The sequence below is a fragment of the Psychrobacter sp. LFX-11D genome (assembly GCF_904846475.1).
In the GTDB taxonomy this organism is placed as follows: Bacteria; Pseudomonadota; Gammaproteobacteria; order Pseudomonadales; family Moraxellaceae; genus Psychrobacter; species Psychrobacter cryohalolentis.
Window position 1 is genome coordinate 1 of record NZ_CAJHAV010000003.1, and the last position, 57,671, is coordinate 57,671.

A 57,671-nucleotide genomic window follows, 5' to 3' on the forward strand; every position below is an offset into this window, starting at 1 on the left:
TAATAAAAATTTATGAATATAATTTCATGTCTCAAATTTAATACTAGCTATAAAGCTTGCGACATAAGCCTTACAGAGATAGATACAATGAATATTCGACATTTTTATGACAGAATAAAAAATCTATATAAAATTTATAAAGTTAAAAAATACAGAAAGCAGAGTGTGATAAGAATTTTATGAGCTAGAGACGAATTGAGCCTTGAGAATGGCTGTCAGTAAAATAATATCATCAGGATAAGTCAGTTTGATGTTTTGACGGCTGCCTGTTACCAATCGAATTGGCAGTTGTAAATGCTCAAAAGCACTGGCTTCGTCAGTAATAGCCAGATTATGCTCAGTGACATAGTTCAAGACTTGTTGCAATTGTCCAAGCCTAAATACTTGCGGTGTTTGTGCCTGCCACATATAGCTGCGATCAATGGTTTTTTGAGCATAAGTATGAAGCGTGTCATAACCGCTTTGACGATTAGCAATCTCCGGCTGAGTATTCAGTTGCTGAAGAGATAGTGGAGTTTCATATGCTGGCGTTGATAGTGTGTTAGATGCTATATAAGACTGTTTTAGGGTATCAGCAACCGGTGTCGCTAAAATAGCACCATAAGGCTCTAGCATCGCTGCTTGAATGACGGCATCAATATCATGCGTTGGCACTGCAGGACGAGCTGCATCATGGATCACAACCAAATCCGACTCATCTGCGCCCGCATTAATCATTGCCTCGACTCCTGCCTGCACCGATTGCCAACGTTCAGTACCGCCAATAGCATAATAGATAGGAAGCGCAAAGCTCAGTGTCTGGGCAGTTCTATCATCTTGAGCCACAACCAATAGACATTGATCAATATAATTACTCTCAGCCAGACGTGCCACACTATGCTGTAATAAGGTTTGACCTTGCAGTAAGGTATATTGTTTAGCAATAGACGCGCCAAAGCGACTACCGCGTCCAGCAGCAACGATCATGGCATGGATATTAGGAGTGGTATTCATAAGGCAGTACTCATGGGTTGATTCCATGAAAATAGGATAAGAGAAAAATGGGAATTAAGAGGTATAAAAATGAAAAAAAACTATTATTATCAATAATAGCTCATTGCAACGACTTTAGAATCAATACCGACTGTACGTCAAAATCAATAACGACTATGAATCAATAACGACTATGAGTAGTAGGCGCGGTTGATACTTGTACAAAAGTCTCATTTGGCTTAATCAAACCCAAATCCAAACGAGCATGCTCCTCTACCGCTTCGAGACCAGTCTTTAGATCATTAACATCGGTACGCAGTAAGTTATTTGCTGAGACTTGGTTGTCATTTAAGCGCTGCTGCTCATCCACTTCAGTCAGAAGCTTATTGTGCTCGACGCGACCATTTTCACCTAGCCAATACTGATATTGCAGTCCTGACAGCACGGCAACGGCTAACGCAAGTAGTATAAATTGGCTAAAGTATTTCATAATATAATAACGCCAAACGATATAAAGAGAATATAAACTTGCTGAGCGATATATTTATATATCGCCCAGCGTAAGCGACAATTTTGGCTTATTAACCACGTAATCCGATAAACTCTTCGCGACCACGATAGCTTGCACGTACTTGCTGCTCAATACGTAGTAGTTGATTGTATTTTGCAACGCGATCTGAGCGGCATAATGAGCCAGTTTTTATTTGACCAGCCGCAGTACCTACCGCTAAATCAGCAATGGTGCTGTCTTCCGTTTCGCCTGAACGATGCGAAATAACCGTCGCATAACCGTTTTTCTTCGCCAGATAAATCGCATCTAGCGTTTCTGATAAGGTGCCGATTTGATTAAACTTAATCAAAATCGCATTGGCAATTTTCTTATCAATCCCTTCTTGCAAGATAGCAGGGTTGGTGACAAACAAATCATCACCGACCAACTGTACCTTATCACCGATTTGCTCAGTTAGGTATTTCCAGCCATCCCAATCTGACTCATCAAGACCATCTTCGATAGAGATAATAGGATATTGACGCGCAAGACCCACTAAATAATCTGAGAACCCTTGGCTATCAAAAGATTTGTTGCCCTCGCCTGCCAAGACGTATTTGCCATTTTTATAGAACTCAGTAGCAGCACAATCTAAAGCTAAGTGAATATCTTTACCAGCTGTGTAGCCTACTTGCTCAATGGCTTGCATGATAACGGTAATAGCTTCTTCGTTGCTGCGAAGATTTGGCGCAAAGCCGCCTTCATCACCAACAGCAGTATTCAAGCCTTGCGACTTTAAAACAGACTTTAAGCTATGAAAGATTTCAGTACCAGCACGTAATGCTTCTGAGAAGCTGCTAAAACCAACCGGCTCAATCATAAACTCTTGAATATCGACGGTATTGTCCGCGTGCTCGCCACCATTAATGATATTCATCATCGGTACAGGCATCGTCAGCGACGTCTGGTTGCGCAGATCAGCGATATACTGATGTAATGGCAGACTCTGTGACTTAGCAGCCGCTTTAGCAACCGCAAGTGAAACCGCAAGTATGGCATTGGCACCAAGATTGTCTTTGTTTTCTGTACCGTCTAGCGCAATCATTGCATCATCAATGGCTTGCTGAGCAGTAACATCTTTGTCCATCAAAGCACTGCGGATTTGGCTATTGACGTTAGCTACCGCCTTTTTGACACCTTTACCCATATAGCGGCTTTGATCGCCATCACGTAGCTCAAGCGCCTCACGTGAGCCAGTCGATGCGCCGCTTGGAGCAGCAGCACGGCCAATAGTGCCATCAGCTAAAATCACATCAGCTTCAATCGTTGGGTTACCACGCGAGTCTAAAATCTCACGAGCGCGAATGTCTTTAATTGCGGTGACGTTGTTGGTTTCTTCAGCGTACATAATGTCTGTTAATTCCTTTGGTCATGCCAAGTTTATGAGATAAATAACGGCAACTAGAATACAAAAAAGATAAAGCAGAATATCGTATAGTAATGCGCAAAAAAAGCTTTAGTGATTAATACAATCGGCTCATTTTAAACGTAATCAAAGGTTTATTTCATCCCTTAACCATTAGCTATAGTGCTTGGTATCATAGCATAAATTTTGCCAAACTTCCCTTATCTTAAAGCAACAGACGGTCATAAAATCGCTAATCAATAGTTAAATGAGCCGCTATCAATTTATCTCAGTACCTATGATATCAAACGTCATATAACTCTTACGCTTTTGTTAGACGATCTGCTTTAGTGTGGGAGTCTGATACGGTATTATTGAGCTCAACCTTTGTCTTAAAACGCGTTAAACGCAGCGCATTCATCAACACTGAAATCGAGCTAAGTGCCATAGCAGCAGCGGCAATCATAGGATTCAAAAAGCCAAAAGCAGCGAGCGGAATACCAAGGCAATTATAGATAAAGGCAAAAAACAAATTTTGTTTGATATTACGCAGCGTGGCATTCGCAATTTTTTGCGCTGCGTCGATATGCATCAGCGACTCACCCATCAAGCGCGCAGAGGCACTATGTTGGGCGACATCCGTGCCTTCAAACATGGCAAAGCTGGCATCAGCAGTTGCCATCGCTGGTGCATCATTGACCCCATCTCCTGCCATAGCGACTTTATGACCCGCTGTTTGCAGTAGAGCAATTTGGCTGGCCTTATCACGTGGACTCATCTTGCCATACGCTTTTTCGATCCCAAGCTGTCCGGCAACGTGATCGACGACGGATTGTTTATCACCGCTCATCAAAATGACATTAATACCCGCATCTTGTAGCGCAGTAATCGCTTGCGGCGTATCTGATTTTAAGTCATCTGCTAATGCAAATGCGCCTAGTGCTTCATCGTTAATACTAATCGCAACAGTACTGGCAATTTGCCATACCTTTGGCATCAGTTTAGGCAATACAAGATTGGCAAACTCTGCTGTGCCAACCTTTACCACACCTAAGCTTTCAATATTTGCCTGTATACCTGCGCCTTTGATAACGCTGATATCAGACACATCGAATAAGGATAAACCACGTGCTGTCGCTGCATTGACCAAAGCAGTTGCAAGCGGATGACTGGCATGTACTTCAATACTTGCGGCAATCTGTAGTACATCATCAACCGCTATTGATTTATCAACCATAACTTCATCGACGATGGTCGGTTTGCCAATGGTTAAGGTACCCGTCTTATCGAGCACTACTGTATCGATATTGCCTGCCGCTTCTAGGCTTTGCGCATCTTTAAACCAAACACCGTGACGCGCAGCCACGCCCATACCTGCCATGATTGCGGCTGGTGTCGCCAAACCAAGCGCACATGGACAAGCAATGACCAATACAGATACTGCGTGCATCAAAGCCGTATCGAGCATACCGGTTAGCCACCACGTCACACCAAAGGTAACCAGTGCAATTACTACCACAACGGGCACAAAGACCGCAGTGACTCTATCAGCAAGGCGTGCCAAATTGGCTTTTGAGCCTTGGGCATCGCTGAGGGCTTGTACCATATCACCAAGTTTAGTATCGCTACCCTTGGCATTGACGCGATATAACAAGCTACCGTTTTCGACCAAGGCACCCGCTAATAATCCATCGCCTACTTCTTTCTTAAGCGGTACTGACTCACCGGTTAAATGACTTTCGACACACCAGCCAGCACCATCGATGACCGTCCCATCGGTTGCAACGCGGCTACCTTGTTTGGCACGCAAGATATCACCTACTTGTACCTCTTTGAGAGCGATATTTTTAAACTCACCATTTGGCTGCTGTTGCTCAACTTCGTCTGGTGTCAGCGATAATAGTAAATCAATACTATTCAGACTGTGCTTTTTAGTGCGCTCTTCAAGATATTTACCGGTGCGCACAAAAGCAATGACCATCACGCCTGCTTCAAAATATACCGCAGGACTGCCACTCGCACCATGACCACCAGTATGCCCACTTTGCAACAGACTATTTAAGCTACCATCACCATGGGTCAGCCACAGATACGTTGAATATGCCCAAATGGTTACCGTACCGATGACGACCAGTACGTCCATATTGGCAAGACCGCCTCTAATAGACGCCCAAGCACTTTTATAAAACGGCAATGCAAATCCAAACTGTACAATGGTCGCTAATATGAATTGCATCCAAATCGGCGGCATCCATGCCATACCCTGCCCAAAGAGCATGCCAGCCATACCAACTAAAAACGGCACCAAACAGACCCATAGTCCAATCAAACGCCATGGATACTGAGTGCTCGCATCGTCATCTTTTTGAGCAAACAAGCTATCAGCCGCCTGTAAATTGGCGACAAAACCCGTTTTGTTGACCCATTCCGTCACCTGCTCTGCCGTCGTCTGTGTCGGATCATAATCCACATTGGCGGTCTCGCCTGCGAAGTTCACGCTGACCTCATAGACTGATGGCTTTTTATTCAAAACCTTTTCAATCCGTGATGCACAGGCCTGACACGTCATACCCTCTATCGCCAGCTGCAAGTGCGCACGCTGCGGCGTAAGCGGGGTATTAGACTGAATATCAGTCTCAACATCGTAAGAATTATGCGTATTGGTACGGGTAGAATCATTCATAAATAAAACTCGTTATGGCGTTTATAAATTTGTATGAGCTATAAAAATCTATCAGTGGAGGAATAAAAATCCAAATCAAACAAGCAGTACATTCTAAAGATTAATATCATATTGTTTTTCAGAGCATCTAAATAGTAGTCATCTTAGTGTATCAACCTATATATTAAATGGTCATGATTAGCGCCAATTCAACTATTTCAGCCGACCAATTATTTCAGATTAAAAGGACATGTTGCAGAAATAAGAGATCTGAGAACACTACTCCGATAGCCATAGTTTTTCACCATTAAAAAACCAGCCACAATAGCTGGTTTGTTTATAACAAAGCATAAAATTAAGCGTTGGTAACAGTGGCATCAAAGCCTGCGTCATCAATAGCAGCAGCAATCGTCTCTGCACTGGTTTTGCTATCATCAAAGGTGACTGTCGCTTGATTGTCTGCAAGCTCGATACTGATGTCATCTAAACCATCAATATCAGCGGTGGCGTTATGGACACTTGCCACACAGCCACCACAAGTCATGCCATCAATTTTAATAATACGGGTTTGGTTTGCCATGAGAGGCTCCTTATTGTTATCTGTGAATAAATGGTTTGTATACTTTAATGGTATAAGACTTTATTAAAATAGCCAAGACCAGCATAAGAGCTATTGGCGTTGACCACAAGTCAGTTTGGTTATACTTTTATAAATCTAATCATGATAACGTGGATTTTGCGGGGCATCGATAGGAAATGGTTGAGTGACATAATCGACCATACTAATCGCAGCAGTAAAGGCATGGATACTGGTTTTGGTATCATCATAACGCACCAACGCCATACGACTGTTAGCATCTAACTCAATAGCCGTGACGCCCGTTATATTCTTCAAAGCGGTCATGACGCTATCTAAACCTTCTGAATCACTGATGTTTTCAATGCTTACTTGTGCCACTTTAATCGCCACTGTCTTATCCTCACATTACTTATGATATTAATGAGTATCCAAGGTCTCAAAGCCTTTGACCAAGTCATCAAGCTGTTTAAGCTGGCGTAAGAACGGCTCTAATTGGCTCATACGTAGCGCACACGGACCATCACATTTTGCCACTTCTGGATTTGGATGCGCCTCTAAAAACAATCCTGCAATCCCTGTTGCCATGCCAGCACGTGCCAGCGTGGTGATCTGCTCACGGCGACCACCTGCACTATCACTACGGCCGCCTGGCTGCTGCAAACTATGCGTCACATCAAAGAACACTGGTATCTCCATCTGCTTCATGGTATCAAAACCCAGCATATCAACCACTAGGTTATTATAACCAAAGGCACTACCGCGCTCACACAGTATCAGCTTGTCATTGCCGCCCTCAAGACATTTATTGACGATATGACGCATCTCATGCGGCGCTAAAAACTGGGCTTTTTTGATATTAATAATCGCATCCGTCTTCGCCATCGCATGCACCAAATCTGTTTGACGCGATAAAAACGCAGGCAACTGGATAATATCAGCTACTTCAGCGACTGGTGCCGCTTGATAAGGTTCGTGGACATCCGTAATAATCGGTACTTGGAATTTTTCTTTGATTTGCCCAAGCCAATCGATACCTTTCTCTAGCCCCGGACCACGATACGAGGTCAGACTTGAGCGATTGGCCTTATCAAAACTGGCTTTAAACACGTAGCCGATACCCAAACGCTGGCAAATATCGACATACTGCTCAGCAATCTCAAATGCCATCTCTTTAGACTCTAAAACATTCATGCCACCGAATAAGACAAACGGCTGATCATTACCGATACTGATGTTTTTATTATCAGGTGTATTAAGTTGAATATGCGACTGCGCGGTTAGTAGGTTTTCCATTGAGTAGGTATCCTCTTTATTGTTATCTCTTATTGTAACCGATAGGTCAATTAAAAAAAGGCTATAAGCGTAATTAGCCGTAAACCATTAGAAAAATCAGCATGCAAACCACTGCCAAAAAATCAGCCAAAAAAAAGACCAATCCGAAGATCAGTCTTTTTATATCAAAAGCACTTATAACTTAACCATTATTTCGCTTCACTATAATTCTTCGCCGCTTTTACAAAGCTATTGAACAATGGATGACCACCGCGTGGCGAGCTGGTAAATTCTGGATGGAACTGTACCGCAACAAACCATGGATGATCAGCAAGTTCAACTGACTCAACTAGGTGCTGCTTAGCAGAATAACCTGATACCGTCATTCCTGCTTGCTCTAATGGCTCAATATAACGATTGTTCATCTCATAACGATGGCGATGACGCTCAGTGATATTGGTAGAGCCATAGATTTGGGCAAGCTTACTACCAGCAACCAGTTCCGCTTGCTGTGCACCTAAACGCATGGTGCCACCGAGGTCTGAATCATCGCTACGAATCTGCAATTCGCCGCGCTCATCCAACCACTCGGTAATCAAACCGATGATAGGTTCAGCCGCCGTACGATGGAACTCAGAAGAATTGGCATCGATATGCAGCACATTACGCGCATATTCAATCACAGCCAATTGCATACCAAGACAGATGCCCAGATAAGGTACGTTATTTTCGCGCGCGTAAGTAATGGCTTTCATTTTGCCATTGGTACCGCGCTCACCAAAACCGCCCGGTACTAAAATAGCATCGGCATCGTTTAGACGAGCAAATAAAGCATCATCGGTTTCTAACAGCTCAGCATCGATATAGTCAATTTTGACATCTGACTGATGCACGATACCGGCATGTAGCAACGCTTCGTTGATCGACTTATAAGCGTCTGGTAACTCGACATATTTGCCGACCATCGCAACCGTCACTACCGCTTGAGGGTTGAGCTGGGCTTCGACCACTTTGTCCCAATCGCTCAAATCCGCTTCAGGGACGTCAAGACCAAAACGCTCACAGATGAGATCGTCAAGATCTTGCTCATGTAGGGTGCGCGGGATTTGATAGATGCTTTGGGCATCTTCACACATGATGACTGCGCGCTCTTCGACATTGGTAAACAGCGCAATCTTGCGGCGGTTGTCTTGCGAGATATGGTGGTCAGAGCGGCAGATCAAGATATCTGGCTGCAGACCGATAGAACGTAACTCTTTTACCGAATGCTGGGTAGGTTTGGTTTTGGTTTCACCTGCACTAGCGATATAAGGCACCAGCGTTAGATGCATGAGCATAGCGCGATTGCGTCCAAGCTCTACTTGCATTTGGCGTACCGCTTCCATAAAAGGAAGTGACTCGATATCACCGACCGTACCGCCAATCTCGATAATGGCGATATCATAGCCTTCGCCACTGGCAAGAATTTTACTTTTGATTTCATCAGTGATATGCGGAATCACCTGTACCGTACCACCCAAATATTCACCGCGGCGCTCTTTATTCAAAACGTTTTGATAGATACGACCACTGGTGAAGTTGTTGCTCTTACTCATCTTAGAGTGGCGTAAGAAGCGCTCATAATAGCCCAAGTCCAAATCGGTCTCAGCGCCATCTTCGGTGACGAACACTTCGCCATGCTGGAACGGACTCATCGTACCTGGATCGACGTTGATATACGGATCCATTTTGGTCATCGTCACGCTCACGCCACGTGCTTCAAGGACTGCGGCAAGAGAGGCTGCGGTAATACCTTTTCCTAGTGAGGACACTACCCCACCGGTCACAAATATAAACTTGGTCATAGTACTCTGTCGGTAATTGGTAAAGAAGGATTTTACTAAAAATACGCTACAAAATATAGGGCAAAAGCACAAACTCTTTAAAACACTCAGTTTTTAACGCTTAATTGTCATAAGTGCGTAATCATCGTAAATACGTAGCTATTATAACCCACTGCGGCTTTAAAAAGGTCACAACAAAAAAACTCACCCCGAAGGATGAGTTTTTTATAATACGTTTTCTAATGTTTAGATTAGAATTTGTATTCAATACCCGTACCTACAATCAAGTCATCTTTGTTATTGTCACGGCTGATTTGCCCTGCATAAATATGACCCGTGGTCGCTTTATTGAATGCATATTCTCCACCAACTGCGATTTCATTTACATCAGCATCTTTTACGCCTTTTTCGTCAGTGGTATTAACATACTGTGCTTTAACTGCCCAAGGTGTTGCACCAACTTTATATTTACCACTAATTAGCCAAGATTTTTCATCTTCACTGGCTTTGTTAACGCGGTTGTTGTTAACGATGCTATAATTATCGTAGTATTGGCTTTGTTGGTATAGAGCACCTAAAGTTAAGCCCGAAACCATATTCATTTTGCCCATATCTAAACCAGCAACCAAACGCCACGTATTATCAATCACGCCAGTATTTACATTGTTAGCACCCATGTCTTTGTCATAAGCACCGGCTAGATAAACACCATTTTTGTCATAGGCTAATAAAGCAGAATAACCGTTATCTTTTACTTTTCTATCACGATAGACTGCAGGCTTCGTATCAGATGCTGCGGAAACGAGAATATCACCGTCGGCATCAGTTTCTGATAATGCGGTAGCTGCCATAAAACTCACTGGCATACCGACAATAACAGGTGATTGATAGGCCACCATATTGTTAGCACGGTATTCACCTGAAACACCCGCATTTTTAATATCAAATAAGCTATCATTAAACACGTCAACTTTGTTTTGTGCAAGTTTCAATGGGGTATCATGGCGTCCCGCTAGTACAGTACCTAAAGTGTTGTGGGCTAAGCCTACATAAGTATTACGTGATCTAAACTGTTGGCTATCGTCATCAACATCAATACCATATTCCAATTGATAGACTAATTTAGTGGTATCAGTTAAATCGTCGTCACCTTTAAAACCGATACGTGATTGATTAGAGTTAAGTTTAAATGTATCTTCATCTGTCTTGTTAGCTGCATCGTAGTCTGTACTAACATAATCTAAGGTTAAAAATGCTTTACCATATACAGTTGGAGCAGCATGGGCAGCAGAAACTGAAAGTGCAGCGACGGCTGTGGCTAAAAGTAATTTTTTCAAAGGATATCTCCACTTTACGATTTGAGTGATAAATGGTCTAAGATCATTAGATATATAATGGCAAGGTCCTATACCTTCGAAACCATATATATAGCGAGCCATAAGAACTGCTTAGACATAACTTTACCAAGCAAATATTACAGTAAGATGAAAAAACCAAAGTTTACACAAATGTTATTATTAATTTTACGGATTCTGTTATTTAAGACACGCTGTTGTTCAAGACACAGTATTGATTACAAAACAAAAAAACCCACCCCGAAGGATGAGTTTTTTATTTAGATTCTAATGGTTAGATTAGAATAAGTACTCTAGACCACCACCGATAGCGAGTACATCAATATCACCACGTAAGTCGATTTCATTAACATTGCCGTCTTCGTCTCTCGAACCAAAACGACCATTGTTTAATTCCGCTGAATTTAGACCAGCATAGGCATGAGCGATCATATTATTTTTAAACGCATATTTGCCACCTACAACGACTTGATTTGAGTCATTATTCTCAAGACCACTGATATTGTCGGTTTTGTCATACTGAATATAAACAGAGGCTGGACGGGCAAAATTCGAAAGACCCATTTCAGCACTCACCACTAAACCGTCCTCTGTTGCAGTAGTAGTACCGGCATAGTCAGCTTCTTGATATAGAACGCCTAACTTTACAGGAGCTGCGATATATTTACCTAAATCGACGCTAGCACTGCCACGGATAATATCACCACTAACACTCATGTCTTGCTCATAAGCAATACCAGCGGTAATGCCTGTACCTGGATCAAACATCAATGAGGCACCATAGCCTGCGTCACGATCACTCTCAGATATAAAGTCTTCATCAGCACCATACATCAGCGCAAGCGCTAATGGTAGGTCATTGTATTTAGGCGCTTTCCAAACGATTGAATTATTGATACGGTTACCAACGGTCGGGGTCAAAATATTAGCAAAGCTGTCGTTGTTGTTCAGAGTACTAGAGCCAAGATTATCCCAATAACCTTCATTAACTGATACGTTATTGATATAGTCAATGACTGTGTAGTTACGACCAAAGCGGAATTCACCGAAGTCTTTATTTTTTAAACCTAAATAAGTATCACGACTTTTGAAGCCAATGTTATCGCTACCACTATCATCAACTTTAACGCCGTACTCTAATTGGTAAATTACGTCAGTGTTGGCCGTTATCGCTTCAGAGCCTCTGAAGCCTAAACGTGAAATATTAGAATTAACTTGTAATGAACCGTTGTCTTCATTAATTCTGTTATTATTATCCATATTCTGACCATCAATTTCAGCATTAACGTAATCAGTAGTAACGAATACTTTACCATAAACGGTAGGTGCTGCCTGTGCTGCAGAAACAGATAGAGCAGCAACGGCTGTAGCTAAAAGTAGTTTTTTCATGGGGGTATCTCCACTTTACAATTTTAGTAATGAGCAAGCTATTATTAGCTGGCGCCCATATTGGTATCGTCACAAATCCTCAAAGATATAATGTGTAACTGGCTACCGAGATTAGTCAGAAACAAGTGTGGCGAATTTCTATTACAGTAAGATAAAAAACCATGACTCACATGACTGGGATTAAACAACGTAACTGCCATGTAAACTTAAGTCTTATGCGTCCTACTGCGTAACATCCGTTACCAAACTCATACTTCGAGTATAAGCATAACAACTTTGACATAATTTGCAACATATTTTTAAGTCTTTGATGACGAAAAATCCTTAAACCCATATTTAATCTAAGGTTTAATGATTATTTAGATAAAAACAAAAAAATACCCCTACTTGCCATTGGCAAATAGGGGTAACTTTTATAAATAAAGTAGAAATACATTGCTTTAAATATGCTTGAGTAATACTAAGTATTGAAGGACTACTTAACCATGGATAAGTAGCCCTAAAATGGCTTTTATAAATAAGGAATTAGCAATGCGTATTGGCTTTTAAGTCTAAACGCGCTTGATGCAATAATGGCTCAGTGTAACCACTTGGCTGCTCACGACCTTTAAAGACCAAATCGCAGGCAGCTTTAAAGGCGTAAGAATTATCGAAGTTATTGGCCATTGGCTGATAGCCATTATCGCCCGCATTTTGCTCATCGACGACTTTTGCCATGCGCTTCATGGTATCCATGACTTGCTCTTCGCTTACCACGCCGTGATGCAACCAGTTAGCGATATGCTGACTTGAGATACGCAAGGTTGCACGGTCTTCCATTAGACCTACATCATTGATATCTGGTACTTTAGAACAGCCAACGCCTTGGTTTACCCAGCGTACGACATAACCTAGGATACCTTGAGCGTTATTATCAAGCTCTTGCTGCTTTTCTTCTTCTGTCCAGTTGCTATCTTTAGCCAATGGAATGGTCAAGATATCATCTAAGCTGGCACGCTCACGGGATTTTAAGCTGTCTTGCACGTCGGCAACATTGACCTCATGGTAATGCATGCTGTGCAAAGTAGCGCCCGTTGGTGATGGTACCCAAGCTGTGCTAGCGCCTGCTTGTGGATGGGTGATTTTGCTTTCCATCATCTCTTTCATCTCGTCAGGCTTCGCCCACATGCCTTTACCAATCTGCGCGTGACCTTGTAAGCCTACTTCAAGACCGATATCGACGTTCCATTGCTCATAAGCAGGCAGCCACGTTTGCGACTTCATATCGCCTTTGCGAACAAATGGACCTGCATTCATACTGGTGTGCATCTCATCACCTGTGCGATCTAAGAAGCCAGTATTGATGAAAATAACACGCTCTTTTGCTTGGCGAATGGCTTCTTTTAAGTTGACCGTCATACGGCGTTCTTCATCCATAATTCCGATCTTTATCGTATAACGCTCTAAGCCCAGTAGGTCTTCTGAGGCGTTAAACAAGTCATTCGCCATCTTCACTTCATCAGGACCATGCATTTTTGGTTTAACAATATACATTGAACCTTTACGTGAGTTTGATAGCTCGGTTTTACCTTTTAAATCATTCAATGATAATAAAGGCGTAATCAAACCATCCATTAAACCTTCGAAAACTTCTTCTTGACCATTGCCTAAATCTACCAAAATCGATGGATTTTGCATGAGATGTCCGACGTTACGTAGCAATAAAAGCGAGCGACCTGGCAAGGTCAGCGTATCACCCTCTGGCGTAGTATATTCGCGATCAGGATTCTGTTTACGCGTACGGGTCTTGCCGCCTTTCTCAAAGGTTTCTTGCAAATCGCCATTCATCAAGCCAAACCAATTGCGATACGCTTCAACCTTCTCTTCTGCATCAACAGCAGCGATGGAATCTTCACAATCTTGTATCGCAGTCAGCGCCGACTCTAATAACACGTCTTTGATATGTGCAGGATCATCTTTGCCGATTGGATGATTGCCATCAATTTGAATCTCAGCATGCAAGTTATTGTTCTTTAATAACACAGCGCTAGGACTATCAGCGTCGCCTACAAAACCTGCAAACTGTCCAGCATCTTTTAGTTGCGCGCTGCTATCGCCTTGCGCAATTTCAAGCTTACCATCAACGACTCTAAAACCTGTTACATCGCTATAAGAGTCTGATGCTAAGGCAAAGTTTTCATCTAGGAATTTTTTGGCATAAGCGACGACGGCTGCGCCACGTGTTGGATTGTAGCCACCTTTTGCTTCTTGACCATTTTCATCACTGATAACATTGGTGCCATATAAAGCATCATATAAGCTGCCCCAACGCGCATTATTGGCGTTCAACGCATAGCGGGCATTACGTACTGGTACTACCAGCTGCGGTCCTGCAATACGGGCAATCTCATCATCGACGTTTTCTGTGCTGACACTGAACGCTTCGCCTTCTGGCAACAGGTAGCCAATTTCTTGTAAAAATGCTTTGTACGCTGGATAATCAATATCGCCATTTTTGGTAGGATGTTGCAGGTGCCATTGGTCAATCTGTCCTTGAATCTTAGCACGCGTTGCAAGCAGTGCTTTATTACGTGGCGTAAACTCTTTGATGACCTTTTCGAAACCTGACCAGTAACCGTCTGAATCAATACCGACTTTCGGCAGCACTTCATTTTCGATAAAATCGAACAGCTGCTGATCAATGGCAAGAATGCCTTTTTGAACGCGATTGGCATTAGAAGACTGGCTCATACTGTTATCCTTATCTGTTTGTTAGATTTGTTGATACTGGGCTGCTCAAACATACCTCGTCCATGTACACAGTCATGCAAAAGGGCGCATAAAGCAGGGTTGTAAAGTAATAAATAAGCTACAAGCCAAGTAAATTTACTGCTGCGTTACATCGGCTGTCATTATTTGAGCGGTGTTTAACGTTGTATTATCTAGATAGGTTTTACATAAAGATAGGCTATAAACCTTAGATTTTGAGACGCGATTGATAGTTGATATACTATTGGCTACCTGCTATCAGCTGACAAGCAATAGTAAGACAAAATACGTTAAAAGCAAAATATTATCCTACTACCAAATAAGGCAATAAACAAGGAAACTCCATTTAGTAACTAAATGCTTGTGCTGTAGATAAATGATAGTCTATATACCATATGCGTTAGCAACGATTATCTTACTATCCTATCCTCCTGAGTTACTCATAAGTATAAACTGTAAGTAATCATTACGATATTAATTTATGCGTAACAGTTATCTATCATATCAAAGTAGTCTGAAGAGTTTAAATACATATAGCGCGTATATATCTACTTTTTTTCATTATTTTATTCATCCACTCGTCGATAAAGTCTAAGCCAACCATGACCATAAACCAAGAAAATACATCCATACCTAAAACCACTTCTAACTTACAATCTGAGCCTTCAACTACAGTAGGGAGTCAATCTGCAATAGATTCTGAAGATAGCAGTAGTAATGATAGCGTTGATATCATTTCTATCACCCAACTCAGCATGCCACTAAAGGTAGATTTATCGCCTATTTTTGATTTCTTGGGCGCACGAACCTCACAAGCTTGGGTCAACGCCGCTGTTAATAACTTACCGCTGATTATTCAAGACCATGCCAATTGTGAAAAAAAGGCCGCCGGTACCGCGATGAATCTCATCTTTCGCTATGAGTTCTCTTATGATTTACAGCGTAAATTGGCACAATTGATACGTGAGGAAATGCTGCACTATGAGCAAGTGCTTGGCATTATGAATGAGCGCGGGCAAGCATGGAAATATCTAAGTGCTGGACGCTATGCCAAAGGCATGCTAAAACACAAGCGCACTTATGAACCCGCTGCAATGGTAGACGTGCTGATTATTGGTGCATTTATCGAGGCACGTTCTTGTGAGCGTTTTGCGGCACTTTCTGAGGTTATCAATGATGAGCGTTTGGCAAAATACTATCGTTATTTATTAAAATCAGAAAGCCGTCATTTTGAGGATTATTTGGCACTGGCGCAGTCATTGTCTGATGACAGTATCGATGAGCGTGTGGCATTCTTTAAAGAAGTAGAAGCAGAGCTGATATCAACTCCAGATACTGAGCTGCGCTTTCATAGCGGCGACCCTATTGCTCTCTAATTTATTAAATCTATATTGAGTTCAATATAAAAGAATTACGCTCAGAATAGCATTATGCTGGGATAAATTTCTCTCGCTTGCTGTGCGCTTCGCACTCCAGAGGCTTCGTAAAATTTATCCCAGCAGTACGGTGTACTTTTTAAATTGAATCGACTATGTTATCGATAAAACAAAAGAAGGTGTTGCAAGCGACGTATCGTACATCATTACTTGCAGCACCTTTTTCAAGTTATCGAATTGTCTAAATGTTTTAAAAATCTTTTTCATCCGGATTTAACACACGGGTTTGAGCATTATCAATATTTGCATAGCGATTTAAATCGTTTATGCCTTCGCTCTTAGCCCCTTGATCAATAGTGGTATGTTCATTGATACCATCATCAAAAGCATTGCCCTCTTGATCGCGGCGGTCTGGCTGACGGGCAGCATTATCGCCATCATTGACATGTTCTGAGCCTACCACACTTTCTTGGAACGTATCTGTTCCTTTATTAATAGTGGTATGATTTTCAATACTATCATCGGTAGACATCACGTTATGACTATTATGATGAATGTCTTCATGTGTATGGTCACCATGCTCGATATCATCGCTCGCATATCTAGTGCCAATGACTGTTTCTTGAAATGTCTCGGTGCTTTTTTCTGTACTATCATGAGCTGCGCTGGTGTCGACCGTGCGCGCAGGCATATTGTCGATATGACCATCGTTACTGTTGAGAGGCGTTTTAGTTAATGCCGGATCTTTCGTTTCCATCGTAATATCCTTATTTTTAATTTATCTTTCTTGTTATTTCTTCATTACCAGACATCTGACAATGATCATTTATATGAGAGTTAAGAGAGTCACGACGATGAAAAACTATTCATTGCCTTTTTGCGATAAATCATAGGCGTTTAGATCGCCAACATTTTTTCCACCTGGAGGCAGATTTTCTTCTTTGCGTGGGTCAGCGTATATCTCATCCGTCTCCTGCGACTCCTGCTGAGGTCCATCAATTTCGGGTTCATGCTTACGACCTTCATAACTGTCCGATGGATTATCTGGATGCAGCTTCGCTGGATCGTTGACGGATACGGGCTTTTCATTATTTGGGTGCATGTTGTTAGTTTGAATATTGTCTGACTGACTATCATGTGACATGGCATTTCCCTCACTTTATTAGTATGGAGTTCAATAATTTTTTGCTAACTATCTGTCTGTACGCAAATCATCGTTGATAAAAGAGGTTTGCTCTTCTTCTGTTAATGATTCTGGTGCATCAACTGGCTTGCCATTTTCTAAATTTCTCTCAATCTGCTGGCTGTCTGCTTGCTCAGCGGCTTTTTTGATATCTGAGCTATTATTATCTGAGCTATTATTGTTGGTGTGACTCATGGTGAAATCCTGTTTTCTTATTGAGATACGTTATAAGAGTGAATTTTTATATCTATCTAATTATAAGAATAAATTTGATACGCTCTCCAGTGTACTGCCGTATAAATATGTGAATAAGTGTGAGCTTACCAGACAGTTTGTAACTAGAAAGTAGAATTGGTAGGCAAAAAAAACCAAGCACAGAGTAATCCCTATGCTTGGCTGTTATATTTGTTGAAAAAAGTGGATAACATTAAAAATACTAAATGAGATTAATCAACTTAATAACCGCTAATAAACAAGACAGTTATACCGGCTCGCCAACACGATTAATCACCTTTAATAAATGCTCTTGAGCAATGTGAGGCGCTTCATCCGCTGCTGGCTTGGTTCGTTGCCAGTTACCGTCACCGCTAAGTGTCCACGCTTGCTTATTGTCTTGGAGGTAACTCAACAGTCCATCTTGATAAATTTGCTTAGACAATTTTTTATCTTCAATCGGAAACGCTACCTCTACACGGTGGAACAAATTACGATCCATCCAATCGGCGCTGCCACAGTACAAGCGCTCATCACCATCATTATAGAAGTAATAGATGCGAGTATGCTCCAAAAAACGACCGATAACAGAACGTACGGTGATATTCTCAGACAGACCTTTCACTTGCGGACGCAGACAGCATATGGAGCGCAAAATCAGTTCAATTTTGACCCCTGCTTGTGACGCATCATATAGTTTATCAATCAAACGACGTTCGGTTAAGGCGTTTACTTTAACAATAATATGAGCGCGCTTGCCCGCCTTGGCATGAGTAATCTCATCATCGATAAAGCTCATCAATTTATCATGCAAGGTAAATGGTGCATGCAATAGCTTTTTGAGATTAGCAGGTTTACCCATGCCGGTCAGCTCTTGGAATATCTTGTGGACATCTTCTGAGATATCAGGATCCGCGCTGAATAATCCATAATCGGTATAGACTTTAGCATTTGCTGCGTGATAATTACCCGTGCCTAAGTGCACATAACGGCGCATTTTCCCCTCTTCGCGGCGCACGATGAGCATGAGTTTAGCGTGGGTTTTGTAGCCAACAATACCGTAGACCACTACTGCCCCTGCCTCTTGCAGATAGTTGGCAACAGCAATATTAGACGCTTCATCAAAACGCGCGCGTAACTCAATGACTGCTGTCACCTCTTTACCATTACGTGCTGCTGCGGCTAGCGCTTTGACAATTTCTGAATTGGTGCCTGAACGATAAAGCGTTTGCTTAATCGCTAATACTTTTGGATCACTGGCAGCTTGCCAAAGTAAATTAATAATCGGCGAAAACGCATGGAACGGATGATGCGCCAATACATCGCCTTTACGCATGGCAGCAAACATACTGGTTGCTTTATCAAGCTTGTCGACTTCGCGGCGAAATGGTTTTGGTATCACATGCGTAAAGGGCTGATAACGCAAGGCTGGAATATTGAAGTCGAAAAGCAGCCGCGTTAAGTTGACAGGTCCATTGACGCGGTATAATTGGTTGTCATGCAGCTCAAACTCATTAAGCAAATAATCACTAATTGGCGTTGGGCATTCAGTAGTGACTTCAAGGCGCACTTTATCACCAAAGCGGCGGTTTTCAAGCTCACCTTCTAAGGCTTTGGCAATGTCATCAACATCATCTGCCAAGTCCAAATCCGCATTACGCGTTAGCCTAAATTGATGACAGCCGGTGACATTCATACCAGGGAATAGCTCACCGATATGCTCATGAATAATCGCTGATAGCATCACATGGTGCTCTTTGCCACCAGTCAATTCATCAGGCAGACGAATCACGCGCGGCAAGCTACGCGGCGCGGGTACGATAGCCAAATTGATATCGCGACCAAAGGCGTCTTTGCCCTCTAAAGTCGCAATAAAATTCAAGCTTTTATTCACCAAGCGCGGGAATGGATGGGCAGGATCAATACTAATAGGTGTCAATACTGGCGATACTTGCTCAGTAAAATAGCGCTTCATCCATGCGGATTGCTCGCTATTCAACTCATCGCGCTTTAAATAACGAATATCCTCAAGTGCCAGAGCCGGCAAGATATCTTCATTTAAAATACGGTATTGCTCAGCGATGGCATCATGAGTCACCGCTGATATTTCATTAAGAATTTCACTAGGACGCATACCATGTACACTGGTCGACACATCTCCCAGATTGAGCTTTTGCATGATACCAGCAACGCGAATCTCAAAAAACTCATCGATATTGGATGAAAAAATCATTAAAAAGAATAAACGCTCAAGCAAAGGATGGTGGGGATCTGCCGCTTGTGCTAAGACCCGCAGATGAAACTGCAATAAAGACAAGTCACGATTGATATAGCTGCTGGGTGAATAATTGCCATCTTCTGAGCGTTGCCAATCAATCTCGGTTAAAACTTGGTTGCCATACGGATTAATAAGGCTTTCATCGGTAGGAGGATTACTGGTATTAATGGCACCGTCTACTTTATCTGTGTCACTCTCTCTATTGACATCATTATTCGCATCAATATATGTCTCAATAACATCAGCGGTCTTATCACTATTACTGTGCTTATTATCCATCTCTACCACGCTCCACTCCTATGACTGTTATCAAACTGCTATCATTTTTATATCAATCTTATCCTATCAGCATTTTTATACTATACTTTTTAAGTATTATTCTATTGTTACCGTTAATTCTAGCTACATTTAGGCAGACTGTGGCAATACAGCATTTTTCATACGTTTTTTGATGATACGTTGTTTATTACGCAGGCGTTTATCGCTTTGATGACTTTCATAGTATTTTGGATTGGTTAGCATGGCAATCAATAAGGCTGACTGATCACGATTGAGATTAGCAGCTGATTTATCAAAATAATACTGCGCTGCCGCTTCAACACCATAAATACCATTGCCAAACTCTGCTACATTCAAATACGCGGTCAAAATTCGTTGCTTATCCCACAATGTCTCAATCATTATGGTGAGAACAGCCTCTTCAGCTTTACGCGTATAAGAGCGATGCGAAGTCAAAAACAGATTTTTAGCCAATTGCTGAGTGATGGTTGAGCCGCCTGCCGACATCTTGCCAGTCGCTTCATTCTTTTTCTGTGCCGCCTTAATGCCTTTCATATCAAAGCCGTTATGCTGGCTAAACGTCGAATCCTCACTAACAATCGCCGCTTGCTTCGCAGATTTGGCAATCGCGTCATATTCAACCCAAGTTTGGCTAACATCACCGCCCGTAATACGATGGGTGAGCATAAACATGCTGTTATTAATCGGCTGCGTTTTCCAAATTAATAACAGCCCTGCAACCAACACATGGAATGCGACGACCAACACCATCAATGCCAATAAGAGTCGTTTGATAAATTTGCCAAAACTTGTCATGCGTGTTGTCCAAGTGATTAAAAAGATAGTTAGAGGAAGTAAGGAGCGCTTAGCCTAGCAATATAGGTCAGCAATTATAAATAGCAGCTCATCTTACCTAATCTCACAATCGCTGTCATTATTTACCCCACTTCTTTATCATGTCATATGAGTACACGTAAAAAATCAGCAAAAATGAACGTTGGATTTGTAATCTTTGCCTTTAGGATTAATATAAGAGAGTAGCTATGTACGAGAATAATAATATAAGCACATTGCGTGCTCATATGATTAAAGAAAAACCTGAGCTTGGTTCTCCTGAAAATATAACCAAATGGTGGCTACTCGGCACCTCAGGTTGTCATTTATGTGATATTGCTGAACAGCTGATAACACAGCTACAAGTGGTGCAACGCGTTACTTACGAGCCTGTCGATATTGCCGATTTCTCTGAGCCGCTTATGATGGCTTTTGCGACGACTATTCCCGTCGTCTTGACACCGACAAAACGCTTAGATTATCCATTTTCAGTACTGGATTTACAGCGTTTATTGTAGCCCTGCCAGCCCCTGCTCGCTTATTCAACACAGCCGCAAACAAGCTTAATTCCTACTAATTCAAAACATTACATATCATTTTATTCAGTTTTAGCTAATATATTGATAGCTAATCTTTCCCTTTTTATTATAAGCTTAAGGTCATCTGTATAATAATACAGTGAGTGTCGACAATTTAGTGAGCAAAGGAATGCCACCATGAATCAGAGCCAAAGACCTGATAAAGCTGCTTTAGTAGAGCTATTTCGCGATTTTATTGAGCCTCAGTACGTGATCAATGATGAGGAGACTCAAAAGCCTTTTGAGTGTGATGGCTTATCGGTATATTGCGATATGCCACTCATTACGGTGCTCCCAAAAACCGTTGAGCAAGTTTGTGAGGTAATGCGAATCTGTTATCGCTATCAAATCCCTGTGGTCGCACGCGGTGCCGGTACGGGTTTGTGTGCAGGTGCAATGCCCAACCCTGATGGCGTCTTATTGGTGTTGTCACGATTTAAACATATCCTTGATATTGATCCACTTGCCCGTAGCGCACGTTTGCAGCCAGGTGTCCGTAACCTTGCTATTAGTGAGGCGGCTAGACAATATGGCTTGTATTATGGCCCAGACCCCTCCTCACAGATTGCCTGCTCCATCGGTGGCAACGTCGCCGAAAACTCAGGCGGCGTCCATTGTCTCAAATATGGTCTGACCACTCATAACTTATTAAAAGTTGAGATGGTCACAGTCGAGGGGGATCTCATTACTATTGGTAGTGAAGGTCTTGATAGCAACGGCTTTGATTTGATGGCTCTGATTACTGGCTCTGAAGGTCTACTTGGGGTGATTACTGAAGTGACGGTCAAGCTGCTACCTAGCCCTGAAAAGGCTCAGGTCATTATGGCCGCTTTTGACAATGTTCAGACCGCAGGGGATGCGGTCGGCGGCGTGATTGCCAAAGGTATTATTCCAGCCGGACTTGAGATGATGGACAGCCCTGCCATCATAGCCGCCGAAGCATTTGCTCATGCAGGCTATCCAATTGACGCCCAAGCTTTGCTGCTGTGTGAGTTAGATGGTAGCGAGGCGGAGGTTCAAGAACAGATTGCAGAGGTTGAGCAGCTGTTTATTGAGCTTGGCGCAACCACAACACGTGTCTCACAAAGTGAGGCGGAGCGCGCCTTATTGTGGAAAGGTCGAAAATCTGCATTCCCCGCTGTCGGACGAATATCCCCTGACTACTACTGCATGGATGGCACGATTCCGCGTAGCCAACTTGCCCATGTCCTAACCGAAATGCAAAAACTCTCAGATGAATACGGTCTGCGCGTCGCCAACGTGTTTCATGCTGGGGACGGCAATTTGCACCCGCTTATCTTATTTGATGCCAATGTCCCAGGAGAGCTTGAGCGCACTGAAGAGTTCGGCAGCCGTATTTTAGAGCTTTGCGTCAAGGTAGGCGGCTGCATAACTGGTGAGCATGGGGTTGGCGTCGAAAAAATCCGCCAAATGACGATTCAGTTTAACGATCAAGAGCTGACACAATTTCATGCAATCAAGCACGCCTTTGACCCAATCGGTACGCTAAATCCAGGTAAGGGCATTCCAGTGCTCAAGCGCTGTCAAGAGTACCGTACCCTTGACAGAACGCAACACAACCATGACTCTCAACCACAGCAAGGAGATCTGGCATGACAGACATCAGTCAAGAGCTGATTGCGCGGGTAAGACAAGCCAGCCATGACGGCACAGCCCTACAAATCATGGGCGGGGGCAGTAAGCAGTTTATGGGACGTGAGCCAATAGGCGACCCCATCAGTCTTAGCGAGCACAAAGGCATCATCAGTTATGAGCCGATCGAATTGGTGCTGACTGCTCGTGCTGGAACCTCAATTACTGAGATTAATAGCGCATTAGCCGAACACAATCAGTGCTTAGCATTTGAGCCACCGACATTTGACGGACAAGCAACCTTGGGCGGTACATTGGCTTGCCACTTATCAGGCCCAGCAAGACCTTGGAGCGGTTCAATAAGAGACCATGTCTTAGGCATTCGCCTGATTAATGGCCATGCAGAAGAACTGCGCTTCGGCGGTCAGGTGATGAAAAACGTCGCCGGTTATGATGTCTCACGGATGCAAGCAGGCGCAATGGGCACTTTGGGTATCATCACTGAAGTCAGTCTAAAAGTCATGCCTAAGCCTGCCGCCACTGTGACTATTAAGCAGGAGATGGACGCTGCAAAGGCAATTGATACCATGAATCGTCTCTCAGGAAAATCCAAACCCTTGACAGGGGCGTGTTGGTTTGACAATCATTTATATTTGCGCTTGGCAGGCGCGCGAAGTGCTGTAGACAGTACTGTCAACCAGTGGCAAGGCGCAATATTAGAGGATACAGATACGTTTTGGTCAATGCTTCGTGAGCAGCAATTGGATTATTTCTTAGACGCGTCCTCATTGTGGCGGTTTTCTGTAAAAAGTAGCGCGGCGCATATGCTACCAGAGGAAGATTGGCTGATTGATTGGGGAGGATCACAGCGCTGGCTTCGTGGCAACTTTACCGTGGACAAATTAGAAGCGCTTGCTGAGGCCGCAGGTGGTCAAGTCAGCCTTTATCGCGGTGGTAACAGGAGTCAGGAGGTCTTTCATACTCAGTCTGAGGCGCTCCAAAAGCTCCACCAACGCCTCAAACACGCCTTTGATCCGAATGGTGTTTTCAATCCCAATCGTTTATACAGCTGGATGTAAATTAGCTCGATGATAAGGAAGTCGTAATGCGAACTCAAATCAATATAAAATATCTGGATCACCCAGATATTCAAGAAGCCGATGATATTTTGCGCACTTGCGTTCACTGTGGATTTTGTAATGCCACGTGTCCCACGTATCAAGAGCTTGGCGATGAGCGTGACGGTCCTCGCGGTCGTATTTATTTACTAAAACAAATGCTTGAAACTGGTGAGGTTAGCGAAAAATCCCAACTTCATTTAGACCGCTGTCTGACTTGTCGTAGTTGCGAAACCACTTGCCCTTCTGGGGTAAAATATGGCCGCTTGGCTGAGATCGGCCGCGATATTATGGAAGAACAGGTATCACGACCTGCCGATCAAAGGCTCAAACGCTGGCTTATCAGAAAGGTGTTGCCCTATCCGCACCGATTTGGGTTTCTTTTACGACTCGGACAACTGTTTCGCGCCTTTTTGCCTCGCGACTTAAAAGCCCAAGTCCCTGTTAAGCAAATCACCCGCCCGCGACCCTCGCAGCAACACTCGCGTCAAATGCTGGTGCTAGAGGGCTGCGCTCAACCTTCTGCCACCCCAAACACTAACAGTGCCGCCGCCCGAGTACTTGATAAGCTAGGTATCAGCTTGATCGCTGCACCAGAGGCCGGATGTTGCGGCGCTGTGAGCTATCACATACCTGCTCATGAAGAAGGACTTGAGTTCATGCGGCGCAATATTGATGCGTGGTGGCCATATATTGAGGCTGGGGCTGAAGCCATTGTCATCAGTGCCTCAGGCTGCGGCTCGATGGTCAAAGAATACGGCGAAAAGCTCAAACATGACGACGCTTATGCGGCTAAAGCCAAACGTATCAGTGCGATGACCCGAGACCTGAGTGAGATTTTAATCAAAGAGGACTTGAAGAAGTTGGTAGTGAAACAGACGAATCGCAAGACCGCTGTCCACTGCCCATGCTCGCTACAGCATGCTCAGCAGCTAGGCGGTCACGTTGAGCAGATTCTGCAACACGCTGGAATTGAGCTCTCTAAAACCCAAAACGGACATTTATGCTGCGGCTCTGCTGGTACCTACTCGCTCCTTCAACCTAAGCTGAGTCAGCAACTACTCACCAATAAAATCATCGACCTTACCATCGATAACCCAGATCAGATTGTGACGGCCAATATTGGCTGCCAACTGCATTTAGGCAGCCATGCGTCTGTCCCCGTCAGGCACTGGATCGAATTGTTAGACCCATAACAAACCCAACTATAATTGAGTTGACTTGATGATAAAGGACAGTCATAATCAGCTCTTAGTCGCTGAAACAAATAACACCATGCCTTAGCTAATTTTTGAAATAAGTTCTTTACTGCCATTTGAATGACGCCACCAATACCAAAGAACTATGGGCTTCTTTTGGCTTCATACTGATAAAGAAAATAGAAATATTCTTCAATGATATTTCAGAAATGACTTCAATTACATATACCAAGGACGGTTTATTATGTACACTTTTTTGGCCTTAGCGCCCATTCTGGTAGTCCTCGTTTTGCTTGTAATGTTGCGGCTTCCTGCCAAGATTTCTATGGGCGTTGCCTATTTAGTAACCGCGCTATTAGCGTTGTTCGTTTGGCAAGCCAGTGGTGCTCAAGTCGCAGCCGCGACTGTAAACGGCATCATCGTCGCACTCACGCTTTTATTTATTGTATTTGCGGCTATTTTATTGCTGAATACTTTGAAGGAAGGGGGCGCTATTGTCGCTATTCGTAAAGGCTTTATGGATATCTCGCCCGATAGACGCGTTCAAGTTATCATTGTGGCGTGGTTATTCGGCTCGCTGATAGAAGGCTCATCAGGATTTGGTACGCCATCTGCTATTGGTGCACCGTTGTTGCTCGCTTTAGGTTTCCCAGCGATGGCATCAGTTATGGCTATGTTAATTATTCAGTCGACGCCCGTATCATTTGGTGCCGTTGGTACGCCAGTATTACTTGGCGTTTGGACTGGTATCAATGATAAGCCAGATATAACGCAAGCGATTGCGCCACTCTCAACTGAAAACTATCTATTACAAATCGCGGGTAACATCGGTCTTATACATGCGCTGGTGGGTTTTCTAATTCCGTTACTTTTGAGTGGATTTTTGACTCGGTTCTTTGGTAAAAATCGCTCCTTCGTTGAAGGGCTCAAAGTATGGCCTTTCGCAATTTTTGCTGGTCTTTGCTTTACCGTTCCTTATTATTTGGTGGCTAGATACCTAGGTCCTGAGTTCCCATCATTGGTCGGTGGTTTTATCGGTCTTATGATTGTGCTTCCTGCAGCACAGCGAGGCTTCTTGATGCCTAAAGAGATTTTTGATTTTGCGCCACGCGCTAAATGGGATAAAGACTGGCTCGGCTCGTTACCTGAAGAAAAGTTTAATGATTCCATTGCACCAAGATTTTCTTTGGTTCGGGCATTTTCTCCTTATCTCATCGTTATTGGTCTACTAATCATCACTCGAGTCATTGCACCGCTGAAGGCATTTTTGACTGGAGATTTGACCACTATACAATTTACCAATCTTTTTGGTACAACTATTTCTAGTAAAATCCAACTTGCCTATTCTCCAGGTATCATTCTAATTATTGTTGCCTTAATCTCTATCTTGTTGTTCAAAATGAACGGACAAGCCGTCAAACGTAGTTGGAGTAGTTCTGCAAAAACCATGGTAGCCGCCGCACCAGCCTTGCTGTTTTCGGTACCGATGGTACAAGTATTCATCAACTCCGGGTCAGCTGCTGAAGTCGCAAATTCGCTACCCGCTATGCCCATCTTACTGGCTGAGAGTGCCGCTGGTGCCTTTCAAAATGCATGGCCACTCGTGTCTCCGTGGATTGGCGCACTGGGTGCGTTCATTGCAGGCTCAAATACTGTCAGTAATATGATGTTCGCTTACTTTCAGTGGTCAACCGCTAGTCAAATTGGCTTAGATGTCAATCTTGCTGCACAAGTAGTAGCACTGCAAGCGGTCGGTGGCGCAGCGGGTAATATGATTGCGGTACATAACGTCGTTGCTGCTTGCGCGGTGGTTGGTCTGATGGATAAAGAAGGCTATGTTATTCGCAAAACCTTAGTCGCAATGACATACTATGTGATTCAGGCAGGATTGATCGGTATGGGTATTATTTTCGGTCAAATGTGGTGGTGGATATTGGCTATCATTTGGCCAATCGCATTTTTTGGCATCATGGCAATGACGAGTAAAAAAACCGTTGCTTAACATGAGTTAGCTGTACTAGCAAATCTGTGAATCCGCACTCAGTACTTGAACTGACGCTATTATACTAACTATGATAGCGTCAGTTTTATGTCGCGGTTAAGATAATATTATCTAATAATTAACGACAAAAAATGAATGACCGCAGCATCATAATGAATAAACGGTTACCAAATAAGCAACAAGGAATACCTTATGAAAAATTTGAGCAAAATTACTGAAATTGAAGACTTACGACGGGTCGCTGAGCGCAAAGTACCTCGCATGTTTTATGATTATGTCGACTCAGGATCATGGACTGAGACCACCTATCGCAATAATGAAACTGACTTTGACCGTATCAAACTGCGTCAGCGGGTATTGGTTAATATGGAAGGACGCTCTCTCGCCACCGAAATGCTGGGCACGTCAGTAAAAATGCCTGTTGCGATTGCGCCAACAGGCTTTACTGGCATGATGTGGGCAGACGGAGAAATCCTCGCGGCACAGGCAGCAGAAAAGTTTGGTGTACCGTTTTCCCTATCGACCATGAGTATTTGCTCTATAGAAGATGTAGCAGAAAATACCAGCCAGCCGTTTTGGTTTCAGCTATATATGATGCGCGATATGGACTTTATCGCCAATTTGATTCGCCGCGCAAAAGAAGCCAATTGTTCAGCGCTCATCCTGACCGCCGACTTACAAGTACTCGGTCAACGTCATAAAGACATTAAAAACGGCCTATCTGCGCCGCCAAAACCGACGCTTGCCAATATCTTAAATCTGATGACCAAGCCAGAATGGTGTATGAATATGCTGGGTACCAAGCGTCGCACCTTTGGTAATATCGTCGGTCACGCTAAAAACGTCGAGGATATCTCATCGCTATCCGCATGGACAGCTGAGCAGTTCGATCCGGCGCTGAGCTGGGATGATGTCGCTCGTATTAAAGACATGTGGGGTGGCAAGCTGATTATCAAAGGCATTATGGAGCCAGAAGACGCTGTACTGGCAGCTCGTAGCGGTGCCGATGCGCTAGTGGTCTCCAATCATGGTGGACGCCAATTGGATGGTGCGCCCTCTTCCATTTCATCTCTATCCGATATTGTACAAGCCGTGCGTGCTGAAGACAGTCAGATTGAAGTTTGGCTCGATAGCGGTATTCGTTCTGGGCAAGATGTACTCAAAGCGATGGCATTAGGAGCCAATGGCACGATGATTGGTCGCGCTTTTCTTTATGGTCTTGGCGCGTATGGCGAAGATGGTGTCCGCCGCGCGCTTGAGCTGATTTATAACGAATGTGATATCAGCATGGCGTTTTGCGGTCATACCGATATCAATGAAGTGCGCGATGATATCTTAGTCAAAGGTACCTACGAGCATCTCAAAACTGCCTTGCCTTACGTAGCGCCAATGCGCTGGTAAGTGTAGACGATATAACTACTTAGACTTGTTGGTCGCTTTCTTTATACTATCTATACCCTTTATACTGTACTGATAATTTTTTATTGATAATTAGATGTTATGACCATTCAACAATTATTAAAGACAGCGCCTGTTACCACCTTGTTATTAGTCAGTTTTATCGGGCTATTTATCATGCAGGTATTAACGGGTGTCGATGCCAATAATCCCTCAACTGAAGCGCTGGTAAAGTGGGGTGCCAATGCTCTGCCTTTTACTATGGATAATGAGCCATGGCGCTTGGTGAGCAGTGCGTTTTTGCATATTGGGCTGATGCATTTATTGTTTAACGGTTTTGCTATGTATTTTTTTGGTCAAATCGCCGAGCCGATGTTTGGCTCAGCGAAGTTTTTGGCGCTATTTTTACTGGCAGCAATCGGTGGCAACTTACTGAACAATTACGTCACATGGCAAGGTATTGTGGACGGAACAGGACAAGCTGGATTATCTGCGGGCGCATCGGGCGGTATCATGGGTATTGGCGCAGCGTTATTAATCGCTGCGCTGTTTAAGATATCAGTCAATGGTATGGTGCTGAACCTTAAAAGCCTGATATTTATTATGGGCATCAACTTAGTCTATGGTTTTGCGGTGCCAGGTATCGACAATGCTGGTCACATTGGCGGTGCGATTACCGGTCTTATCATTTCACTACCTTTTGCGATTGCCTATCGTCAACGTATGGCAGCTGTCATACAGAATATTGCCACTTACGAGAATGATTATTTACCCCATTATCAAAGTGAGCAACAAAACGAATATCATACCACTTATATTAATACGCCAGTGAATAGCGGCACTGACTTTGATAATAATGCACACTTAAATAATACTCATTTAAATAACACCAGTTTGCATAATGAGAGTCATGTAGATAATAATAGGGGTGTAAACTCAAACGTAACTGTTAACCCTACCAATCCTATTCGTCCTACTCTTAACGAAACCCTGAATGAAAAAAGCACAGCCATTAAACCTGCGCTTATTTGGCAATTGCTGCCGTGGGTTGTGATGTTATTTATTAGCATTGGCTTTATGTGGTGGTGGCAAGATATTCATCAGCAATTAGTAGAAGTGCTCAATGCCATTGAGCAAAGCACTGTTTAGCCTATATTTCTTTTATTTTTACCTGATTCTAATGTACAAAATCCTTACGAGTTTTACTATTTTTATCCCTTTGTTTCACCCACTTATGAGAGCAAATCATGTCTACATCATCATCGCTATCCCCTACTTTTAAGCGTGCTTTGCTTAGCACGTTGACAGCTACTGCCATGCTTGGCGCAGCTAGCCTATCTAATGCAGCACTCTTCAATAAAAACCTACCGAAAGATCCTGATGCTGAGTTAAGCGTCGGCGTCAACGTCATGGCAGTCAAATCTGCTTATGATTTGGAAGAAAGCACCGAGATAAAAGTATTGCCAGGCGCATTCTATGACAATAATAAAATCTACGCACGCGGTGCTCAAGCGGGTGTATACCTTATCAATGACGGCAGCAATCAGCTAGCTGCTTATGCTCAGCTTGCTGGCAATTCATTTGATCCTGATGATGCTACTGGCGCACTAAAAGGACTTGATGAGCGTAAAGCCTCTGCTGCTGCAGGCTTAAGCTATACGCGTCTGACACCGGTTGGTGGCTTTCGTGCCCAATACGCTACAGATATCTTAGATCGTAGCGGCGGTAATACTGCCCGCTTAAGCTATATTGGTAAAATTAGCAAAAACAAGCTAACGGTCTATCCAAGCGTTGGATTTGAGTACAACGATGCTGACTACAATGAATACTACTACGGCGTGAGCGATACAGAGTCAACTAGAACGGGCGTCGCTGCTTATACCGCCAACTCAAGCTTGAATCCTTATATTAATGTTAGTGCCAACTATGATTTCAGTAAGCGCTGGGCGGGCTTTGCCAATCAAAGCTTAAGCTATTTGCCAAATGAGCAATATGACAGTCCAATGGTTGACTCGCGTACTGATGCTACGACGACGCTTGGTTTGCTTTATAAGTTCTAGTTGAGCTTAGATTATTATTAAAAAAGACCTTACTGCGTAATGTAGTAAGGTCTTTCTTCTCTCAGCCTAAGATGCTGGTAAAGTGTATTTCTCCTACCGCCTAACTAGTTCTTTCCAACATTTGCTCCCTTTTCTATCAGAACAAACTGTTTTGGTATCTTTTTAAAGAACTTATAACTAACTGCCTCAAATGACATGGATATTATTAAAAATAGAATAGCGAATGGTAAGAAAACGCAAGCAATAACCCTTTCTAAAACATTAAGAGTCTCACCCCCATCCCAATATTTTCGGAACAAAAAACGACCAATATAATTCGTAATAGGCAAGCTTTCTAATTCATCAGCTGGTTTTATTGGTAATGCTCCTTTAAGAGTACCTTTCAAACGTATAGCTTGTTCCATACTTCCACTATGATAAAAGTTAATTATGGCTCCATCGCCATAATCTAGAAAATCAAAGTTAATTATTATTTTATTATCAATAATGCATAGTGTTATTGAGTTTGATTCTTTTGCTGTCATCTCTATTCTAGCAGTATAAATTTTAATATCCTTAGCTAGCTCAATACGTAGCTTATCTGAACTTACTATGTCATCAGTATCAATAGTAGCCTTTCCGTCATTCCAGAAAGAAAGTCTAGTTACTGTTAATGCCTCTACATCATGTTCACCATATTTAATAGTCAAATTATTAATTGACGAAATGGAGTTTTGAATCAGTTCAAAGCTTTTAGCGCTAAACACTAATTCCTTTTCTTTCTTACTCTTAATGTAAAGAGTTACTGATATCAAAATACTTACTACAGCAAGTACTAGAAAAACTAAATTTGTTAATATACCTCCATCTAGAAACTGATAAAACCAACTCATAAATACTCCATTTTTTGAATAAACAATGCTTGTACTACTCATTTTTTAGTATTTTAGGGTGCCTTTTAAGCATTATTATTCCAAATACTATTTAAAAATAGCGTATGGTAAACTAACCTATATAAGTTCAGTTTACCATACGCTATTTTACATATATTAGTATCCAATTTACCTCTAAAAACGATAAACTTATTTATAAAAAAGACCTTGCCACATTACATGACAAGGTCTTTTTTATTTCTAACTTCTCAATAGAATCTAAGCATTACTTTTTAAATACTCTAACATAGTGTCTGCATCTGATACTTCAAATGGGTCTATTGGACAGTTGTCGCCAAAATCAGCTTCCTTAAACACTTTTTTAACTTCTTTATTGTCGACAACCATCGAATAACGCCATGAGCGCATACCAAAGCCAACATTACTCTTATCAACAAGCATCCCCATTTTACGAGTGAACTCACCATTACCATCAGGAAGTAAGAAAACGTTTTCACGGTTTTGCTTCAGACCCCATTGGTACATGACGAACGCATCATTGACAGAAATGCAAACTATTTCATCTATGCCTAACGCCTTAAACTCATTATAAAGCGCTTCATAACGAGGGAGATGGCTGGTCGAACAAGTTGGCGTAAACGCACCTGGTAGAGAAAACACAACCACTTTTTTATTGGCAAATAACTCATCTGTGGTTAGATCATACCATGTGAACGGGTTGTCTCCTCCAATAGAGTCATCACGAACACGAGTTTTAAAAGTCATATCAGGTACATGGGTAATCATTGTTTACTCCGAGTTAGGTTATTGTCTTTTTTTCCAAAATTCTGCATGTATATGATAATAGTTATAGTAGTCCATAAGCAATCTTTGAGATTACATTCACTATATAAGATGTAGATCTAGCTTTAAAAATATAAACCAAAAAAAAACCTTGCCACATTCTCGTATAAGAAGTGACAAGGTCTTGTTTTCGAAACTTTCAGTGGAACAAATATGATGCTGCTACTAGCAGTACAAATGGTACCTATCGTACATTAAGCAAGTCTGACACCGTAGCACATCATTATTTGGTCTACTGCTTACTTAGGATTTACCATATCAGCAGGGATTACCCACTCATCGAACTGAGCTTCAGTTAGCAGTTCTAGCTCAACCGCAACTTGCTTCAAGGTTTTGTTTTCTTTATAAGCAGTCTTAGCGATTTTCGCGGCATTCTCATAACCAACATGACGGTTAAGCGCAGTCACTAGCATCAATGAGTTATGCAAGAAGTCATCGATTTTGTCTTTTACTGGCTGGATACCAACAGCACAGTTTTCGTTAAAGCTATTGCACGCATCGCCAAGCAGTTTGATAGATTGCAATAAGTTAAAGGCGATAACTGGCTTATAAACGTTTAGCTCAAAGTTACCTGACGCGCCTGCCATGCTGATAGTGACATCGTTACCCATGACTTGCGCCACAACCATGGTCATTGCTTCTGACTGGGTTGGGTTTACTTTGCCCGGCATGATAGAAGAGCCTGGCTCATTTTCAGGAATCGTCAACTCGCCCAAACCACAGCGGGGACCTGATGCCAACCAACGTACGTCGTTAGCGATTTTATTCAAGCTACCTGCTAGCGTTTTTAGTGCGCTTGAAGCAAATACTTCAGCATCACGAGCAGCTAGTGCTTCAAATTTATTCGGTGACGTCACAAATGGAAGACCAGATAATGTCGCCAATTGCTCAGCTGATTTTACCGCATAATCAGGATGAGCGTTTAGACCAGTACCAACCGCCGTACCACCTAATGGCAATTCATACAAGCCTTGTAGCGCATTATCAATACGTACCAATGAATGATCAAGTTGGCTAACATAGCCGCTAAACTCTTGACCTAAAGTCAAAGGCGTGGCGTCTTGTAAATGCGTACGACCGATTTTCACGATGCTATCAAATTCTTTGGCTTTGGCGTCTAGTGTATCGCGCAATGCTTTTACCGCTGGAATCAGTAAGCTATTGATTTCACGAGCAGCGGCAACACGAATCGCCGTTGGGAAGCTGTCGTTGGTAGACTGTGCATGGTTGACATGGTCATTTGGATGAATTGGCGTATAGCTGCCGCGCGCGTTCCCTGCGATTTCATTGGCACGATTCGCTAATACTTCATTCATATTCATGTTTGACTGCGTACCAGAACCGGTCTGCCATACCACTAATGGGAACTGATCCGTTAGACCACCATTGATGACTTCATCAGCGGCTTGCACGATAAGATCGCGCTTATCATCTTCGATACGCTCAAGGCTCGCATTAGTAATCGCAGCGGCTTTTTTGACCAGTGCCATCGCTTCAATCATCGGACGCGGCAAGGTCTCGCCACCGATTTTAAAGTTTTCGCGGCTACGCTGAGTTTGTGCACCCCAATAAGCGTCAGCTGGGACTTCTACATTGCCCATGGTGTCTTTTTCGGTACGAGTTGCCTGATTCTGTGTTGACATAACTACCCTCTTTGATGGTTTGGTAATGAATGGTTTGTCATAAAAAGTGCAACAGCTGCTGCACACAAAGAAAAATACGCTGTAAAGTGGCGTTATGATAGCATGACTTATCACAAATTTCTCCACGTCCGTGAGGGTAACTGATGTCTAAGAGCACCAGCCAACAACAATCTACCAGTTCGCTACCTGAGTTATCTACCGTGAGCAGTCAAGCTGCTAATAATGTGCAAATAGCTGATACCATTAGCAACCCACCCAGACGCCATTTCACTCGCCAGCGTCGTAGGCTCTTGGATAATGAGCGTAAACAATATGCACGCATGGCAAGCTTGCATTTAGTCAAGCTACAGCAACGCTTACCGCCGAATGCACGTATTGGCTTATATTATGATGGCTTTGGTGAGCTGCCCACTCAGCCAATTTTGGATTGGTGTCAACACTTAGGCTATTTTCCTTATTTACCTGTCGTCGGTTCTCTTGGCAATGATGATAAGCGGTTACGCTTTGTGCCTATTTATCATGCAAAGTTATTAAATGTACCGACACGCATTCATGGCTTAGGCATGAAACAAAAACATCATCGCAGATTGCTATGGGCACGCGAGCTAGACGTCATTATCTGTCCATTGGTGGCGGTCGATAAAAACGGCAATCGTATGGGCATGGGTGGCGGATTTTATGATACGACGCTTAGCAAAAGCTATCAATCAGGAGCGAAAAAACCCTTAAAGATAGGCTGGTGCTATGACTTCCAAGTGGTTGAGCAACTAGAGCGTCAATCATGGGATGTGCCGTTAGATGCCATAATTACGCCAAGTGGCTTGAGGTGGTTTCGATGAAAGATGATAAAAAATCTCTAGATACTAACTCTAGTGCAGAGAATGTCGAACAACATTTGCAAGAGTTAGAAAAAGCGGATTATGAGCGGCTCTATTATAGTCAAGAGCAGACTTTTAGCGCTGACGAGTTAGCAAATACTATCAATGAACGCCGTTTAAATGAATTAATGGCGCAAAGTGATGAGTTTTTGAGTGGGTTAAATAGTGAGATTGAGGATTTTGATGAATAGTATTAAGAAAGGCATAAATCACATCATCATATAGTTAAAATATCTTAAAAACGCTACAGTACTGCTGGTATAAATTTTTTGTAGCCTCTGTCTGCGTAGGCACAGCAAGCAAAGAAAATTAATATCAGCAGTATATGATGTATGGATATTACTTTTCCCTGACTATAAAAAACCAAAAAGGCGAATGATTATAAAGTCACTCGCCTTTTTTATATCGACATTAAGAGTTTATATTGTTAATTAAAGCACCATCGCCGCAATCCAGCCAAAGATCAATAACGGAATGTTGTAATGGATAAAGGTTGGCACCACGCTGTCTTTGATATGGTCATGCTGTCCATCAACATTTAGACCAGAGGTGGGACCAAGGGTTGAATCTGACGCTGGAGAACCGGCATCACCAAGCGCACCAGCCGTTCCAATAATAGCTACTGTTGCCAATGGCGAAAACCCAAGCGAAATACAAAGTGGGACATAAATCGCTGCCAAAATTGGAATGGTCGAAAAGGATGAGCCAATACCCATAGTTACAATCAAGCCAATGAGTAACATAATAAATGCTGCCATCGCTTTGTTACCAGCAAACAACGATGCCGCTCCATCGACTAATGGCTGTATTTGCTCAGTCGCTTTCATGACTTCCGCAAACCCTTGCGCCGTAATCATAATAAAGCCAATCATCGCCATCAGCTTGATACCATCATTAAAGACCGTATCGGCATCACGCCATTTGACGACGCCTGTCGCCATAAAGACGCCAAAACCAAACATAGATCCTAGCAATAGTGAGTCAGTATATAGCTGCACCACAAAAGCAGTGACAATCGCTGCAATCGCCACTAGCGTCTTCATTTTACTTTGTGTTTGTGCAGTAGCCGCAGTTTTGCTTAACTCGTCACTATCTAACACTTCATCATGCGCAGCTTTATCAATTGCTAGCTGCTGATACTGACGCGGTTTACGATAGCTGATAAATACAGCAATCAGTAAGCCCACGAACATACCCAAAGCAGGAATCGCCATGGCTTTGGTCACCGAGATATTACTGATATCGATACCGGCTTCACCAACATTTTTGAGCATGATTTGATTGAGATAAATATCGCCAAACCCATAAGGAATAAACATATAAGTCGTGACAAGTCCAAAGGTAATCAAACAAGCAATTAAACGTCTATCAATATGCATGCGATTAAATGCCAATAATAATGGCGGCACAAGCAAGGGAATAAAGGCAATATGAATAGGGATTAAGTTTTGGCTAAAGCAGCTCATAGTGACAAGACCTGCAAACAACATGTATTTAATCATGCCACTGGTGCCGCCTGCATCAATGCGTTTAATCACTGCCCCTGCCAAAGATTGTGGCAAGCCGGAATGCGCGATTGCTACTGCAAACGCACCTAGCAGCGCATAAGACAGCGCGATTTGTGCGCCATTTTTGATCCCTTCTTGAAAGGCGTTCAAGGTATCAGTCATACCGAGACCAGCAATGAGCCCACCTGCCAGCGCACCGATTAACAAACTGAGTACCACGTGTACCCGCGCCAAAGACAGCCCTAGCATGATGACTACCGCCAGTAGCACCGCATTGATGGTCATATTCTCGCCCCTTACCCTATATTTTTTAGCCTACTATCGACCCATTTTGGTATGCTGCCAATTTACTTATGTCGTCTCAGCCTTTTAATCCACACAGTTGCTATTTGAACGGAGCGGTTTAGACGCGCGCTATTCTACCTGATTTTACGACTAAAACCCACGCGCAAAACCAAATAGCCTGAAGAGAAAAAATAGATAAAGGCACAATATTCTCTCAACTGTTGATAACAGAGCCTTGCAATTTTATATAGCAGCACCATTTATCTAAACATGAACCACTAACTTGACTTTACAAGTCTGGTGAACGAGGAAGAATATATGAGTGAACATAAAATTGATAAAGACAATATCGATATCGATGTCGACGTGTCACCTAACGTTGCTGATGACAACAAGCAGCAAAGTGAGCTAGAAAACGAGCAACAGAATGAGCTAAAAACCTCGTCTGATAACGCAGTAGAAAACAAGTCAGCGTCTGACGCTGCTCAAGAAGATGACACTGCGAAAGACAGTAAAGAAGATGCTGTTGAAGACTATCTGCCATTATTGGCACTGCGCGATGTCGTTGTTTATCCGCATATGCAAATTGCTTTGTTTGTCGGTCGTGAGCCTTCAGTCAAAGCGGTTGAATTGGCGCAAGCTGAGTACGGCAATAAAGTTTTGGTCGTTGCTCAAAAAGACTCGCTCACCGAAGACATTGATCACGATAACTTATATCAATACGGCACAGTATGTCGTATCGTCAGCACCATGCCACATGATAGCGATGAGAATTGCATCAAAGTATTGATCGAAGGTCAATATCGCGCTCGTGTTGATTCGATAGAGAGTCATGATGATTTATTGATGGCAAGCTTTGAGCGTGCAGACCTTGATGTCAGCATGGATGAGAGCCAGCAGAAAAACACGATTCAAGCTTTAACCTCGCTGTTTGAAAGCTATGCCGATGCACGTTTACGTAATGCGCGTGAGCTAACGCGCGTTGCAAAACGTATCGATGATTTGCTTGAGTTGGTCTACTTTATCTCAACTCGTGTGTCGATGGATCTTGATATCAAACAGTCATTTTTAGAGCAAAATGATATCAAAACCCATATCAACACTTTGACCGAATATTTGGTCAAGCAAAGTGCTGAGCAAAACATCGAACAAGATATCCAAGAAGCTGTCCGTCAGCAAATGGAAGACAATCAGCGCGAATACTTCTTAAACGAGAAGATGAAAGCCATTAAAAACGAGCTGTCAGATATGAATGACGGTGCGTTCGATGGTGAAGATGACGTGGCTGAGCTTGAACAACGTCTTGATGAAGCTGACTTGCCAGAAGATGTACGCAAAAAAGCTGAGCAAGAAATGAAAAAGCTCAAAATGATGCCACCGGCTTCGAGCGAATCTTCAGTGGTGCGTAACTATATTGAATGGATTTTGGACACGCCGTGGAATGCGACGACTAAAGTTTCTATCAATTTAGATAAAGCTAAAACTGTCCTAGATGAAGACCATTATGGCTTACAAGATGTCAAAGATCGCATCTTAGAGTATCTCGCTGTACAGTCTCGAGTGAAAAAACTGCGCGGTCCGATTCTTTGCTTAGTCGGTCCTCCAGGTGTTGGTAAAACTTCATTGGGCGAATCAATTGCTCGTGCAACCGGTCGTAAGTTTGTACGTATGGCGCTTGGCGGCGTACGTGATGAAGCTGAGATTCGTGGTCATCGCCGTACTTATATCGGTGCAATGCCAGGTAAAATCGTGCAGTCATTGGCAAAGGTAGAAGTCAAAAACCCGCTATTCTTATTGGATGAAATCGATAAGATGGCGCATGATTTCCGCGGTGATCCAGCATCAGCATTACTTGAAGTGCTAGACCCATCACAGAATGATACTTTCAATGACCATTATTTAGATATGGACTTAGATTTATCACAAGTGATGTTTATCTGTACCGCTAACAGTATGGATATTCCAGCTGCGCTACTTGACCGTATGGAGGTTATTCGCTTACCGGGTTATACCGAAGCAGAAAAAGTGAATATCGCGCAGAAGTATCTAGTGCCAAAAGCCATTAAAAATAACGGTCTCAAAGAAGGCGAGATTGAGATTGTAGAAGCGGCATTGCATAGCATCGTGCGTAGCTATACGCGTGAAGCCGGTGTACGTAACCTTGAGCGTGAAGTGAATAAAATCTGCCGTAAAGTGGTTCGCGGTTCGGTTGAAACGCATGGCGCCCGCGCTCCGAAAAAAGCAGAACGTCAGCTGGTCGTGGTCGATGACAAAAACATCGATGACTATCTAGGTGTCCATCAGTATGACTATGGTCTAGCGGAAGAAGAGCCTGAGATTGGTCGTATTACTGGGCTTGCTTGGACACAAGTCGGTGGTGAGCTACTTACTATCGAAGCGGTTGCGATGAAAGGCAAAGGTGAGCTTATCTTTACCGGTTCACTCGGTGACGTGATGAAAGAATCTATCCGTGCAGCGATGAGTGTGGTACGTGCTCGTGGCGATAGCTTAGGCATTGATTACGAGACTTTTAAAACGACTGACGTCCACGTACATATGCCAGAAGGCGCCACTCCAAAAGATGGTCCATCTGCTGGTGGTGCGCTAACGACAGCGCTAGTATCTGCATTAACTGGTATTGCTATTCGTCCAGATATTGCCATGACAGGTGAGATTACCCTGCGCGGTAAAATCCTACGTATCGGTGGTCTTAAAGAGAAGCTGCTCGCAGCGCATCGTGGTGGTATCAAGCATGTGTTGATTCCAGATACTAACGAGCGTGACTTAGCCGATATCCCTGATAACGTCAAAGAAGGCTTAACCATTCAGCCAGTCGCGACGATTGATGAGATATTAAAAGTAGCGTTGGTCAGTATGCCAGTACCAATTAAACCTGCCAAAGTAACGGTTGATAAGACCAAAGGTAAAGCGCTACACAATTAATCAGTTAACGTAAGAAAAAGACCGTAATATTAGTTACGGTCTTTTTTTTGTTCAGGATTTTTAAATTTGCTATTTATTTTCTCTTGGATTAAATCCCTTCAAATATGATAGGAAGATCTCTTGCGTAAGTTACCTTCTTTTAAAAATCATATGATACTTACATTTATTAACCGATTGTTGCGCTTTTAGTGAATAACTCCTTCAAGCGCCTAGCTATACTGATACAGTAAATCATTGATGATATAAAAAACACGAATTTAAAACGGAGATAATAATGAATAAGACAATGCTTGCAAGTGCTCTATTATGTGGTTCTGCTTTAGCAATGACGGGTTGCCAAACGGTAGAAGGTCAGATGCAAACAGGCAATCCTCTAAACCAACCTGTTTTGAAGTCGACCATTAATACTGTTACTGGTGATAAAAATGAAGTCGGGCAAATGTTTTTACGTCCCGTTGATGGTGGTGTGCAAGTATATGGTAAGCTGATGAACTTGCAGCCAGGTCAGACCGTGTCGTTACATATTCATGAAACAGGAAGCTGTGGCAATATGGGTAAAGCAGCAGGTGGGCATTTTAATCCAGATAACAAACCACACTCTAACCCAAATGACATGAATGGTCATGCAGGCGACTTACCTAATTTAACGGCTAATGCGGATGGTGTCGCAACTATCAATTATGTGAATAAGAAAATTTCTGCCGCTGATGCTGGTAAATACAGCGTCAATCGCCTAGCCTTTATCGTGCATAGTGGCGTTGATGATTACACCAGTCAGCCAGCTGGTAATGCCGGTGATCGCGTCGCTTGCGGTATCATCGAAAAAAGATAATCCATAATCCATAATCATAGCTTCGATTTTAAATCATAAAAAAACCTCTTAGATTGTATAAGAGGTTTTTTTATAGCCTGAAACTATTGACGGCTTAAAGGTAAAAGAAATTTACTCCTCTACCCACTCTCCTTTACGCCAGTAAACGCCCCAACGTGTGGCTTTGCCATTTTTCTCAGAGCCGATATACTGCTCTTTTTTCTTGCGCGACCAACGTAAAATCGTCGGATTACCATCTGGATCTTCATCTGGACCTTCAAACAAATACTGGAACTTGTCTTCCATTTTATCTTTAATCTCTCGCAGCTCAGCAAGCTTTGGCGGACGTGTCTCCCGTACTTTAGGGAACTTAGAGGCTGCTAAGAACATGCCCGCTGCGCCTTCACGTAAGATAAAGTAATCTTCATGCTTAACAGATTTTAACTCTGGTAGATGAATAGGATCCATGCGCGGCGGTGCTGCTTCGCCTGTTTTCAATACTTTACGCGTGTTATCACATTGCTGGCAAGCAAAGTAAGGACCAAAACGTCCCGTCTTTAGCTCCATCTGCCCATCGCACTTATTACAATCAATGGTTGGAGAGTCAGAACCAGGCACTTCGAACTTACCTTCTTCTAAGACATAACCATCACAATCAGGATTGTTACCACACACATGCAGCTTAAGACCGCCATCAACGATATAACCATTCATTGCCGTACCGCATTTCGGGCAGCGTTTCTTCTCCATCAAATCTCTGACTTCGGCCGCTTCGTCATCACCTTCGGCATCATCAAGATTGGCAAAAGCTTCGACTGGCATTAAGTTCTTAGTGCCTTTACAGCGTTCTTTCGGTGGTAAGTTGTAACCAGTACAACCTAAGAATACACCCGTTGAACCGGTACGTAGCTGCATTGGACGAGCACAAAGATCGCAATGGACATCTGGTACATCGGTTGGATCATTGGGGCGCATGCCGTCTTTTTCTTTAGCACGATCAAGCGTTGTCTTGAAGTCACCATAGAAATTATCGAGGACATCTTTCCAGTCGGTATCGCCTTCTGCCACATGGTCAAGCTTATCTTCTAAGGCGGCGGTAAAGGTATAATCCATCAAATCAGGGAAACTTGCGGTTAATCTATCGGTGACGATATCACCCATTTTTTCGGCAAATAAACGCTTGTTTTCGAGCTTTACATAACCACGATCTTGAATAGTCGAGATGATAGAAGCATAGGTCGATGGACGACCGATGCCTTTTTTCTCAAGCTCTTTGACCAAGCTTGCCTCAGTAAAACGCGGTGGCGGCTTGGTAAAATGTTGACTCGGATCAAGCTTATCTACTATTAATTTATCGCCTTTTTTCACATCTGGTAATAAGTTATCGTCGGTCTTGGCAGGTGGCATCACTTTAGTATAGCCATCAAATACCAAGGTACGACCGCGTGCTTTTAACTCAACGTCGTCAGCAGCAACGAATAAATTCACTGATAGATATTTTGCTGGTAGCATCTGACAGGCCACAAACTGACGCCAGATTAGCTCATACAAACGTATTGCATCACGTTCAACGGCCTTAAGCTGCGTTGACTTCATATTGACGTTAGACGGACGTATGGCTTCATGCGCTTCTTGTGCGCCTTGTTTATTACCATAGAAATTCGGCTTTTCTGGCACGTATTTCGCACCATAGCTGTCTTCGATATAGCCACGTACCGCAGCAAGCGCATCACCTGATAAAAAGGTCGAATCGGTACGCATATAAGTAATGTGACCCGCTTCATATAAACGTTGCGCTAAAATCATGGTTTTCTTAACTGAGAATCCCAGACGCGTGCTGGCGGCTTGTTGCAAAGTCGAGGTAATAAAAGGCGCACTTGGTTTCGACTGCGTTGGCTTCTCTTCACGTTCTTTGACGATAAAGTCATTTGCTTTTAGGACATCTAATACTTTATCGGTCTGCTCTTTATTGACGAGCTTTAGCGTTTTGCCGCCTTGCTTAGTGGCTTCTAAACGAATACCAATTTGCTCAGCGTCTGCAGCTTTTTTGGCTTTGCTCTCAGCAATATGGGTATCGGCATGAATCTGCCAATACTCTTCTGGAATAAAGGCGCGGATTTCATGCTCACGCTCAACAACCAAGCGCATGGCAACTGACTGCACGCGACCCGCCGATAGACCACGAGCAACCTTTTGCCACAAAAGTGGCGATACCATAAAACCAACGACACGATCTAAAAAACGCCGCGCTTGCTGTGCATTAACTCGGTCAATATCAAGTTTAGACGGTTGCTTAAAGGCATTTTGAATGGCAGATTTGGTAATCTCGTTAAAAACCACACGCTCATACTTACTGTCAGCGCCGCCGATGACTTCTTTAAGATGCCAAGCAATCGCCTCTCCCTCTCTATCCATATCCGTTGCCAGATAGATTTTGTCAGCATCTTTGGCTAAAGCTTTCAGCTCTTTGATGACCTTGGTCTTATTTGGCAAGACTTCATAGACTGCCGCCCAATCATGCTCAGGGTCGACACCCATACGCCGTACCAATGCTTGCTGGGTTTTTTCTTCTTTGCTTAGACTGTCATCTTTTTTGGTCGTTGCTGGTTTCTTTGCGCTTTTACTTGCACCGACTGGCAAATCTCGGACATGACCGATACTTGAGCGCACGATAAAATCATCACCCAAGTATTTATTGATGGTTTTTGCCTTGGCGGGTGATTCAACAATTACCAAAGATTTGCCCTTTGGACTGGCTTTCGGGCTGCCTTTAGGTTTGTCAGCAGCGGGCGCTGCACTTTTTTTAGCTGCGGGTTTTGTCATAGGTGACGACACCATAATAAGTAAATTAAAATAAGAATTGTCTAGCAGCATGCCATTTATAGGTTTGGTTATAAGGGCGTGGCAAATTATTGTAGTAATGGCTGCTAGTAAAATCGGTTATAAAACAAATGATAACCATAACGAAAGGTTTCAGTTATAAAGACGTTACACTGCTAAGGCTTAAACTGTCAACTGAAAATGACTAAGCGTCTGCCAAAAGCACTTGCATATCGTTCTTTTATGGAGACGAAAAAACAATTTGCTACCTTGTGGCGATTTTTATAGGATCTTTTGCATCTGCAGCGCCCACTCTTCAAGCTTTTCTTTGAGCGCTAATAAATCGCTCTCAATCAATTTTTGCTGATAAGTAGGATTGGTCGCAGGGCGTACATAAGCGATATCTTCCCAATAAATTACGATACTATTTGCCTTAGTCAATAGCCCCTTTACATAGGGCTCAATACTGACTGGCAAATCAAGTGGCATCTTGTCCAAACTGACATTGGGCTTCTTAATTGCTGTATGGGTATTGCTTTGATTCGCACGAATAGCCGTTGGCACGATAAGCTTATTATCATCTGTAGTCGTATCAACAAAACTACTATCTGGTCGCCATTGCCCATCAATCACTTGATAGCGGGTAAACGGCAGATTGGTATTTTCTAATATTAAGCAATACTGACCCATCATCCCGCGACCATACTCGTTGTCTTTACCCTTTATCCAGTCAGGACAAGTGACCAGCTTTGGATTGAGCTGCAAGCGGCGCGCGGTCATACGCAGCTTATCTAAACGCTGATCGATACCGCTCGGCTTGAGCGCCATCATACTCCCTAATACGAATAGTACAATGAGAATAGCAATCCACATACCCATGACAATCTGACCTTTTAGCTAATAAGTTCGCTCATAACAGCGATTATTTTATACGTGACTGACCTTGATAACTGTATTTATAATGCGTGTCAGCCCTCAAAAATCAAGAAGAATAGAGCGCAAGTACACAAATTACCGCATGCTAGATTATCTATCGTTATGAGACAAGCCACCAGCTAATCTACAATATCGCTGATATTTATAGTGGCATATCAAATACTTAGTACAGAAAGCTACTCGTTCGATAACAAGATACAAAAAGTCGAGCCTATAAAAAGGTGCTATGATAAACCATAATTTTAAACGCGCGCAGGTTTATTATGAATAATCTTATTAAGCGAAACTCATCGAGTGCCAATTTTACTCAAAAATCGCGCAGTCCAATCATGAGTAGGTCCAGCGTTGCCCTAACACTAATCGGTGTTGCCTTATTTACTTTACCAGGCTGTGCTACCACCCAAAAAAGCCTGACGCCGCAGCAATGTCAAAGCAGCAACTGGCAAGAAGTGGGCTATGCCGACGGTATCAATGGGCGCTCAGGGGATTATTTTGGTCATTATGCTAATAGCTGTGCTAGTGCTGGCGCTCCCATGCCAAACCGTATTCAATGGGAACAGGGTCGTCAGCTGGGGCTAAAAAAATACTGTACTGAGCTAAATGCTTATAAGCGTGGTCGTGAAGGCTATGACTGGCAGCCTGTCTGCCCGCTTGAAGGCATTGAAAAGCTCGAAGAAGCTTACGCGCAAGGTCGCTATTACCATATCCGCCAACGTGACCTTGATTACTTGCGTTCGCCTTATCCGTTTGGTTATGGTCCTGGACGCTATGGCGGCTACGGCTATCGCCCGTTTGGCTACGGCTGGTAAGCATTTATCAAGAATAAAAGCCAAATAATACATTAATAAAATAAAGGAAACCTCACAAGATTACCTTGTGAGGCCGGAGAGAAAGTTTATTATTTTGATGGTTCTTATTATTATTCTGCTGATTTTTCTGTTAATAAGTTTGCTGATATTTTTAGCAGTCTTATGGCTTTAACGATTATTCATTAACAAAGGCTATTTTGCTTAGTCCCGCTTCACTCGCCGCTGCCAACACTTGAGCGACGGTATCATATTTACTGTCTTTATCAGCACGTAGCTGTACGGAAGGATCTTTGCCAGCGGCACTTTGCTGCTGCAAGCGTACTTCTAGCTCTTCCATACTAATAGGATCGCTGTCCCAAAATATCCCTGCATCTTTATCAATACTGATTTGGATCGCTTCGGGCGGGATTTCATTTAACATCGCACTGGTCTTTGGCAAATCTAATGGCACTGCCGGATTCAATACGCTCGCCGTCAATAAAAAGATAATCATCAATACCAGCATGATATCGATCAGCGGAATGAGGTTCATCTCATTCATGCTTTGACTACTATCATCACCCAATTGAAATGCCATAATATTCTCAATACGTTTTGTATAATCATCAAAGCTATTACTTTCTAGCTTATCTGTCGCTTCGCTTTCTTTTAATGTAAAACCCTATCAATAAATAGAGTTACGGCTGTGATGGTGCTGATTCATGATAATGTTCTGTTTGTTGAGGGGCTTGCGTCTCTGTATGATTACCTTTTACTAACTGAGCTTGAGTCACGGCAGATTCATTATTTATTGATGATTGTTGTGTGACTGCTAGCGCAGCAGATTGCGCCAGTAAATCATGGGCGCGATCATTTGCATGGTACATGATGCTACGATTAATACGTACAGCAAGGTTATAGAACACTACCGCTGGAATCGCTACGGCTATTCCTAAACCGGTCATGATAAGTGCCTCACCGACCGGTCCCGCTACCTGCCCAAGTCCTGCTTGTCCGCTCATACCAATATTACGTAGGGCATGGAAAATACCCCATACTGTCCCAAACAGACCAATAAACGGTGCAATCGCTGCTGTCGTACCAAGGATAGGCAAACCACGCTCGCTAGCAAAACGGTAGCGACCAATGTGCTTTAGCAAGGTTTGCTCAGTAATCAAACGCCGCGTCGCTGCATCTGCCACGCTTAGATCTGAGTGTTTTGCCTGCATCTGCTGGCTCAAATCATCAGCAACAGTCGTCACCAATTTTCGGCTTTGTAGCACCCGAATGATGCCCGTGACCCAAGAGATGATAGATAAAGCGAGCAGTAAAAAGAACAAGGTTCTAGTCACCATGTCGCTATATTGCCAGTAAGTTGTAAAGTCCATGTCAGACTCCCTAGTAAGTTGTGCCATCACATAAACCTGCAGCGACTATCGCATTTATGCTTATCGTGAAAAGATTAGAATGTATGTTTTTATAGATGGATAATCATTAAGGTACTGCGTAGCTCACAGGCAAGGTCACATTGCCAACCACTGGTACGCCAGCATTATTCGTAAAGGGTTTAAACTTGCCTGAGCGCACTTGCCGCGTCGCTTCTTTATCCAATGCCGCATTTCCCGAAGATTGAGCGATACGCACATTATCGATCCCGCCCTGCTTATTTACCCTCAGTATCAACACTACGTTGAGCGTATCACCCGAATTTGCTCGTCGTGCAACGCGCTCAGGGAAACTGAAGTTTGGGGCTGATACCCAATTTGCCGAGCTGGCGGTAAAATTGACAGGCTCATTACTTTCAGCAGCTGCTTTAGCGGCCTCTTCTGCTTGCTTAGCCGCTCTTGCTGCTTCGGCACTCGCTTTAGCTTGGGCATCTCGAGCGGCTTTAGCATTTGCTACTCTTTGCGCTTCCTGAGCCTGCGCCTGTTGCATCTGTATTTCTTGCGCGGCGACTTGGGCTTGTGCTGCTACAAGTCGACGTTGCTCAGCTTGCTGATTGTTAACCTTTTGGTTATTAGCAAGCTGCTCAGATATGGCTTTATCAATGGCGGGATGCGACTCTTCTTTCTGAATCTGTTTTTGTGACGGCTTTTCTTGAGCAATCGACGTTGTCTTTTCTTTTTTGACCAGCGGTGTAATATCAGGTTTGCGTTCTTGTACCACTGGTTGTTTTGGCGTCTCTGTGACCGGCTTTGGTTTTATTATAGCCTGCGGTTTTGGCGCTGGCGTGCTTTTATCTATCACAACCTTAGTCACTTCTTTTTCAACAGATTTCACCACTTTTTCCGGCTCTTTAGGTAATGATACCAGCTCTATTTCAATAGGCGGCGTCTGTTTGGGCGGCGCGACTTTGGGTACAGACGGTTTCATTGCCACCAATGCCACTGCCGTAAGTACGTGAAGCCCTACTACAACTAGTATCGCTATCAAGATTGATTTAAGTGGAGGCGTCTCTAAATCCGTTGAACTCATAATACTCTAGCATTTAACCGTCATAGAATGGTGGTGATAATAATGCAAACGATAATTATTATCAATAGTAAATTTCTAATATTTCAGGCGTTATTGTGAATTTTTTAAGTTCAATCTGGGTCAGTATGCGAGTCTATTATAACCTGAATACACTTAGTTAATAAAAATCATTATCATCTTTATTGATAATACGTCTCAATTACTTTATGATGGCGGCTGAATTATTTACCCAATTTATAATAAAACACCGAATCATTTAACCTGCCGTTAAATGAAGATTTTTATCGAGCAGGTTGTATAAAACTGCCAAAACCCGTCCTATACCGAGTTATCTATGTCTACTACCTCATTCTCTAGCCACCGTGCTACTCCTGTTTTTAAACGTCCCTTAATAGCTGCTCTCATGACTGCACTGCTTACTAGTATTACCGTAACTGGCTGTAGTGCTCCTGAATCTAATGACTCAGAACCCGCAGATAGCAACACCGAAAATAAAACCGCTGATAAAGCCGAAAATGTCGCCACTAACGAGGCGGTTTCTGTGACCACTATTAGCGTTGATACCATCAAGGGATCTGTTGATTTGGCAATCAACCCATCGCCGCTAGTGGTTTATGACATGACCTTGATGCAGGATTTGGCAGCACTCGATGTCGCTGTTGATGGCATGCCAAGCGGTCTAAAATTGAATAACCTGCATTCAAAAACTCAACCAGATCCGAAAGAAGTCGGCACGGTATTTGAGCCAGATCTTGAAGCATTAAACGCAATGCAACCACAAGCTATCTTGGTCGGCTCGCGTATGGCAGAGAAATATAATGCGCTCTCAAGCATCGCCCCAACGCTCGATATGAGTATTGATACTGCCAATATCTATGAGTCTAGCAAACAGCGCTTGCATGATTTGGGTGCGTTATTTGGCAAAAGCGATCAAGCCTTGAAGCTGCAACAGGATATCGACGGTCTTATTGATGAGACGAAAACAGCGACCAAAGATAAAGGCAATGGCTTGATCATCATGGTTAATGGTAATAAGTTGTCTGCTTACGGTGATAAGTCACGTTTTGGCTTTATCCATACCGTAGTTGGCGTACCTATGGTAGATAATCAGATAAAAGACGCCGATCATGGTCAGCCGGTTTCCTTTGAATACTTGCAAAAAACCAACCCTGACTGGTTGTTTGTGATTGACCGTAGCGCGGCTATCGGTGAAGAAAGCGTTGGTGCAAAAGCCGTCTTGGACAATCCATTAGTCGCGCAAACAACGGCTTGGAAAAAATCTCAAGTGGTCTATCTAAGCCCAGATTCATACCTAGCATTTGGCGGTTATTATCAGTGGATGCAAGATTTGACCGCGATTAAAACGGCATTTAGCCAAGCAAAGTAAATATTTTTATTCGTTGAAAAACAGACGTAAATGCCCATTCTTGCGTCTACCCTTTACGCCAGCCATAAGTTAGCAGCCGTTATGCCCCTATTTTCTAATCACGCTACTAATATTGATAACGCTAATAGTGATACATCTATATCTTCTGTACCCTCAAGATGGCAGCAGAAGGTAAATGGTCAGTTAAACTCTAAACCACGCCACGCAAAAATAGCACCTGGGTTAATCAATACAGCAAGCTTTGTCATCATGGGAATGTTGGTATTGCTAAGTTTATCTATTGGGGTTGCTGACTTTTCATGGTCAGGTGTTTTTCATAGCCTCGCCAATCATAGTGCCAACTCAGACAGCTCACTGATGCTGGTCAGTCGTTTGCCGCGGACGATTGCTATTATTTTGACCGGAATTGCCATGGCAGTGGCTGGGATGATTATTCAAGTGGTACTCAAGAATCGCTTTGTAGAGCCGTCTATGGTCGGCGCAACCCAAAGCGCTGCCCTTGGCTTATTGGTGGTGAGTCTGTTCTTTCCAGCCAGCGCGCTAATTATAAAGATGAGTGTGGCAACCATTGCGGCGGTATTTGGCATGATGCTCTTTATGCTGCTGATTCATCGTATTCCGCCGACAGATTTCTTGATGATTCCGTTGATTGGTATTGTCTTTGGCGGGATTATTGATGCTATTACTACCTTTATTGCCTATCAAACGGAAACGTTACAGATGCTCAGCGTTTGGCAATTTGGTGACTTCTCAAGCGTGTTGTCAGGACGGTATGAGCTGTTATGGTTGACCGGCGTGCTATGTATTATCGCTTATATTATCGCCGATAAGCTGACCATTATTGGTTTGGGCGATAATATTGCTTTAAATTTGGGTATCAGTAAGCGTCATGTGACGTGGATTGGCGTTGGTATGGTCGCCATGATGAGTGCCGTGGTCGTGGTGACGGTTGGCATGATTCCTTTTATTGGTTTGGTCGTGCCGAATATCGTCAGTCGCATTATGGGCGATAAGCTCAGGCGCAGCTTGCCAGCGGTCGCGTTATTGGGCGCTTCAGCGGTATTGCTTTGCGATATTATCGGGCGCTCGATTCGCTATCCGTTCGAGATTCCGGTAGCGACCGTCTTTGGTGTGGTCGGAACGGTGGTGTTTTTATGGCTCTTATTACGTGCACCTGCTGAGTCCTAAATGAGTTAGATTATCTAAGTTATCGTTGTTTTACTTGCCATTCTCTTTTATAAGATTAGCGTATGTTTTTACCTTCTGCCTCGTCTGGTCAAACGACTGATGCTACTATTGATAGTGCTAAGAGTGCTACCGCCAACCTGAACCCATTAGCAAAATTCTGGGCAAGGCTATGGTTAGCTATCAGTCAACAGCCTAAATCTGTTGCTGCTCTTGTTTTATTAATCTCCGCCATATTATTTTTAACCGTCAATGTCCATGGGCATTGGGACTTTGCCCTGCCACTACGCGGTAAAAAACTATTGGCGCTGATGGTGGTCGGCTACGCAATTGGGGTCTCTACTCTGCTTTTCCAGACTTTAACCCATAACCCTATCCTCACGCCCTCATTATTGGGCTTTGATTCGCTTTATGTATTATTACAAAGCGTATTGGTATTTTTCTTAGGGGCGATTAGCTTTACTAGTTTTAATCCGATTGCCAAATTTTCGCTTGAGATTGTATTGATGTTTGGTGCGTCGTTGCTGCTGTTTAAATTACTGTTTTCCAAAAGCAGTCAGGACTTAACGCGGCTGATATTGGTAGGGGTTATTTTTGGAGTCTTGTTTCGCAGCTTATCAGCCCTGATTGCGCGACTGATTAATCCAGATGATTTTGTGGTGGTGCAATCAGCAAGTTACGCGCAGTTTAATACGGTCAATCCGCAGCTATTAGTCATCAGTCTATTTATTTGTGTCGTGAGTGCGCTATTTATTTGGCGCTGGCGGTATCAATGTGATGTGCTCATGTTGGGTAAAGCGCAGGCAACTAATCTCGGTATTAACTATCAACGTTTGGCATTTGGGCTATTAACTGTCATCGCGGTATTGGTCGCTACAGCTACGGCGTTGGTCGGTCCCGTGACCTTTTTTGGCTTATTGGTCTGCGCTTTAGCCAATCGACTGGCGCGCCATATGTATCATAGCGAACGGCTCATTTTAGTGAGTTTAGTAGCGATGATTTGCTTGGTACTCGGTCAAACACTCTTTGAACAAGTGCTCGGTATGGCAGGCGTCCTGTCCGTCGTTATTGAGATGGCAGGCGGCTTGGTATTTTTAGTATTGATATTTATGAGCCAGCGGCGCTTGAATTAAAAACTCTAATCACTTATTGAACATTCAGCTAAAAAAGAAGCATTATGATAAAAATAACGGGTGTATCGCATCATATTGGCAAGCAGCAGATTTTGCACGATATCAACTTATTATTGCCACCGTCACAAGTCATCGCTTTAATTGGTCCCAATGGTGCCGGTAAATCGACGTTATTTTCGGTGATGGCGCGGTTGCAATCATTGCAAAGCGGACAGGTTAGCTTTGCTGTAGATAATGAGGAACGTGATATTGTTCAATGCAATGCGCGTACCCTTGCGACAACGGTAGCGATGCTCAGTCAAGACAATCAAGTACAAGGGCGGCTGCGGGTACATGAATTGCTGATGTTTGGGCGCTATCCCTATCACCAAGGACGACCTACTGCGAAAGATCAGCAAAAGGTTAAAGAGATTATCGAGCGTTTTGAACTAGAGTCCTTAGCTGAGCGTTTTTTATCTGCATTATCGGGTGGACAGCGGCAACGGGTGCTGATTGCGATGGTTGTTTGCCAAGATACACCGTATTTATTGCTTGATGAGCCGCTAAATAATCTCGATATGTATCATTCAGGGCGCTTGATGCGTGAGCTGCGTGAGTTAAGTCATAGCCAGAAAAAAACCGTGGTCATTGTCCTCCATGACATCAATCAAGCCGCCCAGTTCGCTGATACGGTGGTGACCATGAAGGACGGTCAAGTACAAGCTATTGGACGTCCTGTCGATGTCATTACCCAACAAACCATGAAAGATCTCTATAACGTTGATGTGACGGTACTTAATCATCAAGGTCGTCCGGTAATCGTGGATGCGGCTTAAAATCGTACTTGTAAACGGCTTTGTCACTTTTAGACCAATTTATCTCAGCTTTCGCAAAGATTTTAAGCGTTGCTGTCGACCTTTCCACCACAGATATACCCCAGTACCAGACAAGACGGCAACGGCTAGTCCAATCAATGCCAAGAAGATTTGATATGCCAGATGACCGACACCATGACTGATATGTCCCATATGTAAAGTAGATAACCATTGGTCAGCTTTATGACCAAATGGGGCGTTTTGATAAGCAAAATTTATTTTCTCAATGCTACCATCTCTTGCATTGACTGTAATTGAAGACGCGCCACTTTTCTTGCCGATGTCTTGATTGGTTTTAAAGCGCATTTGCCACTGCTTATCTTCCTCAACCCAGCGAACGCCTAATAATTGCTGTACGGTTAAGCCGTTTTCTTGCGCGGCAATATTCGCTTTCTTGCCTAAATAATTGATACTATTGGCTTTATTAACAATATTAGCGGTGATCATTTCAGTGCTAACTGGTGCGCTAGATTTATCTGCTTTATTTAATTTATCTTCTTTGCCTTTGTTGCCTGCTTTACTGTCAAGCCCTACCACCGCTTGCATCACCGGCTTATAGATCTGCTGCAAATTAAAACCCACACTTGACCATGCAATCACAAACAGCATCAGCCACAACCATAAACCAAACGCATGATGCACATCATAATTAAGCTTAAAGGTATTGGTTTTGGTGCGGATTTTCCACGCAGGCAGCCAGCGTATTAATAAAGAAGCCCGTTTTTTAGCAGGATATTGGGGCGGTACCTGATTCTTTTTAACCGCTCTTGGAAAGGTCAAATAAAATCCAATAAAACAATTAATCGTCCAAACAAGCGCAATAATACCTAGTACTAACTTACCAATATCACCAAGCAACAACTCACGATGCAGCCAGAACACCTTCCACATGGTATTGCGCCATGCCCACTCGTCTTTATCACGTGCCCCAATGATATCCGCAGTATAGGGATTGATATAAACCTCTTGAAATAAAGGCGCAGGTTCTACCTTTACATCGCCTTTATATTTATCAACCGCAAAGACGACGGCGCGGTTAGGCTCGATTGCCACGGGCATGGTTGAAAAACCGTATTCTGGATAGCGGCTAATCACCTTGTCATGCAAGGTGGCGATAGACAATGGCGGTGTCTGCGCTTTCTCAACAACCGCCAAACGCTGATTAAATACCGCGTCCAGCTCATCGTGAAATGCCAATAGTGCGCCCGTTATACCAGCCATGAGTAAAAAAGAGGCCATCACAAGTCCAGTATAACGGTGAATCCATAGGCAAGTTTGGCGTGGGTTAAATGAAATCATTGATTATTATTCTTTATTAATTTTAGCGTTAGAATTGCGCTAAATGCTGATGTGTTAAAGACGCATAAAACGATTTAAAAAAGACATATGGTTTAAAAAAGAGGTTTCAACATAAAAAAGCCAGCTCTTATACAAAGCAGCTGGCTTTTTTGATACTCATTTTTTACGCATGATCAGTATAAATTTAGAACTGATAGGTTAAAGATGCTTTGATATTGCGACCGGGTTCAAAGTCGGTACGCAAACCATCTGCTTGTTCTGCAAGCGAACGTGACGCATGGCTGGCATAGGTTTCATCAAAGATATTATAAACCCCAACAGTCGCTTTTAAACCCTCGACTTGTTTTGGCATATAGCTCATAAAAATATCATGCACATCATAGTTAGACTTTTCAGGCTGGGCAGATTCAGTTTTGGGCGTGATGGCAGCCACATAGGTACTGCGCCAGCCAAGCTCAGTAGTGTCTGTTGGTACGTAGGCCAAGTTCACCATATATTTATCGCCTGAGTCGGCGCTGCCACCAGTCACTGATGGGATGCTATAGCCCGTTTTATCACCTTTACTACGTGCATGGGCATAGCTTAGACCCATGCTAAAATTATCCATTTTATAGTCAGCAGCGAGCTCAACACCCTTAATTTTATAATCTTCATCTTTATTGACCGCGCCTTGGCAAGCGCCACCAAGTTGTCCAGTGGTACAGTCTAAGCCAACGCGAGTACCACCAGAACGGACAAATTCAATAAAGTTTTCGATATCAGTTTCAAAATATTTTCCGCTAAGTTGTAACGCATCACCCGCTACCGTTAGGTCACGCAATGTTTTTAAGATACCAATCTCAGCATTTGATCCTTCTTCTGCTTTTAAGTCGTTATTTACGTAGGTTTTGTCGCCATCTGAGTTAAAGATCGCTTGGCTCAAATCAGGGCCATTGAATAACTGCGTATAACTGGCAAATACTTGCGTTAACGGTGCAATCTCATAGCTTGCTGCAAGCGCACCAACAACATTGTCATAAGTTTTGCCACCAGCAACAAATTCAGGCGATTCATAACGGTCGTAGCGTACGCCCGGCGTTAAGGTTAATTTGCCATTTTTCCACTGATCTTCTAGATAAATAGAGGTATTTTTGGCTTCATCGGTGCCCTTTTTAACGAAGTCGCGCTCTAGCTCAGATTCTTTTTTGTAGTGTTCAACACCGGCGATTAGTTTATGGCTGCCGACATTGGTATCAATGATGCTGGTATTTTGAATTTTTGCGCCAGTGGTTTTTACGCCCGCTTCCCAGTTATAACCTGGCTTTGTCGTATAGTCGGTATCTCGTGAAATCTGCGTTTCGGTTTGATAAACGTTGGTATCGACATTAACTAAGTTACTGGCAGGATTGTAGCTATAGTCCAGACCATAAGTATCACGCTTAACCTTTTGCGGCAGAATTTCATTCCAGCTGCCAACGCCTGGGCTTGCTGGGAAATCTGGGCGTAATGGGAACATGCCTTCGTTTTCGGTACGGCTAAAGCTAGCCCCTACGTGATGGTCATTGGCAATATACGCGCCCGCCTTTAATAAAATATTCTCGCCTTTGCTATCTTCCGTTTGGATCTTACGACCTTCGCCATCTTCACCCGCATTGGCATTACGCTGACCATAATAAGCCAGTAAGTCTATATTATCCGTTGGCGCAGCAAACACAGTCGCTGAGGTGAGCAGTTCATCATTATTACTAGCATAACCTGCGTGCAATTTGGCACCGATTTTTTGCCCCGGTTTTAGCAAATCAGCGGCATCAACGGTTTTAAAAGCAACTGCGCCACCTAGCGCATCGTTACCTAGTGTCACTGAGTTATTACCGACCGATACTTCCGCTTGTTTTAGCAAATCAGGGTCAATGGTCACATCGCCCATATGATAAAACAGCGTGCCTTCTTGGCGAGCGCCATCAATGGTCACTTTCAAATTGGTATCATCGAGTCCACGTACGCGTATACGCTGATTGACCGCTGACGTACCGCCTACCGTAACACCGGGTACGACATTTAAAAAATCACTTAAGTGGCTTGCCTGCGCAGCTGGGGTATAGCCTTCAACATCAACACCGCCCTCTTGCACGCTTTCACGTACTGAACTGTTTGCCGTCACTGTGATGGTCTGTAAGGTAGTGCTCGGCATATCTGCTGAGGTCGTAGCACTCGCCGCTTGTGCCCCTAATACTGCTGCTACGCCCATAGACAATACGGTCAATCGACTAGAAAATCTTGATAATTTTACTTCGCGCATAACATACTCACTTTATCTAGTATAAGAATTTTAAAACTCGTTTAGGAAACCAATAATCAGTAATTTTTGCCCAAAATCACTTTCTAAAAAGCTTGATGCTTTAATAATTATTAAGTTTCATATAAGAATGGCATTATTAATGTTAATGATAATGATTAGCGTTTAAATATTGACAGGCATAATAACGAAGTATTAACAATTTGGCAATATTTAAACTGAAAAATTTTCTTTTAATATTTTTGTACGCTTGTATCAGCACCTGCACATCTGATGAATACCTTTAGTGTATTGCTGTCTAGATAAGTTCCAACTATATGCGGAGGCGATTATCAGCGACAGAGTGATTATTTATAAACGCTGAATATCAAAAAAAAGTATTGCAATATACTGCCAATTACATATACCCTAAGATAGTTGACTATTTAGTCAGGTTTGTACATACGACTATCGGTCACACTGAGAAAGACTGGTTATTTGCTTGCATGTATTTGCATAAGGATCATGCGACTCTGTGTTTGATACTGTGTAAACAGCTAGCTGCGATAAGGGTTTATAGAGACCCTCATATGTCTCCTATTTATCAACGTAACGCTGTCTCTAAATATCTTTACAGAGCTTGGACTAAAAGTCACTTTAGGAGAAAGCCAAAATGAGTGAGCATACTCAAGGAAATCCCGATTTATTGTACGGACTGCACGACCGTCCTGCGCCTGCAAAAGCATTTTTAGGTGCGGTACAGCATGTACTCGCCGCTTTCGTTGGTGTTATTACGCCCTCATTGATTATTGGCGGTGCTTTGGGTCTAGGTGAGCATATTCCCTACCTGATCAGTATGGCGCTAATGGTATCTGGGGTTTCAACCTTTATTCAAACCCGTAAATTTGGTCCTGTCGGTTCAGGGCTGATGGCTCTGCAAGGCACCAGCTTTGGTTTTTTAGCGGCAGTGTTAGCAGCAGGTTTTGTAGTAAAAAACCGAGGTGGTAGTCCTGAGGAGATTCTCTCTGTTATCTTTGGCGTGACATTCTTAGGCGCCTTTGTCGAGATATTCTTGAGTCAGTTTATTACTAAACTTAAATCCTTGATGAGCCCTATCGTCACCGGCTGTGTCATTGTCACTATTGGTTTGTCCCTAACCAAAGTTGGTCTAACCGATCTAGCAGGCGGTGTTGGTGCAGAGAATTTTGGTAGCATGGAGAATTTGCTACTGGGTGGCGGGGTCTTAATCAGTGTCGTGCTTATTAGTATCGTACCTAACAAAGTTATTCGCTCAAGCGCTATTTTTATTGGTCTGATGTTAGGCTTGCTGGTAGCAGCATTTATGGGTCGTATTGACTTCTCATTAGTCTCACAAGCCCCGCTACTGACTGTACCTGTGCCTTTCAAGTTTGGCTTTAGTTTTGATTGGCAAGCGTTTATACCGATTGCCTTTATGTATATCATTACCAGTATCGAGACTGCTGGTGATTTGACCGCAACGTCGATGATCTCAGGTGAGCCTATCAAAGGTCCACTATATGAGAAACGTATCAAAGGTGGGGTACTGGCCGATGGTGTCAACTCTGCCATTGCTGGTATCTTTAACAGCTTCCCAGTCACTACTTTTAGTCAGAATAATGGCGTTATTCAGATGACGGGTATCGCTAGTCGCTATGTGGGCTTCTATGTCGGCGGTATCTTATTTTTTATGGGTTTATTCCCTATCCTAGGTGCTATCTTCACTCAGCTGCCAAAACCAGTAGTTGGTGGTGTGACACTGCTTATGTTTGCAACCGTAGCGACTGCTGGTATTCGCATACTTTCGACCGTAAACTTTACCCATCGTAATATCTTAATCATAGCCACTTCTCTAGGTTTGGCGATGGGTGTTGCCTTTGTGCCTGATGTATTTGCACAAATGCCTCAGATGTTCCGTAATATCTTTGGTTC

46 protein-coding genes (1 of these 46 running past the window's edge) are annotated in these 57,671 nt (G+C 43.1%); 19 read left to right on the forward strand and 27 right to left on the reverse strand.

What is annotated here, in order from left to right; all coding sequences use genetic code 11:
* Positions 1-177: 177 nt before the first annotated feature.
* The 11 genes from JMX75_RS02970 to JMX75_RS03020 all read right to left on the reverse strand — a co-directional run bounded on the left by JMX75_RS02970 (position 178) and on the right by JMX75_RS03020 (position 14,678).
* Positions 178-1,020: an IspD/TarI family cytidylyltransferase gene (locus JMX75_RS02970; protein ID WP_181209810.1), complete on the reverse strand. Its 843-nt coding sequence runs from the start codon at positions 1,018-1,020 to the stop codon at positions 178-180.
* A 133-nt stretch (positions 1,021-1,153) separates the two neighbouring features.
* Entirely contained in the window at positions 1,154-1,462 is a 309-nt protein-coding gene (locus JMX75_RS02975; protein ID WP_020444053.1) for an FtsB family cell division protein, read from the reverse strand.
* A 91-nt stretch (positions 1,463-1,553) separates the two neighbouring features.
* Positions 1,554-2,870 carry a phosphopyruvate hydratase gene (gene eno / locus JMX75_RS02980; protein ID WP_181209809.1) on the reverse strand — a complete coding sequence of 439 codons (1,317 nt, stop codon included), beginning with the start codon at positions 2,868-2,870 and terminating at the stop codon, positions 1,554-1,556.
* Positions 2,871-3,189: 319 nt separating this feature from the next.
* Complete coding sequence (locus JMX75_RS02985) at positions 3,190-5,550, reverse strand: heavy metal translocating P-type ATPase (protein WP_201530914.1); 2,361 nt, start codon at positions 5,548-5,550, stop codon at positions 3,190-3,192.
* Between the two features lie 334 nt (positions 5,551-5,884).
* Complete coding sequence (locus JMX75_RS02990) at positions 5,885-6,109, reverse strand: heavy-metal-associated domain-containing protein (RefSeq protein ID WP_020444055.1); 225 nt, start codon at positions 6,107-6,109, stop codon at positions 5,885-5,887.
* 135 nt (positions 6,110-6,244) lie between these two features.
* Positions 6,245-6,499 (reverse strand): hypothetical protein, encoded by a 255-nt coding sequence (locus tag JMX75_RS02995; protein WP_149409214.1) that lies wholly within the window; start codon positions 6,497-6,499, stop codon positions 6,245-6,247.
* A gap of 27 nt (positions 6,500-6,526) precedes the next feature.
* Positions 6,527-7,402, reverse strand: coding sequence for a 3-deoxy-8-phosphooctulonate synthase (kdsA, locus tag JMX75_RS03000; RefSeq protein WP_011514194.1), 876 nt, complete (start codon positions 7,400-7,402; stop codon positions 6,527-6,529).
* 188 nt (positions 7,403-7,590) lie between these two features.
* Positions 7,591-9,225, reverse strand: coding sequence for a CTP synthase (locus tag JMX75_RS03005; protein ID WP_201530916.1), 1,635 nt, complete (start codon positions 9,223-9,225; stop codon positions 7,591-7,593).
* A 230-nt stretch (positions 9,226-9,455) separates the two neighbouring features.
* On the reverse strand, positions 9,456-10,541 hold the full coding sequence (locus JMX75_RS03010; RefSeq protein ID WP_201530918.1) for a porin: 1,086 nt from the start codon (positions 10,539-10,541) through the stop codon (positions 9,456-9,458).
* Positions 10,542-10,838: 297 nt separating this feature from the next.
* The gene (locus tag JMX75_RS03015; RefSeq protein ID WP_201530920.1) at positions 10,839-11,948 is read right to left on the reverse strand and encodes a porin; all 1,110 of its coding nucleotides are present in this window, start codon (positions 11,946-11,948) and stop codon (positions 10,839-10,841) included.
* Positions 11,949-12,473: 525 nt separating this feature from the next.
* Entirely contained in the window at positions 12,474-14,678 is a 2,205-nt protein-coding gene (locus tag JMX75_RS03020; RefSeq protein WP_201530922.1) for a malate synthase G, read from the reverse strand.
* A gap of 773 nt (positions 14,679-15,451) precedes the next feature.
* Here JMX75_RS03020 and JMX75_RS03025 point away from each other — a divergent pair.
* On the forward strand, positions 15,452-16,072 hold the full coding sequence (locus JMX75_RS03025; RefSeq protein WP_227673138.1) for a tRNA-(ms[2]io[6]A)-hydroxylase: 621 nt from the start codon (positions 15,452-15,454) through the stop codon (positions 16,070-16,072).
* Between the two features lie 250 nt (positions 16,073-16,322).
* Here JMX75_RS03025 and JMX75_RS03030 read toward each other — a convergent pair whose 3' ends face one another.
* The 5 genes from JMX75_RS03030 to mtgA all read right to left on the reverse strand — a co-directional run bounded on the left by JMX75_RS03030 (position 16,323) and on the right by mtgA (position 20,841).
* A complete protein-coding gene (locus JMX75_RS03030) occupies positions 16,323-16,829 on the reverse strand; it encodes a hypothetical protein (protein WP_201530926.1) in 507 nt (168 codons plus the stop codon).
* Between the two features lie 105 nt (positions 16,830-16,934).
* Positions 16,935-17,216 (reverse strand): hypothetical protein, encoded by a 282-nt coding sequence (locus JMX75_RS03035; RefSeq protein WP_011514201.1) that lies wholly within the window; start codon positions 17,214-17,216, stop codon positions 16,935-16,937.
* Positions 17,217-17,264: 48 nt separating this feature from the next.
* Positions 17,265-17,450, reverse strand: a complete 186-nt coding sequence (locus tag JMX75_RS03040; protein ID WP_201530928.1) for a hypothetical protein — start codon at positions 17,448-17,450, stop codon at positions 17,265-17,267.
* Between the two features lie 286 nt (positions 17,451-17,736).
* Positions 17,737-20,025 carry a polyphosphate kinase 1 gene (ppk1, locus tag JMX75_RS03045; protein WP_227673139.1) on the reverse strand — a complete coding sequence of 763 codons (2,289 nt, stop codon included), beginning with the start codon at positions 20,023-20,025 and terminating at the stop codon, positions 17,737-17,739.
* Between the two features lie 129 nt (positions 20,026-20,154).
* The gene (gene mtgA / locus JMX75_RS03050; RefSeq protein ID WP_201530930.1) at positions 20,155-20,841 is read right to left on the reverse strand and encodes a monofunctional biosynthetic peptidoglycan transglycosylase; all 687 of its coding nucleotides are present in this window, start codon (positions 20,839-20,841) and stop codon (positions 20,155-20,157) included.
* Between the two features lie 227 nt (positions 20,842-21,068).
* Between mtgA and JMX75_RS03055 the strand changes: the two genes are divergently transcribed.
* The 8 genes from JMX75_RS03055 to JMX75_RS03090 all read left to right on the forward strand — a co-directional run bounded on the left by JMX75_RS03055 (position 21,069) and on the right by JMX75_RS03090 (position 30,807).
* Positions 21,069-21,377, forward strand: a complete 309-nt coding sequence (locus JMX75_RS03055; protein ID WP_201530932.1) for a glutaredoxin family protein — start codon at positions 21,069-21,071, stop codon at positions 21,375-21,377.
* A gap of 198 nt (positions 21,378-21,575) precedes the next feature.
* Complete coding sequence (locus JMX75_RS03060) at positions 21,576-23,054, forward strand: FAD-linked oxidase C-terminal domain-containing protein (RefSeq protein ID WP_011514205.1); 1,479 nt, start codon at positions 21,576-21,578, stop codon at positions 23,052-23,054.
* Positions 23,051-24,109, forward strand: a complete 1,059-nt coding sequence (gene glcE / locus JMX75_RS03065) for a glycolate oxidase subunit GlcE (RefSeq protein ID WP_201530934.1) — start codon at positions 23,051-23,053, stop codon at positions 24,107-24,109. The genes JMX75_RS03060 and glcE overlap by 4 nt, the downstream gene beginning before the upstream one ends.
* Before the next feature lie 26 nt (positions 24,110-24,135).
* Positions 24,136-25,344, forward strand: coding sequence for a glycolate oxidase subunit GlcF (gene glcF, locus JMX75_RS03070; RefSeq protein WP_201530936.1), 1,209 nt, complete (start codon positions 24,136-24,138; stop codon positions 25,342-25,344).
* A 247-nt stretch (positions 25,345-25,591) separates the two neighbouring features.
* On the forward strand, positions 25,592-27,349 hold the full coding sequence (locus JMX75_RS03075; protein ID WP_201530938.1) for an L-lactate permease: 1,758 nt from the start codon (positions 25,592-25,594) through the stop codon (positions 27,347-27,349).
* Between the two features lie 192 nt (positions 27,350-27,541).
* Positions 27,542-28,750 carry an L-lactate dehydrogenase gene (locus tag JMX75_RS03080; protein WP_133105073.1) on the forward strand — a complete coding sequence of 403 codons (1,209 nt, stop codon included), beginning with the start codon at positions 27,542-27,544 and terminating at the stop codon, positions 28,748-28,750.
* A gap of 99 nt (positions 28,751-28,849) precedes the next feature.
* Positions 28,850-29,896, forward strand: coding sequence for a rhomboid family intramembrane serine protease (locus JMX75_RS03085; RefSeq protein ID WP_201530940.1), 1,047 nt, complete (start codon positions 28,850-28,852; stop codon positions 29,894-29,896).
* A gap of 98 nt (positions 29,897-29,994) precedes the next feature.
* Positions 29,995-30,807, forward strand: coding sequence for a MipA/OmpV family protein (locus tag JMX75_RS03090; RefSeq protein WP_201530942.1), 813 nt, complete (start codon positions 29,995-29,997; stop codon positions 30,805-30,807).
* A gap of 104 nt (positions 30,808-30,911) precedes the next feature.
* Here the strand turns inward: JMX75_RS03090 and JMX75_RS03095 are convergent, their stop codons facing one another.
* The 3 genes from JMX75_RS03095 to fumC all read right to left on the reverse strand — a co-directional run bounded on the left by JMX75_RS03095 (position 30,912) and on the right by fumC (position 34,165).
* On the reverse strand, positions 30,912-31,679 hold the full coding sequence (locus tag JMX75_RS03095) for a hypothetical protein (RefSeq protein ID WP_133105076.1): 768 nt from the start codon (positions 31,677-31,679) through the stop codon (positions 30,912-30,914).
* Positions 31,680-31,937: 258 nt separating this feature from the next.
* Positions 31,938-32,465, reverse strand: a complete 528-nt coding sequence (locus tag JMX75_RS03100; RefSeq protein ID WP_133105077.1) for a peroxiredoxin — start codon at positions 32,463-32,465, stop codon at positions 31,938-31,940.
* A 296-nt stretch (positions 32,466-32,761) separates the two neighbouring features.
* Positions 32,762-34,165 carry a class II fumarate hydratase gene (gene fumC / locus JMX75_RS03105; protein WP_181209791.1) on the reverse strand — a complete coding sequence of 468 codons (1,404 nt, stop codon included), beginning with the start codon at positions 34,163-34,165 and terminating at the stop codon, positions 32,762-32,764.
* 143 nt (positions 34,166-34,308) lie between these two features.
* On the opposite strand from fumC, the gene JMX75_RS03110 reads away from it, so the two are divergent.
* Both JMX75_RS03110 and JMX75_RS03115 read left to right on the forward strand, forming a co-directional pair.
* The gene (locus JMX75_RS03110) at positions 34,309-35,004 is read left to right on the forward strand and encodes a 5-formyltetrahydrofolate cyclo-ligase (RefSeq protein WP_201530944.1); all 696 of its coding nucleotides are present in this window, start codon (positions 34,309-34,311) and stop codon (positions 35,002-35,004) included.
* Entirely contained in the window at positions 35,001-35,234 is a 234-nt protein-coding gene (locus tag JMX75_RS03115) for a hypothetical protein (RefSeq protein WP_201530946.1), read from the forward strand. The genes JMX75_RS03110 and JMX75_RS03115 overlap by 4 nt, the downstream gene beginning before the upstream one ends.
* Before the next feature lie 240 nt (positions 35,235-35,474).
* Here the strand turns inward: JMX75_RS03115 and JMX75_RS03120 are convergent, their stop codons facing one another.
* Positions 35,475-36,836 carry a Na+/H+ antiporter family protein gene (locus tag JMX75_RS03120; RefSeq protein ID WP_181209788.1) on the reverse strand — a complete coding sequence of 454 codons (1,362 nt, stop codon included), beginning with the start codon at positions 36,834-36,836 and terminating at the stop codon, positions 35,475-35,477.
* A gap of 318 nt (positions 36,837-37,154) precedes the next feature.
* Between JMX75_RS03120 and lon the strand changes: the two genes are divergently transcribed.
* A complete protein-coding gene (lon, locus tag JMX75_RS03125) occupies positions 37,155-39,779 on the forward strand; it encodes an endopeptidase La (protein WP_227673130.1) in 2,625 nt (874 codons plus the stop codon).
* Between the two features lie 274 nt (positions 39,780-40,053).
* Positions 40,054-40,611: a superoxide dismutase family protein gene (locus JMX75_RS03130; protein WP_201530948.1), complete on the forward strand. Its 558-nt coding sequence runs from the start codon at positions 40,054-40,056 to the stop codon at positions 40,609-40,611.
* Between the two features lie 111 nt (positions 40,612-40,722).
* On the opposite strand, the gene topA is transcribed toward JMX75_RS03130, so the two are convergent.
* On the reverse strand, positions 40,723-43,413 hold the full coding sequence (gene topA, locus JMX75_RS03135; RefSeq protein ID WP_227672990.1) for a type I DNA topoisomerase: 2,691 nt from the start codon (positions 43,411-43,413) through the stop codon (positions 40,723-40,725).
* Between the two features lie 279 nt (positions 43,414-43,692).
* On the reverse strand, positions 43,693-44,289 hold the full coding sequence (locus JMX75_RS03140; RefSeq protein ID WP_020444081.1) for a hypothetical protein: 597 nt from the start codon (positions 44,287-44,289) through the stop codon (positions 43,693-43,695).
* A 320-nt stretch (positions 44,290-44,609) separates the two neighbouring features.
* Between JMX75_RS03140 and JMX75_RS03145 the strand changes: the two genes are divergently transcribed.
* Positions 44,610-45,155 carry a DUF2799 domain-containing protein gene (locus JMX75_RS03145; protein WP_227672989.1) on the forward strand — a complete coding sequence of 182 codons (546 nt, stop codon included), beginning with the start codon at positions 44,610-44,612 and terminating at the stop codon, positions 45,153-45,155.
* 175 nt (positions 45,156-45,330) lie between these two features.
* Here JMX75_RS03145 and JMX75_RS03150 read toward each other — a convergent pair whose 3' ends face one another.
* The 3 genes from JMX75_RS03150 to JMX75_RS03160 form a co-directional block, all read right to left on the reverse strand.
* Complete coding sequence (locus JMX75_RS03150; protein WP_011514224.1) at positions 45,331-45,732, reverse strand: ExbD/TolR family protein; 402 nt, start codon at positions 45,730-45,732, stop codon at positions 45,331-45,333.
* Positions 45,733-45,832: 100 nt separating this feature from the next.
* A complete protein-coding gene (locus JMX75_RS03155) occupies positions 45,833-46,522 on the reverse strand; it encodes a MotA/TolQ/ExbB proton channel family protein (protein WP_201530950.1) in 690 nt (229 codons plus the stop codon).
* A 106-nt stretch (positions 46,523-46,628) separates the two neighbouring features.
* Complete coding sequence (locus JMX75_RS03160) at positions 46,629-47,609, reverse strand: energy transducer TonB (protein ID WP_201530952.1); 981 nt, start codon at positions 47,607-47,609, stop codon at positions 46,629-46,631.
* Between the two features lie 334 nt (positions 47,610-47,943).
* Here JMX75_RS03160 and JMX75_RS03165 point away from each other — a divergent pair, with 334 nt between their 5' ends.
* The 4 genes from JMX75_RS03165 to JMX75_RS03180 all read left to right on the forward strand — a co-directional run bounded on the left by JMX75_RS03165 (position 47,944) and on the right by JMX75_RS03180 (position 52,129).
* Positions 47,944-48,996: a siderophore ABC transporter substrate-binding protein gene (locus JMX75_RS03165; protein WP_201530954.1), complete on the forward strand. Its 1,053-nt coding sequence runs from the start codon at positions 47,944-47,946 to the stop codon at positions 48,994-48,996.
* 81 nt (positions 48,997-49,077) lie between these two features.
* Entirely contained in the window at positions 49,078-50,184 is a 1,107-nt protein-coding gene (locus tag JMX75_RS03170; RefSeq protein ID WP_201530956.1) for an ABC transporter permease, read from the forward strand.
* A gap of 62 nt (positions 50,185-50,246) precedes the next feature.
* Positions 50,247-51,314, forward strand: coding sequence for an iron chelate uptake ABC transporter family permease subunit (locus tag JMX75_RS03175; RefSeq protein WP_201530958.1), 1,068 nt, complete (start codon positions 50,247-50,249; stop codon positions 51,312-51,314).
* Positions 51,315-51,358: 44 nt separating this feature from the next.
* Entirely contained in the window at positions 51,359-52,129 is a 771-nt protein-coding gene (locus JMX75_RS03180) for an ABC transporter ATP-binding protein (RefSeq protein WP_201530960.1), read from the forward strand.
* A 39-nt stretch (positions 52,130-52,168) separates the two neighbouring features.
* On the opposite strand, the gene JMX75_RS03185 is transcribed toward JMX75_RS03180, so the two are convergent.
* Both JMX75_RS03185 and JMX75_RS03190 read right to left on the reverse strand, forming a co-directional pair.
* Entirely contained in the window at positions 52,169-53,467 is a 1,299-nt protein-coding gene (locus tag JMX75_RS03185) for a PepSY-associated TM helix domain-containing protein (RefSeq protein WP_201530962.1), read from the reverse strand.
* 184 nt (positions 53,468-53,651) lie between these two features.
* Complete coding sequence (locus JMX75_RS03190) at positions 53,652-55,745, reverse strand: TonB-dependent receptor domain-containing protein (protein ID WP_201530964.1); 2,094 nt, start codon at positions 55,743-55,745, stop codon at positions 53,652-53,654.
* 649 nt (positions 55,746-56,394) lie between these two features.
* Here JMX75_RS03190 and JMX75_RS03195 point away from each other — a divergent pair.
* On the forward strand, positions 56,395-57,671 hold the 5' portion of the coding sequence (locus JMX75_RS03195) for a uracil-xanthine permease family protein (RefSeq protein ID WP_011514233.1). It continues 130 nt past the right edge of the window; only the first 1,277 of its 1,407 coding nucleotides appear in the window; it begins with the start codon at positions 56,395-56,397; the stop codon falls past the right edge of the window.

What these genes read in the sequence shown, in the direction of transcription:
- JMX75_RS03165 (WP_201530954.1), top strand. Translation starts at nt 47,944, where the DNA reads ATGTCTACTACCTCATTCTCTAGCCACCGTGCTACTCCTGTTTTTAAA.
- glcF (WP_201530936.1), top strand. Translation starts at nt 24,136, where the DNA reads ATGCGAACTCAAATCAATATAAAATATCTGGATCACCCAGATATTCAA.
- topA (WP_227672990.1), bottom strand. Translation starts at nt 43,413, where the DNA reads ATGACAAAACCCGCAGCTAAAAAAAGTGCAGCGCCCGCTGCTGACAAA.
- JMX75_RS03155 (WP_201530950.1), bottom strand. Translation starts at nt 46,522, where the DNA reads ATGGACTTTACAACTTACTGGCAATATAGCGACATGGTGACTAGAACC.
- JMX75_RS02975 (WP_020444053.1), bottom strand. Translation starts at nt 1,462, where the DNA reads ATGAAATACTTTAGCCAATTTATACTACTTGCGTTAGCCGTTGCCGTG.
- JMX75_RS02985 (WP_201530914.1), bottom strand. Translation starts at nt 5,550, where the DNA reads ATGAATGATTCTACCCGTACCAATACGCATAATTCTTACGATGTTGAG.
- ppk1 (WP_227673139.1), bottom strand. Translation starts at nt 20,025, where the DNA reads ATGGATAATAAGCACAGTAATAGTGATAAGACCGCTGATGTTATTGAG.
- JMX75_RS03130 (WP_201530948.1), top strand. Translation starts at nt 40,054, where the DNA reads ATGAATAAGACAATGCTTGCAAGTGCTCTATTATGTGGTTCTGCTTTA.
- JMX75_RS03075 (WP_201530938.1), top strand. Translation starts at nt 25,592, where the DNA reads ATGTACACTTTTTTGGCCTTAGCGCCCATTCTGGTAGTCCTCGTTTTG.
- eno (WP_181209809.1), bottom strand. Translation starts at nt 2,870, where the DNA reads ATGTACGCTGAAGAAACCAACAACGTCACCGCAATTAAAGACATTCGC.
- JMX75_RS03015 (WP_201530920.1), bottom strand. Translation starts at nt 11,948, where the DNA reads ATGAAAAAACTACTTTTAGCTACAGCCGTTGCTGCTCTATCTGTTTCT.
- JMX75_RS03060 (WP_011514205.1), top strand. Translation starts at nt 21,576, where the DNA reads ATGAATCAGAGCCAAAGACCTGATAAAGCTGCTTTAGTAGAGCTATTT.
- JMX75_RS03025 (WP_227673138.1), top strand. Translation starts at nt 15,452, where the DNA reads ATGCCACTAAAGGTAGATTTATCGCCTATTTTTGATTTCTTGGGCGCA.
- JMX75_RS03035 (WP_011514201.1), bottom strand. Translation starts at nt 17,216, where the DNA reads ATGTCACATGATAGTCAGTCAGACAATATTCAAACTAACAACATGCAC.
- JMX75_RS03140 (WP_020444081.1), bottom strand. Translation starts at nt 44,289, where the DNA reads ATGGGTATGTGGATTGCTATTCTCATTGTACTATTCGTATTAGGGAGT.
- JMX75_RS03180 (WP_201530960.1), top strand. Translation starts at nt 51,359, where the DNA reads ATGATAAAAATAACGGGTGTATCGCATCATATTGGCAAGCAGCAGATT.
- JMX75_RS03120 (WP_181209788.1), bottom strand. Translation starts at nt 36,836, where the DNA reads ATGACCATCAATGCGGTGCTACTGGCGGTAGTCATCATGCTAGGGCTG.
- JMX75_RS03095 (WP_133105076.1), bottom strand. Translation starts at nt 31,679, where the DNA reads ATGAGTTGGTTTTATCAGTTTCTAGATGGAGGTATATTAACAAATTTA.
- kdsA (WP_011514194.1), bottom strand. Translation starts at nt 7,402, where the DNA reads ATGGAAAACCTACTAACCGCGCAGTCGCATATTCAACTTAATACACCT.
- JMX75_RS03005 (WP_201530916.1), bottom strand. Translation starts at nt 9,225, where the DNA reads ATGACCAAGTTTATATTTGTGACCGGTGGGGTAGTGTCCTCACTAGGA.
- JMX75_RS03190 (WP_201530964.1), bottom strand. Translation starts at nt 55,745, where the DNA reads ATGCGCGAAGTAAAATTATCAAGATTTTCTAGTCGATTGACCGTATTG.
- JMX75_RS03020 (WP_201530922.1), bottom strand. Translation starts at nt 14,678, where the DNA reads ATGAGCCAGTCTTCTAATGCCAATCGCGTTCAAAAAGGCATTCTTGCC.
- glcE (WP_201530934.1), top strand. Translation starts at nt 23,051, where the DNA reads ATGACAGACATCAGTCAAGAGCTGATTGCGCGGGTAAGACAAGCCAGC.
- JMX75_RS03100 (WP_133105077.1), bottom strand. Translation starts at nt 32,465, where the DNA reads ATGATTACCCATGTACCTGATATGACTTTTAAAACTCGTGTTCGTGAT.
- JMX75_RS02990 (WP_020444055.1), bottom strand. Translation starts at nt 6,109, where the DNA reads ATGGCAAACCAAACCCGTATTATTAAAATTGATGGCATGACTTGTGGT.
- JMX75_RS03110 (WP_201530944.1), top strand. Translation starts at nt 34,309, where the DNA reads ATGTCTAAGAGCACCAGCCAACAACAATCTACCAGTTCGCTACCTGAG.
- JMX75_RS03175 (WP_201530958.1), top strand. Translation starts at nt 50,247, where the DNA reads ATGTTTTTACCTTCTGCCTCGTCTGGTCAAACGACTGATGCTACTATT.
- JMX75_RS03030 (WP_201530926.1), bottom strand. Translation starts at nt 16,829, where the DNA reads ATGGAAACGAAAGATCCGGCATTAACTAAAACGCCTCTCAACAGTAAC.
- fumC (WP_181209791.1), bottom strand. Translation starts at nt 34,165, where the DNA reads ATGTCAACACAGAATCAGGCAACTCGTACCGAAAAAGACACCATGGGC.
- JMX75_RS03055 (WP_201530932.1), top strand. Translation starts at nt 21,069, where the DNA reads ATGTACGAGAATAATAATATAAGCACATTGCGTGCTCATATGATTAAA.
- JMX75_RS03170 (WP_201530956.1), top strand. Translation starts at nt 49,078, where the DNA reads ATGCCCCTATTTTCTAATCACGCTACTAATATTGATAACGCTAATAGT.
- JMX75_RS03090 (WP_201530942.1), top strand. Translation starts at nt 29,995, where the DNA reads ATGTCTACATCATCATCGCTATCCCCTACTTTTAAGCGTGCTTTGCTT.
- JMX75_RS02970 (WP_181209810.1), bottom strand. Translation starts at nt 1,020, where the DNA reads ATGGAATCAACCCATGAGTACTGCCTTATGAATACCACTCCTAATATC.
- mtgA (WP_201530930.1), bottom strand. Translation starts at nt 20,841, where the DNA reads ATGACAAGTTTTGGCAAATTTATCAAACGACTCTTATTGGCATTGATG.
- lon (WP_227673130.1), top strand. Translation starts at nt 37,155, where the DNA reads ATGAGTGAACATAAAATTGATAAAGACAATATCGATATCGATGTCGAC.
- JMX75_RS03160 (WP_201530952.1), bottom strand. Translation starts at nt 47,609, where the DNA reads ATGAGTTCAACGGATTTAGAGACGCCTCCACTTAAATCAATCTTGATA.
- JMX75_RS03080 (WP_133105073.1), top strand. Translation starts at nt 27,542, where the DNA reads ATGAAAAATTTGAGCAAAATTACTGAAATTGAAGACTTACGACGGGTC.
- JMX75_RS03145 (WP_227672989.1), top strand. Translation starts at nt 44,610, where the DNA reads ATGAATAATCTTATTAAGCGAAACTCATCGAGTGCCAATTTTACTCAA.
- JMX75_RS03150 (WP_011514224.1), bottom strand. Translation starts at nt 45,732, where the DNA reads ATGGCATTTCAATTGGGTGATGATAGTAGTCAAAGCATGAATGAGATG.
- JMX75_RS03040 (WP_201530928.1), bottom strand. Translation starts at nt 17,450, where the DNA reads ATGAGTCACACCAACAATAATAGCTCAGATAATAATAGCTCAGATATC.
- JMX75_RS03115 (WP_201530946.1), top strand. Translation starts at nt 35,001, where the DNA reads ATGAAAGATGATAAAAAATCTCTAGATACTAACTCTAGTGCAGAGAAT.
- JMX75_RS03185 (WP_201530962.1), bottom strand. Translation starts at nt 53,467, where the DNA reads ATGATTTCATTTAACCCACGCCAAACTTGCCTATGGATTCACCGTTAT.
- JMX75_RS03085 (WP_201530940.1), top strand. Translation starts at nt 28,850, where the DNA reads ATGACCATTCAACAATTATTAAAGACAGCGCCTGTTACCACCTTGTTA.